Source organism: Streptosporangium pseudovulgare, from assembly GCF_014648055.1.
Taxonomy (GTDB): domain Bacteria; phylum Actinomycetota; class Actinomycetes; order Streptosporangiales; family Streptosporangiaceae; genus Streptosporangium; species Streptosporangium pseudovulgare.
Genome location: NZ_BMQJ01000033.1, coordinates 1 through 44,341, shown reverse-complemented (window position 1 = coordinate 44,341; position 44,341 = coordinate 1). Strand labels below are relative to the sequence as shown.

General features: G+C 69.6%; 45 protein-coding genes and 5 pseudogenes. 25 read left to right on the top strand and 25 right to left on the bottom strand.

The window, feature by feature from the left end; all coding sequences use genetic code 11:
- The 5 genes and pseudogenes from IEZ10_RS36685 to IEZ10_RS36675 all read right to left on the bottom strand — a co-directional run.
- Window positions 1-446 (bottom strand): SDR family NAD(P)-dependent oxidoreductase (locus IEZ10_RS36685; RefSeq protein ID WP_189251110.1); only part of this gene is annotated, 446 nt, incomplete at its 3' end.
- A 41-nt stretch (window positions 447-487) separates the two neighbouring features.
- Window positions 488-703, bottom strand: coding sequence for a hypothetical protein (locus IEZ10_RS39635; protein WP_229812029.1), 216 nt, complete (start codon window positions 701-703; stop codon window positions 488-490).
- Between the two features lie 6 nt (window positions 704-709).
- Window positions 710-958, bottom strand: a pseudogene (locus IEZ10_RS40525) (class I SAM-dependent methyltransferase); the annotation flags it as partial.
- Window positions 959-1,129: a hypothetical protein gene (locus IEZ10_RS39630; RefSeq protein WP_229812028.1), complete on the bottom strand. Its 171-nt coding sequence runs from the start codon at window positions 1,127-1,129 to the stop codon at window positions 959-961.
- A 38-nt stretch (window positions 1,130-1,167) separates the two neighbouring features.
- Window positions 1,168-2,619: an MFS transporter gene (locus IEZ10_RS36675; protein ID WP_189251109.1), complete on the bottom strand. Its 1,452-nt coding sequence runs from the start codon at window positions 2,617-2,619 to the stop codon at window positions 1,168-1,170.
- A gap of 108 nt (window positions 2,620-2,727) precedes the next feature.
- Between IEZ10_RS36675 and IEZ10_RS36670 the strand changes: the two genes are divergently transcribed.
- The 3 genes from IEZ10_RS36670 to IEZ10_RS36660 all read left to right on the top strand — a co-directional run bounded on the left by IEZ10_RS36670 (window position 2,728) and on the right by IEZ10_RS36660 (window position 4,107).
- Window positions 2,728-3,312: a helix-turn-helix domain-containing protein gene (locus tag IEZ10_RS36670; protein WP_189251108.1), complete on the top strand. Its 585-nt coding sequence runs from the start codon at window positions 2,728-2,730 to the stop codon at window positions 3,310-3,312.
- Between the two features lie 156 nt (window positions 3,313-3,468).
- Complete coding sequence (locus IEZ10_RS36665) at window positions 3,469-3,654, top strand: hypothetical protein (RefSeq protein WP_229812027.1); 186 nt, start codon at window positions 3,469-3,471, stop codon at window positions 3,652-3,654.
- 144 nt (window positions 3,655-3,798) lie between these two features.
- Window positions 3,799-4,107: an alpha/beta fold hydrolase gene (locus IEZ10_RS36660; RefSeq protein ID WP_229812026.1), complete on the top strand. Its 309-nt coding sequence runs from the start codon at window positions 3,799-3,801 to the stop codon at window positions 4,105-4,107.
- On the opposite strand, the gene IEZ10_RS40520 is transcribed toward IEZ10_RS36660, so the two are convergent.
- The gene (locus IEZ10_RS40520; protein WP_373287456.1) at window positions 4,070-4,429 is read right to left on the bottom strand and encodes a TetR/AcrR family transcriptional regulator; all 360 of its coding nucleotides are present in this window, start codon (window positions 4,427-4,429) and stop codon (window positions 4,070-4,072) included. The genes IEZ10_RS36660 and IEZ10_RS40520 overlap by 38 nt on opposite strands.
- On the opposite strand from IEZ10_RS40520, the gene IEZ10_RS36650 reads away from it, so the two are divergent.
- Window positions 4,325-5,035 carry an SDR family NAD(P)-dependent oxidoreductase gene (locus IEZ10_RS36650; RefSeq protein ID WP_229812025.1) on the top strand — a complete coding sequence of 237 codons (711 nt, stop codon included), beginning with the start codon at window positions 4,325-4,327 and terminating at the stop codon, window positions 5,033-5,035. The genes IEZ10_RS40520 and IEZ10_RS36650 overlap by 105 nt on opposite strands.
- Window positions 5,036-5,680: 645 nt before the next feature.
- Window positions 5,681-6,187: a tyrosine-type recombinase/integrase gene (locus IEZ10_RS39625; RefSeq protein ID WP_229812024.1), complete on the top strand. Its 507-nt coding sequence runs from the start codon at window positions 5,681-5,683 to the stop codon at window positions 6,185-6,187.
- 453 nt (window positions 6,188-6,640) lie between these two features.
- On the opposite strand, the gene IEZ10_RS36640 is transcribed toward IEZ10_RS39625, so the two are convergent.
- Together IEZ10_RS36640 and IEZ10_RS36635 are read right to left on the bottom strand one after the other, a co-directional pair.
- Window positions 6,641-7,180, bottom strand: coding sequence for a tyrosine-type recombinase/integrase (locus tag IEZ10_RS36640; protein WP_189251107.1), 540 nt, complete (start codon window positions 7,178-7,180; stop codon window positions 6,641-6,643).
- A gap of 202 nt (window positions 7,181-7,382) precedes the next feature.
- Complete coding sequence (locus IEZ10_RS36635; protein WP_189251106.1) at window positions 7,383-7,676, bottom strand: DUF1330 domain-containing protein; 294 nt, start codon at window positions 7,674-7,676, stop codon at window positions 7,383-7,385.
- A 188-nt stretch (window positions 7,677-7,864) separates the two neighbouring features.
- Here IEZ10_RS36635 and IEZ10_RS36630 point away from each other — a divergent pair, with 188 nt between their 5' ends.
- Window positions 7,865-8,767 (top strand): LysR family transcriptional regulator, encoded by a 903-nt coding sequence (locus tag IEZ10_RS36630; RefSeq protein ID WP_189251105.1) that lies wholly within the window; start codon window positions 7,865-7,867, stop codon window positions 8,765-8,767.
- 217 nt (window positions 8,768-8,984) lie between these two features.
- Here the strand turns inward: IEZ10_RS36630 and IEZ10_RS36625 are convergent, their stop codons facing one another.
- On the bottom strand, window positions 8,985-9,845 hold the full coding sequence (locus IEZ10_RS36625) for a hypothetical protein (RefSeq protein WP_189251104.1): 861 nt from the start codon (window positions 9,843-9,845) through the stop codon (window positions 8,985-8,987).
- 166 nt (window positions 9,846-10,011) lie between these two features.
- On the opposite strand from IEZ10_RS36625, the gene IEZ10_RS36620 reads away from it, so the two are divergent.
- Window positions 10,012-10,674 carry a pentapeptide repeat-containing protein gene (locus tag IEZ10_RS36620; RefSeq protein ID WP_189251103.1) on the top strand — a complete coding sequence of 221 codons (663 nt, stop codon included), beginning with the start codon at window positions 10,012-10,014 and terminating at the stop codon, window positions 10,672-10,674.
- 133 nt (window positions 10,675-10,807) lie between these two features.
- Here the strand turns inward: IEZ10_RS36620 and IEZ10_RS36615 are convergent, their stop codons facing one another.
- The 6 genes from IEZ10_RS36615 to IEZ10_RS36590 all read right to left on the bottom strand — a co-directional run bounded on the left by IEZ10_RS36615 (window position 10,808) and on the right by IEZ10_RS36590 (window position 17,870).
- Window positions 10,808-11,812, bottom strand: coding sequence for an ABC transporter substrate-binding protein (locus IEZ10_RS36615; protein ID WP_373287455.1), 1,005 nt, complete (start codon window positions 11,810-11,812; stop codon window positions 10,808-10,810).
- The gene (locus tag IEZ10_RS36610) at window positions 11,809-12,603 is read right to left on the bottom strand and encodes an ABC transporter ATP-binding protein (protein WP_189251102.1); all 795 of its coding nucleotides are present in this window, start codon (window positions 12,601-12,603) and stop codon (window positions 11,809-11,811) included. The genes IEZ10_RS36615 and IEZ10_RS36610 overlap by 4 nt, the downstream gene beginning before the upstream one ends.
- Window positions 12,604-12,605: 2 nt before the next feature.
- Window positions 12,606-13,697 carry a FecCD family ABC transporter permease gene (locus IEZ10_RS36605; protein ID WP_444545407.1) on the bottom strand — a complete coding sequence of 364 codons (1,092 nt, stop codon included), beginning with the start codon at window positions 13,695-13,697 and terminating at the stop codon, window positions 12,606-12,608.
- Between the two features lie 218 nt (window positions 13,698-13,915).
- A complete protein-coding gene (locus IEZ10_RS36600) occupies window positions 13,916-15,739 on the bottom strand; it encodes an FtsX-like permease family protein (protein WP_189251100.1) in 1,824 nt (607 codons plus the stop codon).
- Window positions 15,740-15,744: 5 nt separating this feature from the next.
- Window positions 15,745-16,491, bottom strand: a complete 747-nt coding sequence (locus tag IEZ10_RS36595; protein WP_229812023.1) for an ABC transporter ATP-binding protein — start codon at window positions 16,489-16,491, stop codon at window positions 15,745-15,747.
- A gap of 188 nt (window positions 16,492-16,679) precedes the next feature.
- Entirely contained in the window at window positions 16,680-17,870 is a 1,191-nt protein-coding gene (locus IEZ10_RS36590) for a S41 family peptidase (protein ID WP_189251099.1), read from the bottom strand.
- Here IEZ10_RS36590 and IEZ10_RS36585 point away from each other — a divergent pair.
- From IEZ10_RS36585 to IEZ10_RS36560, 6 genes and pseudogenes are all read left to right on the top strand, one after another.
- Entirely contained in the window at window positions 17,863-18,054 is a 192-nt protein-coding gene (locus tag IEZ10_RS36585) for a hypothetical protein (protein ID WP_189251098.1), read from the top strand. The two genes, IEZ10_RS36590 and IEZ10_RS36585, sit on opposite strands and share 8 nt — an antisense overlap.
- Window positions 18,055-18,122: 68 nt before the next feature.
- On the top strand, window positions 18,123-18,776 hold the full coding sequence (locus tag IEZ10_RS36580) for a response regulator transcription factor (protein ID WP_189251097.1): 654 nt from the start codon (window positions 18,123-18,125) through the stop codon (window positions 18,774-18,776).
- Window positions 18,773-19,858, top strand: a complete 1,086-nt coding sequence (locus IEZ10_RS36575; RefSeq protein ID WP_189251096.1) for a HAMP domain-containing sensor histidine kinase — start codon at window positions 18,773-18,775, stop codon at window positions 19,856-19,858. Before IEZ10_RS36580 ends, IEZ10_RS36575 begins: the two co-directional genes overlap by 4 nt.
- Before the next feature lie 133 nt (window positions 19,859-19,991).
- A complete protein-coding gene (locus IEZ10_RS36570; protein WP_189251095.1) occupies window positions 19,992-20,318 on the top strand; it encodes a hypothetical protein in 327 nt (108 codons plus the stop codon).
- A 166-nt stretch (window positions 20,319-20,484) separates the two neighbouring features.
- Complete coding sequence (locus tag IEZ10_RS36565) at window positions 20,485-21,237, top strand: hypothetical protein (RefSeq protein ID WP_189251094.1); 753 nt, start codon at window positions 20,485-20,487, stop codon at window positions 21,235-21,237.
- A 47-nt stretch (window positions 21,238-21,284) separates the two neighbouring features.
- Window positions 21,285-21,521, top strand: a pseudogene (locus IEZ10_RS36560) (ISL3 family transposase); the annotation flags it as partial.
- A 149-nt stretch (window positions 21,522-21,670) separates the two neighbouring features.
- Here IEZ10_RS36560 and IEZ10_RS39620 read toward each other — a convergent pair.
- Window positions 21,671-22,027: pseudogene (locus IEZ10_RS39620) on the bottom strand (recombinase family protein); the annotation flags it as partial.
- 277 nt (window positions 22,028-22,304) lie between these two features.
- Here IEZ10_RS39620 and IEZ10_RS36550 point away from each other — a divergent pair.
- Window positions 22,305-23,534 carry an alpha/beta hydrolase family protein gene (locus IEZ10_RS36550; protein ID WP_189251093.1) on the top strand — a complete coding sequence of 410 codons (1,230 nt, stop codon included), beginning with the start codon at window positions 22,305-22,307 and terminating at the stop codon, window positions 23,532-23,534.
- Here IEZ10_RS36550 and IEZ10_RS36545 read toward each other — a convergent pair.
- The gene (locus IEZ10_RS36545; protein WP_189251092.1) at window positions 23,486-23,869 is read right to left on the bottom strand and encodes a transposase; all 384 of its coding nucleotides are present in this window, start codon (window positions 23,867-23,869) and stop codon (window positions 23,486-23,488) included. The two genes, IEZ10_RS36550 and IEZ10_RS36545, sit on opposite strands and share 49 nt — an antisense overlap.
- Window positions 23,870-24,322: 453 nt before the next feature.
- On the bottom strand, window positions 24,323-24,778 hold the full coding sequence (locus tag IEZ10_RS36540; RefSeq protein WP_229812022.1) for an NUDIX hydrolase: 456 nt from the start codon (window positions 24,776-24,778) through the stop codon (window positions 24,323-24,325).
- 392 nt (window positions 24,779-25,170) lie between these two features.
- Here IEZ10_RS36540 and IEZ10_RS40170 point away from each other — a divergent pair, with 392 nt between their 5' ends.
- A complete protein-coding gene (locus tag IEZ10_RS40170) occupies window positions 25,171-25,305 on the top strand; it encodes a hypothetical protein (RefSeq protein ID WP_268246417.1) in 135 nt (44 codons plus the stop codon).
- 158 nt (window positions 25,306-25,463) lie between these two features.
- Window positions 25,464-26,048: a dihydrofolate reductase family protein gene (locus IEZ10_RS36535; protein WP_189251090.1), complete on the top strand. Its 585-nt coding sequence runs from the start codon at window positions 25,464-25,466 to the stop codon at window positions 26,046-26,048.
- 198 nt (window positions 26,049-26,246) lie between these two features.
- Here the strand turns inward: IEZ10_RS36535 and IEZ10_RS36530 are convergent, their stop codons facing one another.
- Window positions 26,247-27,254: an RNA polymerase subunit sigma-70 gene (locus tag IEZ10_RS36530; RefSeq protein ID WP_189251089.1), complete on the bottom strand. Its 1,008-nt coding sequence runs from the start codon at window positions 27,252-27,254 to the stop codon at window positions 26,247-26,249.
- 618 nt (window positions 27,255-27,872) lie between these two features.
- Between IEZ10_RS36530 and IEZ10_RS36525 the strand changes: the two genes are divergently transcribed.
- Entirely contained in the window at window positions 27,873-29,957 is a 2,085-nt protein-coding gene (locus IEZ10_RS36525) for a prolyl oligopeptidase family serine peptidase (RefSeq protein ID WP_189251088.1), read from the top strand.
- A gap of 455 nt (window positions 29,958-30,412) precedes the next feature.
- Here the strand turns inward: IEZ10_RS36525 and IEZ10_RS36520 are convergent, their stop codons facing one another.
- Window positions 30,413-31,273 (bottom strand): aminoglycoside phosphotransferase family protein, encoded by an 861-nt coding sequence (locus IEZ10_RS36520; protein ID WP_189251087.1) that lies wholly within the window; start codon window positions 31,271-31,273, stop codon window positions 30,413-30,415.
- A 38-nt stretch (window positions 31,274-31,311) separates the two neighbouring features.
- On the opposite strand from IEZ10_RS36520, the pseudogene IEZ10_RS39615 reads away from it, so the two are divergent.
- Window positions 31,312-31,431, top strand: a pseudogene (locus tag IEZ10_RS39615) (IS5/IS1182 family transposase); the annotation flags it as partial.
- Between the two features lie 41 nt (window positions 31,432-31,472).
- Window positions 31,473-32,432, top strand: a complete 960-nt coding sequence (locus IEZ10_RS36515) for a DUF1963 domain-containing protein (RefSeq protein ID WP_189251086.1) — start codon at window positions 31,473-31,475, stop codon at window positions 32,430-32,432.
- Window positions 32,433-33,239: 807 nt separating this feature from the next.
- Here IEZ10_RS36515 and IEZ10_RS36510 read toward each other — a convergent pair.
- Complete coding sequence (locus IEZ10_RS36510) at window positions 33,240-33,692, bottom strand: hypothetical protein (RefSeq protein ID WP_189251085.1); 453 nt, start codon at window positions 33,690-33,692, stop codon at window positions 33,240-33,242.
- Window positions 33,689-33,952, bottom strand: coding sequence for a hypothetical protein (locus tag IEZ10_RS36505; protein ID WP_189251084.1), 264 nt, complete (start codon window positions 33,950-33,952; stop codon window positions 33,689-33,691). Before IEZ10_RS36505 ends, IEZ10_RS36510 begins: the two co-directional genes overlap by 4 nt.
- Before the next feature lie 897 nt (window positions 33,953-34,849).
- Here IEZ10_RS36505 and ligA point away from each other — a divergent pair.
- Window positions 34,850-36,922 carry an NAD-dependent DNA ligase LigA gene (gene ligA / locus IEZ10_RS36500; RefSeq protein ID WP_189251083.1) on the top strand — a complete coding sequence of 691 codons (2,073 nt, stop codon included), beginning with the start codon at window positions 34,850-34,852 and terminating at the stop codon, window positions 36,920-36,922.
- 452 nt (window positions 36,923-37,374) lie between these two features.
- On the opposite strand, the gene IEZ10_RS40165 is transcribed toward ligA, so the two are convergent.
- Both IEZ10_RS40165 and IEZ10_RS36490 read right to left on the bottom strand, forming a co-directional pair.
- The gene (locus IEZ10_RS40165; RefSeq protein ID WP_268246416.1) at window positions 37,375-37,509 is read right to left on the bottom strand and encodes a hypothetical protein; all 135 of its coding nucleotides are present in this window, start codon (window positions 37,507-37,509) and stop codon (window positions 37,375-37,377) included.
- A gap of 1,734 nt (window positions 37,510-39,243) precedes the next feature.
- Window positions 39,244-39,432 carry a hypothetical protein gene (locus IEZ10_RS36490; RefSeq protein WP_189251081.1) on the bottom strand — a complete coding sequence of 63 codons (189 nt, stop codon included), beginning with the start codon at window positions 39,430-39,432 and terminating at the stop codon, window positions 39,244-39,246.
- Window positions 39,433-40,163: 731 nt separating this feature from the next.
- Here IEZ10_RS36490 and IEZ10_RS36485 point away from each other — a divergent pair.
- The 5 genes from IEZ10_RS36485 to IEZ10_RS36465 all read left to right on the top strand — a co-directional run bounded on the left by IEZ10_RS36485 (window position 40,164) and on the right by IEZ10_RS36465 (window position 43,852).
- Window positions 40,164-41,018, top strand: a complete 855-nt coding sequence (locus tag IEZ10_RS36485; RefSeq protein ID WP_229812021.1) for a phytanoyl-CoA dioxygenase family protein — start codon at window positions 40,164-40,166, stop codon at window positions 41,016-41,018.
- A gap of 147 nt (window positions 41,019-41,165) precedes the next feature.
- On the top strand, window positions 41,166-41,378 hold the full coding sequence (locus IEZ10_RS36480) for a hypothetical protein (RefSeq protein WP_189251080.1): 213 nt from the start codon (window positions 41,166-41,168) through the stop codon (window positions 41,376-41,378).
- A gap of 29 nt (window positions 41,379-41,407) precedes the next feature.
- On the top strand, window positions 41,408-42,073 hold the full coding sequence (locus IEZ10_RS36475) for a pyridoxamine 5'-phosphate oxidase family protein (protein ID WP_189251079.1): 666 nt from the start codon (window positions 41,408-41,410) through the stop codon (window positions 42,071-42,073).
- 118 nt (window positions 42,074-42,191) lie between these two features.
- Window positions 42,192-43,367 (top strand): MFS transporter, encoded by a 1,176-nt coding sequence (locus IEZ10_RS36470; RefSeq protein WP_189251078.1) that lies wholly within the window; start codon window positions 42,192-42,194, stop codon window positions 43,365-43,367.
- Window positions 43,368-43,399: 32 nt separating this feature from the next.
- Window positions 43,400-43,852, top strand: a complete 453-nt coding sequence (locus tag IEZ10_RS36465) for a hypothetical protein (protein WP_189251077.1) — start codon at window positions 43,400-43,402, stop codon at window positions 43,850-43,852.
- A gap of 378 nt (window positions 43,853-44,230) precedes the next feature.
- Here the strand turns inward: IEZ10_RS36465 and IEZ10_RS40595 are convergent.
- Window positions 44,231-44,341 (bottom strand): annotated as a pseudogene (locus IEZ10_RS40595) (Cgl0159 family (beta/alpha)8-fold protein); the annotation flags it as partial.

Below are 44,341 nucleotides of genomic sequence, written 5' to 3'. Positions count from 1 at the left end.
CTGCCGAGGCCGGGGGTGTCGGCAGCGCCGCTGCTGACGTTGATGATGGCGCCGTGTCCGCGTTCGGTCATGCCGGGGGCGAGGGCCTGGACGAGGAGGTAGGGGGCGCGCAGGTTGATCGCGATGTGGGCGTCGAAGGTGGCGGGGGTGGTGTCGGCGGTGCGGGCGAAGTGGAAGATGCCCGCGTTGTTGACCAGGATGTCGACTTCTCCGGCGCGGTCGGCCAGGGCGGTGACCTGAGCGGGGTCGGACAGGTCGGCGGGCTCGAAGCGGGCTTTGGCGCCGAGGGCTTCGATGCGCTGGAGGGTGTCGGCGGCGCGCTGTTCGTTGCGGCCGTGGACGATGATGTCGGCGCCGCGTGCGGCCAGGGCCAGGGCGGTTGCCCGTCCGATGCCGGCGGTGGCGCCGGTGACCAGAGCGGTCTGCTGGGCGAGGTCGTGGTGCATGGGCGTACTCGTTCCTGCGCGGTGTCGTGTGCTGGTGAGGGTTACTGGGTGCGCTGAGCGGTCAGGACGGTGTCGTGGATGGTGACCTGTCGACCGTCGGGTGTGGTGGCGGTGCGGGGGCGGGCGGTGCGGGTGACGGGCTTCCAGGCGTGTGCGGGGAGGTCGTCGATGAGGTCGTCGGCGGTGAAGAAGATGTCAGGCTCGGGCGGGCGGGGCATGGCGGTGTCCAGGTCGCTGGGGTGGTGGCCGATGATCACCAGATGTCCGTCGCGGGCGACTCGTGAGGCGAGGGCGGCGAAGACGGTGCGGCGCAGGGGTGGGGGGAAGTGGAGGAAGGAGGCGGTGACGAGGTCGTAGCAGGGGGCGCCGTCATCGTGGGGTGTCCAGGTGCGGATGTCGGCCTGCTGCCAGGTGAGGCGGCCGGCCAGTGCGGCCGGGGTGTGGTCGGCTGCGCGGGCGAGGGCCTGGGCGGAGAAGTCGGTGCCGGTGACCTGCCAGCCTGCCTGGGCCAGCTAGAGGGCGTCGGCGCCCTCGCCGCATCCCGCCTCCAGTGCCGTACCCGGCACGAGCGCGTTCGCTGCCTCTACGAGAGCCGGGTTGGGCTGTCCGCTCCACAAGGGGTTGGGCTGGTGGTAGCGCTGGTCCCAGAACGCGGCTTCGTAGCGCGGATCGGTGTCACTCATCAGGAGTTCTCCAGGGTGTGGTCGGGGGTCTGGGGCGATCATGCGGGGGTGGTGTCGGGGGCGGGGATGCGGCGCGCCCAGAGGCCGAACAGGAGCAGGCCGGCCAGGGGGAAGGCGGCGGTCGCGAGCAGGGTCGCTCCCAGACCGTCCTCCAGGCCGCCGGTGGCGGACAGCACGCTGGTCAGGACGGCCAGGCCCATGCCGCCGCCGAGTTGCTGCAGGCCTTGGGTGAGACCGGCGGCGGCGCCGATGTGCTCGGTGGGGGCCTGGTGCATGATCACGGCGGTGACGGGGGCGAAAGTGGCGCCGGCGCCCGCGCCGAGCAGGATCGAGGGCAGCAGCACGGTGACGATCGAGGTGTGCGCGTCGGCGTCGGCGGCCACCAGCGCCATCCAGACGATGCCCAGCACCAGCCCGGCAAGTCCCGTACTGCCGATGACGCGCTCGCCCAGGCGCGGCAGCAGCCGGGGGGTGAGCTGGTTGGTGGTGATCAGGCCGGCGGTGAAGGGCACCAGGGCAAGACCGGTCTGGATCGGGGTGAAGCCGAGCACCTGCTGGGTGAGCAGGGTGGTGAAGAACAGGAAGCCGACCTGCCCGGCCGGGACGACCAGCATCGCCAGCAGCGGGCCCGCGCTGCGCATGGAGGAGAAGAACGCCAGCGGCATCACCGGATACGGATGCCGGCGCTCACACACGACCAGGGCCGCGAGTGCGAGGGCGGCGACGGCGAACGACCCGACCACCACCGGGCTGCTCCAGCCGCGGTCGGCGGCGGAGGTGAAGGCGAACACCAACGCCACCATCGTCAGGATCGAGGCCGTGGTGCCGCCGATGTCCAGCGAGGCGCGCCGGCGCCCCATATCCGGCAGGTTGCGCACCGCACCCAGCAGCACCACAAGCCCGATGGGGGCGTTGACGAACATCACCCATTCCCAGCCCAGCGTCTGCGTCAGCACACCGCCCGCCGGCAGCCCGACCGCGGCTCCTGCGCCCACGGCCAGGACGAACATCGCCATCGCACGCGAGCGCTGTGGGCCCGGCGCGGTGATCCCCATCAGCAGCACCATCACGCTGGGCGCCGCCATCGCCGCACCCACCCCCTGCAGGGCGCGCGCCGCCACCAGGACCCCCGCTGACGGCGCGAGCCCTCCCGCGATGGAAGCGATCACGAAGACGGAGACGCCCAGGACCAGAGCACGGCGCGGCCCGATCATGGAGCCGACCTTCCCGCTCAGCAGAATCAGCCCGCCGAAGGTCAGCGCGTATGCGGTGACGACCCAGGACAGACCCGCGCTGGAAAAGCGCAGCTCACGACCGATGTCGGGCAGGGCCACATTCACGATCGAGGTATCCACGACGAACATCAGCTGCGTCAACACCAAGATCACCACGGCCGGCGCCACCGGCCCACGCTGCACCGCCACCGCCCCGCCGGGCGTAGCTGCGGCCCGCGGCGCGTCTGGCGCCTCGGTTCTGCTGTCGTTGCTCATCACGTCTCTCCCATCACGTGCGGCGGACCCGATCGGCGCGCCTGAACCCACAGTCACGCCGACCTTGCCGGAGCGCAAAGATCTTTGCTGTGGTGGCAAGGTAGAAGGATGGATGAAGAGACACAGTCGACGATGGCCGCGGTCGGCCCCCGCCTCAAAGGGCTGCGCACCCAGCGCAATCTCTCCCTGACAGCCCTCGCCGAAGCCACCGGCATCTCCCTCAGCACGCTCTCGCGCCTGGAATCAGGCCGGCGCCGCCCCACCCTCGAACTGCTCCTGCCCCTGGCCCGGGAACTGCGCGTGGACATCGGCCGGCTCATCGGCGCCCCGCAGACGGGCGACCCCCGCCTGCACCTTCGGCCCGTCACCCGCCACGGCATGACCATGCTCCCGCTCACCCGACGGGCAGGCAGCCTGCAAGCCTACAAATTGATCATCTCGCCGAAGATGCGCTCGCCTGAACCCGAGCAGGCCAGCCACGAGGGCTACGAATGGATCTACGTCCTCGACGGCCGACTGCGCCTGGTCCTGGGCGACAACGACCTGATCATGGGCCCGGGCGAAGCCGCCGAATTCGACACCCGCACCCCCCACTGGTTCGGCAACGCCGACGAGCACCCCGTCGAAATTCTCAGCCTCCTCGGCCGCCAAGGAGAACGCGCACACCTCCGCGCCCGCACCACACCACGATGAACCCAAGGATCGTTTGACGACAGGCAGCTGACGCGTCCAATGAACTCGTGCAATCCGGGGGTGCGCGGCAGCCCGAATCCAATCGGATCCGATGATGATTGCTGACAGGGTTTGACGGCAGATGGGGCCCGATCCTCCGCACGGAAGGGGCCCTCGGTGGCGAACCTGGTCTACAAGCGGGTCTTGACCGACCAGCAGTCGACCGCCCGGCAGAACCTTGTCCTGGACGAGGCCGGCATCGAGAATCCGGTCGTCTTCGAGGAGGACGGCGGTACCTCCAGCCGCCTCCACCCCCTCCAGGGGGCAGACCAAGTACGAGTGAAAGGGGCAGTGAGTCGCTGAGCCGCTGGTCAAAAGGTGCGATCGTCCGCTGACGTGACCCTCCGCGTGGGTTTGGTTGCGGTTTGGTGAACAAGACCGTTCGGCACGGTTGATCGCCGCTACGGCTTCGGCTGCTGGACGCCGGGATCGAGGCGAGGGACGGCCTTGGATGACGTGGATCGAGCGGAGTTCGAGCGGACGGGCCTGACCGGAGCGCTCAACCGGTACCGCAGCATGGACCGTGACTGGGAGGACCTGGCTCCCTACGCCGGGGCCCCGATCGAGCAGCCGGCCCTGTTCGTCGGTGGCAAGCGGGACGCCTCCACCATGTGGCTGTCCGACGCGATCGACGCCTACCCCCGTACCCTCCCGAATCTGAGGGGGAGCCATCTCCTGGACTGCGGCCATTGGATTCAGCAGGAACGCCCCGACGACGTCAACCACCTTCTCCGAGACTTCCTCGACAGCCTCTGACTGAGGATTTCTGACGCCACAGCCTGCGGCCCACAGGACGCGAGCGCCAGGTCGGGCCGCAGTGGCCGCAGCGGGCTTGCGCCGGCGTGTGCCCCGGCCACCGAGAACCGACATCCGTGGCCGCGGAATACCGGGGTGTCGGCCACGGGCCCTGCAGCTCGCAGACCTTCTCGATGTAGTAGGCGAATCCGTCCCAGGCGTCGCCAAAGGACAGGGCGTGCTCGGCGACCTCGTCGAGGCGGCCTGCGGCCAGGTCGGTCACCACCTCGTCGATGAGTGCCTCGCGGGTGCCGTAGAGGTTGTACAGGGTGCCGTGGCTCACCCCGGCCCGGCGGGCGATCTCTTTCAGCGGCACCTTGAGGCGGTCGCCTTCTCCGCCGATCTTGCCAAGCCCTCCGAGGTGCCTGCCCTGGTGCAGATGATCCGGGACCGCCTGGGCCGGATCGACGTGGTCGAGTACGGGCCGATCAGCGGTGACACGGGCTTCACCGCCGCCACCGAGCTGGACGCGGCAACCCTGATGGAGCTGTCGCCGCTGCTCCTGTTCACCCCGGTCGAGGTGGTCCGGGCAGTGCTGCCGGAGTGGACCGAGCGCGGTGACGGTGCCTTTCTGCTGACCCAGGGCTACTCGGCGGCGCGGCCGATGCCGTACCTCAGCGGCCTGGGCCCGGTGATGTCCGCCACCCGCAACTACCTGTACTCCCTCAACGCCGAGTTGGCCGGCACGGGCGTCTACGCCGGCACCCTGAGCGTCGCCTCCCTGATCGCCCGGAGCGAGGTGGCCGCCGCGGCGCAGGCCGCCTTCACCGCGGCCGACGGCCCGAAGGTCGGCATCGTCGATCCGGACGACCTGGCCGATCAGTACTGGCGCATGTACACCGAGCGCGACCACGTCGAGCGGTTCTACCCCGACTCGCTCACTGCCTGATCACTGACGTCTCCCGTCCACGCGTGAAGCGGTCCTGGCATCTGCAGGCATACGGCCCTTGGCTCATGACCTGTTTGACCAGGTCCGTGAACGGGACGATGCCGGTCGTGGCCGAGCAGCGGCCGAAGACGTGGGCGTGGTGGGCGGCCAGGCTGTAAGTTCCGGCGATGAATGGCCGGGTATCTCCGGCGCTACGTGGCCGGGCATGATCCTTTGATGGCAAAAGTACGGCCCCGCCGCGTGGCGGGGCCTGCGCTGACTCATGTACGCGATAATCACCTATTGTCACGTACATGAGCGATCGCGGCGGCGCGGCGACCGCGCCTACGCCTCGGCCATCGATCGCACCATCGCGCGGCTCGGCCGCGACCGGCCGCTCGCCGACGTGGCCGACGCCAGATCGGCGCCGCGCTCACCGACCTGTGGGGCCAGAGCGCGCCGGCCACCTGGAACCACAACCGCGCCGCCGTCACCTCCTGGCTGATCTGGTGCCAGACCAAGAAGCACTGGGCCGCCCCCTCGGTCCCGGCGGACGCCGAACGCCGCAAGGAGAACGTCGACGAGACCCGCGCGGTCGCCAAGACCACCATCCACCGGCTGCTGTCACGCCGCGGCATCCCGCTGCGCGAGAAGACCCTGTGGCGGATGCTGTACGAGACCGCGGCCAGAGCCGCGGAGATCCTGGCGCTGAACGTCGAGGACCTCGACCTGGAGCACCGCCGCGCCCCCGTCCGCTCCAAGGGCGGCGCCGTCGAGTGGGTGTACTGGGAGAGCGGGACCGCCCATCTCCTGCCCCGCCTGCTCCGTCTGCCCGACGGCACCTCACGCACCCACGGGCCGCTGTTCCTGTCCGAACGCCGCCCGGTCCCCGCCCGTCGGCCGACCGCCCCCGACATCTGCCCGCACACCGGCCGCGCCCGCCTCGGCTACGACCGCGCCCGCGTCCTGCTCGATACCTACGCCGGGCTCGACCTGCATCAGCTGCGCCACAGCGCCGCCACCCACCTCGGCGACGCCGAGATCCCGCTGCAGCTCATCATGGGCAAGACCCGGCACAAGAACCCCCGCACCGCCATGCGCTACGTCAAGCCCGGAGCTGAGGCCATCGCCAAGGTCACCGAGGTTCTGGCACCGCGTCGCCGTACCCACTGATCAGCAACTTCTCCGAGAGGGAGGGACACTGCCCCTTTCTCTCGTACCTGGTCTGCCCCCTCCAGCGCCCGAAGTTCCGCGCGCTCCTCGACTACGCGCGGCCGGGCGACACCGTCCACATCTCCGAGATGTTCCGCCTCGTACGCGGCACCGGCGTTCCCGTGGTGCCGGCCCAGCGCAAGGCTCGCCGCGAGTACGAGAACCGCGTCAGCGTGCTCACCCCAGCCGGACCATGATCACCGGCTTAGCGTTAACCGCTGTACCGATGTTCCCCGAGGCCGGACAAGGGATCTCGGCGAGCAGCGCGCAGGTGAGCCATGGCGATCTGCACGTTGCCGGTCGGGGTTGCCGTAGTACTCGAGAAAAATCGGGCGGATATGGCCCTGACCTGGTGCTTCGCTAATCCTGGTGGAGCAGGTCGGCAGGGGCCGGAGGGCTGCGGCGTTGTAGGTGTTACCGGCGTCGCGTCGCCGGGTCTCGGGTCTCCTGCCAGCGAGCCAGCGCCTCGGGGGAGACGCGGGCGTAGCGAGCCAGAGACGCGACTGAGGTGTGGCCGGAGTACGCCAGAAGCGTGCTGGTGTTGGCGCCGTCCTCCGCGGCGTGGGTGAGTGCGGAGTGGCGGAGCTGGTGGAGTGTCCAGGGCCCGCCGGGGCAGTCGCCGGTCGTCTGCTCGAACAGCTCGGCGGCCCTTCGGTAGGACAGCCGGGCCCGCCCGGAGTCGGAGTCGAGGTCGCCCGGCGGCAGCACGACCCGGGCGCGGCGATCGGTGAGGAAGACCGGCCCGGCCCGGCGTCCGGCCAGCAGGCGGGGCAATAGGCGGGCGGTGGCGGTGCGCCAGACGATGATGTCGACCGCGCCGCCCTTGCGCCGCACCCGGGCGCGCCGGTTGCCCAGATCGAGTTCTTCGACGTTCAGGGCCAGGACCTCCTCGGTGCGGGCCGCGCTGTCGTACAGCAGCCGCCACAGGACCGCCGGTCGCGTAGTTGGCGACATCGGCGGCCACCCACTGGCCTTGCGGCGACTTCGCTGACGCCGCGGCCATGGCGGCGGCGTCAGCGAAGTCGCCTTCGAAGACCGCGAAATACGGCGCTTCTCCCTTGGTCGCCGCCACGTCGAAGCTGTAGCGCCACACCGGCAGCCGCACCAGCGAAAACCAAGATGGTGGATCTTCAGTGAAGATCCGACTGGACCTCGGTCAGTCGATGCCTTCGACGATGCGGAAGTCGCGCTCGACGCCGTCGGGGAGGGCGACCAGCGCCTTCTGGTATGCCTCGCTCTCGTATGCCGCGACGGCCTGTTCAAAGCTGTCGAACTCGATCAGAACGACGCGTTGCGTGATCCCGGCCTCGTGGGCGACGACTCGACCGCCACGGGACAGGACGCGCCCGCCCCCAGCCTGGACAGCCGGACGGGCCAGCTTGCCGTAGGCAGTCAGCCTCTCAGGGTCGGAAATGGCGGGGTAGACACTGACCCAGTAGCCCTTGGCCATGGAAACCTCCTATGTTCGGCCGGACACGTCCGACTTCGGATTGACACTCAAATCGATCGATCCCGGCGACGGGTACTGCGGTCAGTGGAATCGTCATATGCGCAGGTTAGGGCTTGATGTGCGGTCGGGGGAAAGACCGGTACGGGATAGACTCAGAACGGATCGTTATCAATCGGCAGGGAGGGCACATGGCGCCGGATACGGTGAGCCTGCGGTACTTCCTGGTGCTGGCGCAGGAGTTGAACTTCACCCGCGCGGCCGCACGGATCGGTATCGCACAGCCCGCACTCAGCGCCCGGATGCGCCGATTGGAGGCGGAACTCGGTACGGCCCTGCTGGTCCGCAACACGCGTAGCGTCGTGTTGACCACGGCCGGTGCGGCTTTGGCGGAGTCCGCGCCGCCCGCGCTGGCGGCGCTGGACCGGGCATGGGACACCGCCCGGAGCGCGGCGGCCGGTGAACTGGGCACGCTGCGCATCGGATACAGCCTCAGCGCCGGGGCCGAGACGGCACCGGCGCTGGTGGACAGGCTGATTCGCGGCAACAGCGGACTCAAGGTCGGCGCGGTCCCGATGGCGACACCGGAGATCTCCCCCGCGGTCGCCGACGGCCGCATCGATGCCGGGATCACCCGCGGTGAACAGCCGGGCCGTGGCGTGCGCCGGTTCCTGCTGCGGCGTCAGCGCATCGGGGTCCAGTTGGCGCAGCACCATCCGCTGGCCGAACACCCGGAGATCGAGATCGCCGACGCGGCCGCGTATCCGCTGCGACTCCCGGACCGTGCGGCCAACCCCGTGATCCACGATCAGCTGTCCGCACTGTTCCGAGACATCCGACCACACCCCCGGTTCCACACGCCCGCTGTCTCTTTCGACATGTCTCAGCGCGACCTGCGCGACGGGGTCACCCTCGCCCCGGCCGGAGAAGCCGCGGTCACGGTACAACCGGCCGGTCTCACCTGGCGACCGCTGCGGGGCGCGCCCAGCCTGACGATCCACCTGGTCCTCCCACGCGAGCAGTCGCCACTACACCGCCGCATCCGTGCCGTCGCCAAAACCCTGGCGCACGAGCTGCACTGGCTGCCGGACTGACGCGCAAGAGGTCAAGCGAGACGGACGCCTGCGGTGGCGAGGCCGAAGACCTTGTGCCCGGCGGACTTCGCGGTGATGATGACGACGGCGGTCTTGCTGAATGTCCGAACTCGCGGCCCCGCCCCAGCCGCCCGCCGACCCCGACTGTTGAGAATCGTTCGATTATCGACAAGATCACAAAACAATTCAGAGCGGCGCGAACGGCAGGACCGGAATTTCATCCACCGGCGGGCAGACGGCCGAGTGTGCGCATGATGGCGGCGTGGCCGGTGCGAAGGACGGCGGCCGGATCGCTTCCGGCCGGTCCCTGCCAACGGAGATAGACCATGGTGGTGCCATGGCACACGCCCACGGCGACATGAGCGATCGAGTCATCGAGGTGCTGCACGGCGAACGTCCTGGTCTCTCCCGTCCACGGGCCACTGGTGAAGGGTTCGAGCCGGGGATCGATGCTGTAGGACTGTTCGTTCTCGTCGGACAGGCATGAGCCATCCCAGCCCAGCGGCCCGGTGCGCGCCTGTTCGGCGCTCTGCTCGTCAGACAGGAACAGCACATCCTCGCGGACCGAAACCTCACCGATCAGACGTCGGGTAACGGCGGGCGCGCCGCCGTAGGCGTTCTGCTCGTGAAAGAGGTCCCCGCAGACCAGTTCGCGCGAGCCCGGCGCGCTTCCTGGGACCGGCCACGGCGCCATGCCCTCTCCGTACACGGAGGGCGGGGGCAGGGCCGCGGCCATCGTGGCCGAGGCCGACCGCATGGCGGTGACGGGCGTGGACCTGGCAGGGTGACCGCCAACGGCTGCCGGTACGGACGTGGCCGACGCGGTGCCCTGGAGCAGTACATACGGGTCAGGCTCGCCGTCCACCTCGAACGGCCAGGCCCACGTCACCTCCGCCGGCAGCCCGCCACGCGCCGCCACGATCGTCGCCCCCGCGCCCGGGTAGCCGTCCTCGGTCCAGGCATCCGTCGTGACCAGGGCGGCCGGGCTCCGCGGGCTCGGCGGAGGATGCGGAGGCCTGTCGCGGCGGATCAGGACGACGTCATCACCACAGAAGACCGGCGCGGCCACGCGGATCATGATTCTGCTGAACGGCGCCGCCGCGTCCGCTGGAAAGGTGTCCGTCATGGCGTTCAGTATCAGCGGGGGTGCGGGTGGCCGGCCGGGAAGGCGGCGGCGTCTTGTGCGCCGTCGTGGGTGTGGTGGCCCCGCGCCCACGGCGGGATCGATGGGGAAGGCAGGACATATGGATACACGCACCGTACGCCAGAGGAGCGTCACGCTGCCCGACCTGGACGACGCCGGCCTGAACGACGTCGATTCGCTGGAGGGTGAGCACGGCGAGCTGCGTGACTTCCGCTACGCCGACGCCGGCCTGCGGGAGCTGCCCCTGTCGGGTGTCCGGCTCATGGACGGGCGCGTCACCGGCCTCACCACCCAGCGTGCCCGCCTGGACGACCTGACCGTGTACTCGGTGGCGTTCTCCGGTTGCGACCTGTCCGGCCTGCGCTGGGCGGACAGCAGGCTCTCCCGCGTCGCCTTCACCGACTGCACGATGCTCGGCTCCGCATGGGAGCAGGTCATGCTCGATGACGTGGTCTTCGAGCGGTGCAGGCTGGACTACGCGGCCTTCATCCGGCTCCGCGCCGCAGGCTCGGTGATCTTCACCGGGTGCTCGCTGCATGAAGCGCGTTTCGGCGGGTGCGACCTGAGCGGCGCGGCGTTCGAGGAGTGCGACCTGCGCCTGACCGAGTTCGACGGCGGCACCTACCGCGGCTGCGACCTGCGCGGCAACGACCTGGCGAGCCTCCGAGGAGTAGGCGCGCTCAAGAAGGTCATCGTCGATCGGTCGCAGCTTCCGGGCCTGGCCCAGGCGTTCGCGGCCGACCTGGAGATCAGCATCGATTAGCACCACAGCCATCTGCAGGGGAGGTGAAGACAGGGATTTACGGCCGCGGTTCGACGATCTCCGGGGGCGTGCCGGCATTGGGGACACGGTCGCCGGTGCGGTCACGGGGCGTGGCCCGTCTCGCCGTGACTGCTCATCTGTCCAGCTCGCGGAGATATGCGGCGAACTTCTCCAAGCCGTCGAGGTTGCGCGGCCCGCTGATGCCCTCGTTGTAGTCGAGGATGAAGAAGCGGTCGTTGACGACGGCGGGCAGCTTGCTGGTGGCGGGGAAATCCTTCAGGAACTCGATCTTCTCCTGGGCGGGCTTGTCCCCGTAGTCGAGGATGATGATGACCTCCGGCTTGGCCTTCATGACGGCTTCCCAAGTCACCTCGGTCCATCGGGCGTCGAGGTCGGCGAAGACGTTGCGGCCGCCGGACAAGCGGATGATGTCGTTGGGCGGCACCTGGCTGCCGGCGGTGAAAGGCTTGTCGGTGCCCGAGTCGTACAGGAAGACGGGGACCTGCTCGTCCTTGGGCGCCTGTGCCTGCACCGCCTCGACGCGCTTGCGGTACCCGTCGACCAGGGAGCGGGCCCGGTCCTCGACGCCGAAGATCTTCCCGAGGCGCTCCAGGTCCGTGTAGAGGCCTTCGAACGGTGTCACCCGCTCGGGGTGTCCGGGGTAGTTGAAGCACGATTCGGTGTGCATGAAGCTCTGGATCTTCAGCCCGTCGAGGATGGCCGGGGTGATGCCGCGCTGGTCGCTGAAGCCCGAGCGCCAGCCGGCCACCACGAAGTCGGCCTTGGCCTCCACGACCAGCTCGCGGTTGAGCAGGTCGTCGCTGAGGAACTTCACCTTGGCGTACTCGGCTGCCCAGGGTGACTCGGTGACGGGCGGGTTGGCGGGTGGCATGACGTAGCCGTGGACGTGCTTGGTGAGGCCGAGGGCGAACATCTTGTCGGCGCTGCCGCCTTCGTAGACGACGGCGCGGTGCGGAGTGGTGTACTCGACCGGCTGGCCGCACCGGTTGACCGTCACCTTCCGGGCGGCTGCGGGGCCGTCCACCTGGGCTCCGCAGCCGGTCAGCAGCAGGACACCCACCAGGGCTGGGACGGTGAAGCGCAGTGGGCGGAACGCCAGCGGGGAGCGCGTGGTCACGCGGGGTTTCCTTTCGCGGTCGGAGTCGAGCCCAGGTTGTAGAGCACCTGGGGGACGCCGGTGAGGGGGTGGGGGACGATGCTCGCCGCGACGCCGAAAACGTCGCGCAGGAGCGCTTCGGTGAGGACCTCGGCGGGAGGCCCGCAGGACACGAGACTCCCTCGGGACAGCACCGCCAGCCGGTCGCACGCGGAGGCGGCGAGGTTGAGGTCGTGCAGGGTGACCAGCACGCTGAGACCGGATTCCTTGAGCATCGACAGCAGCCGGAGCTGGTGGTGCAGGTCGAGGTGGTTGGTCGGCTCGTCCAGGATCAGCACCCGGGGTTCCTGCACGAGCGCGCGGGCCACCAGGACCCGCTGGCGTTCACCGCCGGACAGCGACAGCACGCCGCGGCCGGCCAGGTGCGCGATCCCCGTCTGCGCCATGGCCCGGCGGCACAGCTCGCGTTCGGTTGCGCTGAGCGCCTGGTTGCCGCGCAGGTGCGGGGTGCGTCCGAGCGCGACGACCTCCCCGACGGTGAAGTCGAGGTCGGATCCTCCTTCCTGGGTGAGCGCCGCGATCATCCGGGCGCTCTCGCGCAGGGGGATCCGGTCCAGGTCCCTGCCGTCGATGCGCACCACGCCGCCGGTCGGCCGCAGCGCCCGGTACACGCACCGCAAGGCGGTGGTCTTGCCTGAGCCGTTCGGGCCGATCAGGCCGACGATCTGCCGGGGCCCGACGGTGAGCGCCAGGTCGCGCAGCAGGGCCGCCCCGTCGACGGAGACCGAGATCTCATCGAGCAGAAGGGTCATCGTCAGCGGCCTCCGAACAGGTAGCCGCGGCGGCGCAGCAGGAGGAGGAAGACCGGGACGCCCACCAGCGCGGTGATCACACCGATGGGGAGTTCTCGCGGGGCGACCATGGTCCGGGCCAGCAGGTCCGCCCAGACCATGAAGACCGCGCCGGCCAAGGGGGCGATCACGAGTACCCGCGCGTGTGCCGCGCCGGCCCGCAGGCGGACCATGTGCGGCAGCACCAGTCCGACGAACCCGATCGCGCCGCTGACGGCGACCATCGCTCCCGTCGCCAGCGAGGTCAGCACGAACAGTCCCCGGCGGAGCCGGCGGGCGTCGATCCCCAGGCTCGCGGAGGTCTCGTCGCCCAGGGCGAGCACGTCGAGGCCCCGGCCGAGCCGGCGCAGGATGACGAGCGCGACGGCCACGGCGGCGGTCACGACGGGCAGGGCCCCCCAGGTCGCCGCGCCGAAACCGCCCATCGACCAGAACAGCACCGTGCTGGTCGCCTCACCGTCCGGCACGAAGTACACGATCACGCTCATCACGGCCTGGAAGCCGAACGCCATCGCCACGCCGGTGAGCACCAGCCGTAGCGGCGCCAGGCCCGCGGCGCCCCGCGAGGCCAGGTAGACCAGAGCCGAGACGAGCAGCGCCCCGAGGAACGCGCCGGCCGACACCGCGTAGACCCCCAGCGCTGCGAGGGAACCGGAGACGGTGACCAGTACCGCTCCCGCCGAGGCCCCCGAGGACACGCCCAGGACGAACGGGTCGGCCAGCGCGTTGCGGACCATGGCCTGGATCGCCACGCCGACCGCGCTGAGCCCGGCTCCGACCACGGCCGCCAGGAGCACGCGCGGGGTCCGCACCTGCCAGATGATCTGGTACGACGTCACCTCCTCAGCGGTGATCCGCCCTCCGGTGAGAGCCGCCCACAGGTAGCGGAGCGTCTCGCCGGGTGGCACGGCCGCAGCGCCCAGGCCGATCGCCAGCAGCACCGAGACGCAGAGGGAGCAGACCAGCAGGGTGACGGCTGCAGACATCGGCAGCGCTCGCGCTGTTGGCCGGGGGGATTCCTCCGGCGGGGCCGGAGCGGGAGGGGTTGAGCGCACGTCAAGGTCCGGGCGCTGTGGGGCGGAGGACAAGCCCACGAAACACTCCGATAATGAGAACCGTTTTCACAAGACGGTATCAGTGATCGGAGGAGCCGGATCCACGGGGTTCACCCTCGATCCCTCAGCGGACGCCTGCCTGCCTGGTCACCGAAGAGGCAGGTGCGCTTTTCTGGGAGATCGACTCCTGAGATCGCGAATCATTCTGTTAGGGGTTCTTAGAGCGTCGCGGTCACGGGGCGGTGGCCGCCAAGGTGGGCGGGAACGGAGGTGAGCGCCGCCACCACGAGCACGGTTGCCAGCACCAGGGCGATCAGCTGCCAGGGTGCGGGAAGCGTGGCCTTGTCGCTGTCGCCGCCGGTGATCGTGTTGATGGAGGCGAACAGCAGGAAGCCTCCCGGGAAGACACCCAGGACGGCGCCGAGGAGCGCGGGCAGCACCTGCGCGGTCGCCAGGGCGACGGTCACTTCCCGCGGGGTGGCGCCGAGGGCGCGCGCCAGGGCGGACGCGCGCCGGTTGTCGAGCACCGTCGCCCAGGTGATGACGATGGCGTTGACCGCCGCCAGGGAGAGCAGGATGACCGTCCAGACGAGGAGCACGTGCCGCAGCACCGCCACCTGAGCTTCGGTGTACGCGCCGATGCCTGGCTGGCCGCCGAGGAAGGCGTTGAGCACCAGCAGGACGTAGATGCCGCTGACCGTGACCGCGATGCTGACCACACCCAGCACCACCCGTCGCGGCCGGCGGGCGGCGATCCGCAAGGCGAGCAGCAGCGGGACGGGCAGTCGCGTCGAGACAGTGATCAGCCAGCCGGTGCGGCGAGGTGGGCGGGCCGCGTCGGCCAGCGCGCTGACGGTGCTGGAGCGGGCCGCGCGCAAGGCCGGAACAGCGGTCGCCACGATCGCGACGCCGAGTGCCACGGCGGTCACCAGGGTGATCGTGGACCACGTCGGCGACGCCGTCCCCGCGCTGCCGACGAGGCCGGCACTGGACTCGGTGAGCAACGGAGCGGTCAGTGCTCCGATCGTCAGCCCGGCCGCGGCCGCGACGGCGGCCACCAGGAGGTACTCCGCGAGCAGCACGGCAGCGACCAGGACCGGTGTGCCGCCGGCTGCTTTCAGCAACCCGATACGCCTGGTCTGATCGGCCATCCGGCCGCCGACCAGCACCGAAAGACCGGCCACGGCGAGCAGGCCGAGCAGCCAGGCGCCGATCAGCAGCAGGATCTGGGAGTCTTCGGCCAGGTCGGTGGCGTCGGCGAGGATGCTCTCCCAGGTCTGCATCGGCATGGCGCCGCCATGATCGCCACCGGTCCGGTCGACGAATGCCTGCGCTTTGTCCGGTTCGGCCAGCTTCAGGTTCATCACATAGGACAGGGGGCTTCGGTCCGAGGCGAGGCTCCGCACGTCCGCCTGGGTGAGCCAGACCAGCCCGGGATTGTGCAGCAACCCCGCCGGCAGGTCCCGGTCGTCGGGGATGGCGCCGTTGATGCAGCCGGCGGAGACGATGCAGGACGCCCCGGGATAGGGCGGCATGGCGGCGGTGACCGCGACGCCGACGACCTCGAACGACCTGCCGCCCAGGGTGACCGAGTCACCGACGCCCACATCGAGCGAGTCGGCGAAGGCTGCCTCGAGCACCACGCCGCCGTCGCTGACCCACCTGCCCTGCGTCACCTGGGGCTGATCGACCGCCGCGACGGTGGCGTCGCGCCCCATGGCCTGGACATCCGACGTCCGGCCGGACGCCTCGAGCTTTCCCGCGATGACGGGGTACGGTCCGCCGTGCTCGGTGACGCCGGAGGCGGCGGCCAGTTTCCCGAGCTCAGCGAGGCCGGCGAGGTTGGCGTTGGCGACCACGTCGGGTCCGTTGGTCGCCGCCCGGGTGCTCTGGTACGGGTCGCCGGCCGCGTCGCGCAGGACGAGCCCGAGCGTCAGCGTCGTGGTGGCCGCCAGGATGGCGGTCAGCAGAAGCGCGGCCTCGGTACGGCGACGCCGGAGGTCTCGCAGGGCCAGACGGACCACGAGAAGGATGCGGCCCATTGCGGTCAATCCTCCAGCCCGACGAGCGCGCCGAGTTGTCCGGTGGTGCCGCCGGTCAGCCAGGTCTCGTCCGCGAACGCGCCGTCGCGCATCGAGAACTTCCGGTCCGCGGTGGCCGCGATCCGCGCGTCGTGGGTGACGATGACCAGCGTCTGCCCCGACTCGTGCAGGTCCTCGAAGAGCTGGAGGACGTCCAAGGTGGCGGCGCTGTCCAGGTTTCCGGTCGGTTCGTCAGCGAGGACGACCAGCGGCTCGTTGCTCAGCGCCCGGGCGACCGCGACCCGCTGCCGCTGGCCGCCCGACAGCGCGGAGGGCAGGAACCGCGCCCGGCCGGCGAGCCCGAGCTGATCCAGCAGCTCCTCCGCGCGCCGCCGTGCGACCCGCGGCGAGCGTCCGGCCAGCAGAGCCGCCAGCTCGACGTTCTCGACGGCGGTGAGCTCCTCCATCAGGTGGAAGGACTGGAAGACGTAGCTGACCTCGGTACGCCGCATCAGGGCCAGGGCCTTCTCGCTGATGTTGTCGATGCGCCGGCCGTTCAGCGACATCTCGCCGGCCGAGGGCCGATCCAGCCCGCCGAGCAGGTGCAGCAGCGTGGACTTACCGCAGCCGCTGGGCCCCATGATCGCCACCGTCTCTCCCGCGCTGACGTCGAGATCGACGCCGTCGACGGCGCGCACCGATCCTTCCCCTTTGCCGTGCTCCTTCCGCAGCCCGCGGGCGCTCAGTACGGGCGTGCCGACGGCATCGCTCACAATCCCACTCCTTCGATAGATCCGGTTCTGCTTACGGGTCTTGAGCCGGCGCAGGCCCGCCCCAAGCGGGAGCACGATGCCCTCCGCCAACAGCGCCGCGGTCGAGCGGGCCCGGCCCGGCCATGACGGCGCGCTGCGTGTCGGCGACGGTGAAGGAGGCGGACGGCCCAGCCGCTGCGGCAAGCGCGTCAAAGAAGCGCCAGCGCCTTGACCACCCCCGGGTCGCGCCCGGTGGCCAGGTCGAGCGCGGTCATGGGGGCGTAGTGGTCGACCGGCACGCCGATCGTGTCGATGATTTCGCGGGCGGGCCCGAGGTGCCGGACCTTGGGCAGGAGCACGGCGCTGCCGTCGTCGAGGAGGTATGCCTGGCTGGGGCCGGAGACGGCTCCGGCGGTGCGGGTTCCGATGAGGGTGCCCAGGCCGTTGTCCTTGACCGCCGCGCTGAAGTCCTCGCAGGCCGAGGCGCATCCGCGGTCGGTGAGGACGATCAGGCGCGCGCCGAGCAGCGGGACGCTGTCGTCGGTCCGGTTGGGCACGCACTCGCCCTTGAGCGGGCAGAAGTAGCTCGTGACCTTGCCGTGCGCGAATGCGCCGAGCAGCCGCGTCACCTCGCGAGGTGACCCGCCGCCGTTGCCGCGCAGGTCGAGGACCACGACCTTCGGTTTGTCCCGCAGCTTGGCGATGACCTGGTCGGCGGCGCCTTCGTAGAATCCGGGCAGTTGGACGTAGATGGCGCCGTCGGCGAGTTTCTTTGACGTCACCGCCGGGGGCTGCCGCGTGATGGGGCCCTCTTTGAGCTCGACGGTGCGGGTCCGTCCTGTTGCGGGGCGCTTGAGCGTGAGCCGTACGGTGCCGGGGGCGGTGATGGCCTGGACGAGGCTCTGGTTCACGGCGTCGCCGATGAACGCCGGCACGCCGTTGGCCTTGACCACGATGTCCCCTGGCCTGATGCCGGCCTTGGCGGCGGGGCTGCCGGGCAGGACCCGGGTGATGAACAGCGGCGGCCGGGCCGCGGGGTCGAGCTGCGGGCCGTACTCGGCCGACACGCCCGTGATGCCCGTCCCGATCGGCTCGCCCTGCGACGGGTCCGGCCGGACCCAGCGGGCGTGGTCGTCGTGGAGCCCGGCCACCATGCCGGTGATCGCGGCGCGCAGCGCGGCGGGGTCGCCGTCACCGAGGACCTTCGCGACGGCGGCCCAGTCGGTGTCGCGGTTCCCGCTCAGGGCGGGCAGCTGGAGGTGGCGCCGGTCGGCGCCGCGCCGCATCAGGTTTTGGGTGTAGGCGGCGAAGGCGCTCTGCAGCAATTCCTTCGGGTCCATGACGGGGCCGCTGTAGTAGTTGTCCAGCACGCAGAAGTACGCCTGCCGGAGCGTGTTCACCGATGTCGGCGGTGCCGATTCCGGCGGTGGCGCCGTGCTGGTGGTGCAGCCCCCGCCTCGGGTGGCCGACGGGGACGCCGGCTGGGACGTCGTGGCCGATGCCGACGCGGATGCGGACATGGAGCAAGCCGCCACCAGGACGGCCGCGCAGAGGGCTCTGATCATGACCGCCAGCGTGGCCTGAAGCGGGTTACACGGTCGTGAACGGATCCGTTAACGCCGTTGCAACCCCGGTTCGAGTATGAATGCCGGGTGCGCATTCTGGTGGCCGAAGACGAACGAGACCTGGCCGATCTCGTGGCGGTGGGATTGCGCCGCCATGCCATGGCCGTCGACGTGGTGTACGACGGGGCCGCCGCGGTGGAACGGTTGGCGGTGCACGACTACGACGTTCTCGTGCTGGATCGGGACCTGCCCGAGATGCACGGCGACCTCGTGTGTCGTGAGCTGGTGGCACGCGGGAGCCGTACGCGGATCTTGATGATGACGGCGGCGGCGTCGGTGCCGGAGCGAGTGGCGGGTCTGGGGATGGGAGCCGACGACTACCTGCCCAAACCGTTCGACTACGCCGAGCTGGTCGCGCGAGTGCAGGCGCTGGGACGGCGCAGCCGGTCGGCGGTACCGCCGGTACTGACCCGGCACGGGATCGTGCTCGACCCCCACCGGCTGCAAGCCTCGCGGGACGGGCGGCACCTGCACCTGTCACTCAAGGAGTTCGCCGTCCTGGAGGTGCTGATGAGGGCGGACGGCACCGTCGTGAGTTCCGAACGGCTGCTTGAAGAGGCCTGGGACGAGAACGCCGATCCGTTCACCACGGTGGTGCGGGTCCTGATCAGCCGCCTACGGGCCAAGCTGGGCGACCCGCCGTGCATCCAGACCGTTCCCGGTGCGGGATACCTGCTGTGACGACGATCCGGATCCGACTCACCCTGATCTACTCCGGACTGTTCCTGCTGACCTCGGTCGTGTTGCTGCTCACGGTCAACCTCCTGCTGCGCCAGGCGCTGAAGACGCGGATCGCCCGGCTACCCCGGGGAGCTGTGGCACCGGGTGATCGGCCGCTGCGGCCGCAGCTACCCGAGCTGGTGAACGGCGTGATCGGCTACCAGTGGGAGATGACCGCCTTCACGGTGGGGATCTTGACGCTGGTCTCGCTGGCCGTCGGATGGCTGGTCGCCGGGCGGATCCTGCGGCCCATCCACCGGATCACCGCCACCGCGCAGCGACTGTCCCTGTCGACCCTGCACGAGCGGATCGCGCTCACTGGGCCGAAGGACGAGCTGAAGGAACTGGCCGACACCTTCGACGCGATGCTCGACCGGCTCGAACGCTCCGTCGAGGGACAGCGGCGGTTCATCGCCAACGCCTCCCACGAGCTGCGGACCCCGCTGGCCGTCCAGCGGGCGGCGATCGAAATCGGGCTCCCCGAGGACGGCGCCGAGATCCGCGGCACGCTCCTGCGCCACAACCGCCGCGCGGAGAACCTCATCGACGCCCTGCTGGTCCTGGCCCAGGCGGAAAACGGCCTGGACAACCGGAGACCGGTGGCCCTGGACCAGGCGGTACGGCTCGTCCTGGCGGAAACAGGTTCGGACGGCGTCACCGTGACGGGGCGGGCAGAGCCGTTCGTCGTCGATGGAGACCCTGTCCTGCTGAACCGGCTCGTCACCAACCTCCTCGACAACGCGGTCCGCTACAACCATCCGGGCGGAACCGTTGAGGTAACGCTCTCCCGTGGAGTGTTGACGGTCCGTAACACCGGCCCGCACGTGCCCCAGGAACGTTTCGGCGACCTCTTCGAGCCCTTCCGGCGGCTGCAAACGACCCCTGGCCAGGGCGCCGGACTCGGATTGTCGATCGTCGCGGCGATCGCGAAGGCTCACGGGGCCGACGTGCGAGCGAGCCCCAATCCGGGTGGCGGGCTGGAGCTCGTCGTGGTTTTCGCGGGATCCGAGGACGCGTCCCCCGCAGGAGGAACAGCGGAATGACGCATGTGACACAGAATGTGCATTATCTTTCACGCCGCCAACCGACGGGTCACCTCCGCTCTGCTCGGCGACCGCCGCCGCGCGGGCGACTCGGCTGCATCATGTGTCACATCGCCTTTCGGGAGGCGGCTCCGTGCCCATCGTGGTGTTCCCCAGCCGGCCCGACCCTGCGACCGCAGGCGTGACGGGCACGGCCGCAGTCGAGCGTTTCCTCGACTCCCCTACTACGGCCACCACCCGCGCCGGCTACGCCGAGACCCTTACCCGGCTGACCGCGGCCACCGGCCCGCACTGTCCGGTCGCCGCCCTGCAGCCTGAGCACTACGCCGCGGTGATGGATCACTGGAATGTCGCGGCTGCGCCGACCTGGTGGCTATGTCGGTGGGAAGTAGCAGCGTTTGTTGACGGGTTCGGGCAGCAGCCGATGATCAACAGGTGCAGAAATGTTCGTGAGAAGTGACAGCACGTACTGCCCGTAAAGACGCCTGAGAGCAGGCCACGTGTGGACGCGGCTCCGGGGTGATGGACAGATCTTTCTGCACGTGGTCTACACATCCCGCCCAGAGGGTTCTGCACGCAGCTGTGCGAGCATGCCCGGTGTGCCCAGGTATGTGATGATCGCTGTGTTGGTGCTGCTGGTGGCGGGTTGCAGCTCGGGAGCGAAGGCCGCTCCCGAGATCGCCGGATATGTCGAGACGTATCTGCAGGCGCACCCGGACGTCAAGCGGGTGGCGAAGAAGGGGACCGAGAGCGCCACCGTGGTCATCAAGGGGCGGGACCAGGATGTCTTCGCCGATCTGGGTGCGGGCCTACGCGGACGGCTCATCCGGACGGGCGGTGCTGCGTATATGCAGATGCTGGGAGAAGAGGTTGCGCCGGGCAAGACCTGGGACAAGATCACCGAAGAGCACGAGCCGTACAACCTGTTCGGTATCGGCGTGGTGACAAGCCAGGCGATGACGCTGGTGAACAGCCACCGGGTGCACGCGCTGCTGGCAGCAAGAGGACGAGCGAGCGGCCCGGCGTCGGATGGTGGGCTCGACCGTTACACGGTCGCCATCGACGTGCAGGCGGCACTCGGCGAATTGGATCTCGGCGCGTTCCTCGAGGTATACGATCCGCTGCCGCTCACGCAGGACACCGAGAACGAGTACGCCCTGGTCCAGGCCGGGGACAAGGCGGCGCAGGTACGGCTGCGTGAGGAGTTGCTCAAGGAGTTCGGCGCGCAGGCCACGTACGAGCTCTGGCTCGATGGTCAGGGGCGGCCAGCGCGGCAACGGCTGACCGCGAAGACCCCGGCGGAGGTCACCTTTTCCCATTGGGGTGATACGACCGTGACCGCTCCTCCGGCCGATCAGGTCCGGGCGCTGACGAGGTGACCTCGCGCTATGCGGCGGTGCCCCGATGTCGGCCATGGCACGGAACGCTGGCGGTCGCGTGGAGCACCGCGAACGACGCCGTGTTGGCCGAGGGCAAGCAGGTACTGATCAACGACCCGGCCCGGTTCGACGGCGTGAAGGTCATTGGGATCGATGAGCACGTCTGGCGGCACACCCGCAAGGGCGGCAAGTACGTGACCGTTATCATCGACCTGACCGCGATCCGTGACGGCACAGGCCCTTCTCGGTTGTTGGACATGATCGACGGCCGGTCCAGACAAGTCCCGGCGCACGCTGCTTCGCGCTTGCCGGTGGGGATGATCAAGTCCTTGCGGATCTTTCCGACGGGTTCGCCGGCTGCGCGGCGCCGTAGGACGGTGCGGATCATGTCGTCGGTGATGACGGCGGGACGGCCGCCGTGGTTGCCCTTGCGGGCTGCGGCGTCCAATCCTTCCAGCATGGCCTCACGAATTGCTTCCCGCCCGGTTTCGGCCATGGCGGCGAAGAACGTGAACAGCATCCGGCCGGGCCCGGCCGGATCGTAGATCCCGGCGAGCATCTCCAGGGCCAGGCCGTGTGCGGTGAGGTGGTCGGCCAGGGCGGTGAGCTCGCCGGCGTCGCGGCCGAGCCGCTTCATCTCGTACACGGTGAGGATGACGCGGCAGTGCGGAGCATGGGCCTTGATCCGCCGGGCGGTGGCCAGAGCCTTCGCGAACCCGGACCGGACCTTGAGGCGGGTGGAGATCTTCTCGCTGAAGATCTTGTTCGTGGAAGCAGCCGAGCTCGACATCACCGCCATCTGGACGGACGTGCCCCGGACGCTCGGCGTCGCGCCGCTTGATGTCGGTGATGCCGGTCATCGCCCCGTCTGCCGCGGAGCAGCTGTGGCGGCCGGGCAAGGTCGTAGTCGGCCTGCTGCTGTATGAGGACGTTGCCGAGGTTCCGGCGCCGGACCGGGGCGGCGCGGGCGGGGAGACCGCCGCCGGCCACATGAACCACCACGCGGCTCCCAGCAGGCCCAAGCTTTTAGATACTGAGTGTATATACGTGGGATATAGTACGTCGGCATGAGTCAGTTGATCCACGATCAGACCCAGACCAAGCGTGAACTGCGCAGGCCTTGGCGGCGAGGCCGGCTGGCCGCTGTCGCCGGGCTCGTCGCCGTCATGGCCGCCACCGGCCTCGGCCAGACCGGGTCCGCCTCCGCCTCCGCTGGTCGTGCTGCCGCCGAGCTTCACCTGCCCGCGCCCACCGGCTCGCGACCGATCGGCACCACGTCCCTGTACCTCAAGGACACCTCGCGCCCCGACCCCTGGGTGCCCAGCGTCAAGGCCCGCGAGCTCATGGTCTCGCTGTGGTATCCGGCCAAGGCGCCGGGCCGCCAGCGGGCGCGGTACATGACCCCCAAGGAGTCCGAACTGCTGCTCAAGGACGGGGACATCACCGACATCCCGGCCGACACGCTGAGCAAGGTGCGCACCAACGCCTTCACCGATGCTCGTCCCGCAGGAGTCGCGCACAGCCTGCCCCTCGTCGTGCTGTCCCCTGGGCACAGCAAGCCCAGGTCCGAGCTCACGGCCCTGGGCGAGGAACTGGCGAGCCGGGGATACGTGGTGGCCGCCATCGACCACACCTACGAGAACGTCGCCCAGACCTTCCCCGACGGGAGGGTCACAACCTGCGTCACGTGCGAGATGAAGAAGGACCCGACCGTGTGGGAGAGGCTGGAGAAGGGCCGGGCCGCCGACGTCTCCTTCGTGCTCGACGAGCTGACCGGCGCGCACCCGAAGTGGAAGGACGCGCGACTGATCGACACCTCCAGGATCGCCATGTCCGGCCAGTCCGTCGGCGGCGCGAGCACGCTCGCCGCCATGGCCGCCGACCCCCGGTTGCGTGCCGGCATCGACGTGGACGGCATCGTGGAGAGCGCGCTTCCCGAGGCCGGGCTGTCCCGACCGTTCCTGCTGCTGGGCAAACCCGCCACGTACACGCCGGGCCAGCTCGGCGGCGCCAACTGGGAGGGTGTCTGGGCGGGGCTGCACGGCTGGAAGCGCTGGCTGCTCGTGACCGGGGCCGCGCACACGTCCTTCACCGACCTCGGTGTGCTGATGGACCAGATCGGCATCGAGGACGGCGCCAGCATTGCCGGCGCCCGTGCGATGGCCATCACCCGCAGGTATGTCGCGGCCTTCTTCGACCAGCACCTGCGGAAGAAGCCGCAGCCCTTGCTGAACAAGCCGTCGGCCGGCTACCCGGAGGTCAAGTTCTGCGCCCCCGAGAAGAAGACCTGCGTATAGCGCCGCCTCGGCTCGTTCAGCAAGTCCAGGCGTCCGTCCCACTGCACCGCGACCAGCCAGTCGATGCCGGCGCGGGCGTCGGCGTCGGCCTGCGGACGCTGCGGCATGCGGGTGAAGGCGTCATCCAGCGCCCAGCGGCGGAACCGGGTGTGGAGACTCTGCCGGGTGCCGTACCGCTCAGGGACGTCACGCCAGGCGGTGCCGGTGCGGATCTTCCACACGATGCCGTTGAGGACGCGCCGGTCGTCTTCGCGGGGGCGTCCCATACGGCCGGGTGGGAGAAGCTCGCGAAGCTTCTCCCATTCCTGGCCTGTCAGCTCGTGGCGGCGGATCATCCGAAGACGATCCCGCACAACCCGGATCACCTTGAAGACACGGCCCAGGGCGAACAGCCCTCGTCACCGAATCGTCGTCAAGATCGCCTGTGTAGCGCCGAAATCCGGTCCTCCCCGGGGCCAGGTGACGCGGACGCCGGTGCTCGACATCCCGGCCGCGTCGACGCCGCGGGTGGTCGGGCTGTTCGGGTCGCAGGGGTCGAAGGGAGCCTTCATGTCCCTGCGGTAGGGAGCAGGGAAAGGAAAAGGGAGCCGGTCGGCGGCGCACCGATCGGCCCCTTTCGTGTGTTGCGCTTCAGTTGCCGCGGCTTGCAGCCGTGGAACACCTCGACGGCGCCGAGGGCCTGTCGCGTGACAACCCTCAATAATGGCCGCACCCGCCGGCACCGATCCCATTCGGCCATCAGCGCGGCCGGCGCCGGTGCGAAGGCCCGGTCGCCGGGACCGGCCGGGTCACGCCGGAGGCCGCGCCGATCTCAGGTCAGGTAGCGCGAACAGCGTGTCGGCGTGTTCGGCCAGCAGGCGGGCGACGGAGGCCGGCACGAGGTCGATCCCGGCCAGACCCGCCGCGGTGAGCGGCACCTCCTCGACCACGTAGTCGCCGCGGGCCGGGTCGGCGAACTCCGGGCCGCTGCGGCGGGCCGGATTCCAGGTGTGGAGGCGGGCCAGGAAGACGTACTGGCGGTCGTCCCCCTCGATGACGTGGATCAAGGAGCAGATGGTGGCGGCGCCGGCGAGCTCCTCGTGGATCTCCCGGTGCAGCGCCGCCTCCAGGGTCGCATCACCATCCTCGACGCCGCCGCCGGGCAGCACCCAGTACGGCGCCGCTCCGGGACGGAGGCGTTTGATGGTCAGCAGGCGTCCGGCCGGGGTGATGAGGACACCGCGGACCCGTTCGGGGCGTTTCACGTCGATACACCTACCGGTGGGCTCCGGGGTGCCGTCAAGACTCGTGTCACCAGGTACACGCGATCGCGTCAGACCTGGTGGTGAGCATGGCGACATCGGACGACACTGTCGTTCCGTCGGGTCTTCCGCTCAGCGACGGAAGCTGCTGGCCAGGCTCAATGCGATCACGTGTACCTGATAGCAGCTTCGTTGACGGCAGGCCGGGTTTCGTTTACGGGGTCGAACAGGGCCTCGTGGGCGTTGGGGGGGCGATCGGACGACAGCACTGGAAATCCGGGACACAATCCCTTGCCGCGCGCTGATCACCGCCGAGTGGTACCAGGCGTCGTCGTCGACCACATAGACGTCACGCCGCCGCTGAACTCGCCCACACCCTTCATGATCATGTCCAGGTGTGGGACCGCGACTGGCGCACCCACCCCGCCCCGGCGTTCACCCTCTACCCCGCCGATGCCCTTGCGCCTGTCCCGGCGGTCGGCCGGGTCTTCCGCAAGCGGCACACCCGGCTGGTCATGACCTGGCGCTGACCGCACAAGGAGACGCACCGGCCTTCGTGACCCGCCGTACTGAGTCCGGAACGCGAGGACTACCTGCGGAGCAGATCGCGCACCGATTAGGTTACCGATTAGGTTTCCGCGCCGCGCCCGTCTGTACGTGTGAGATCGACTCACGAGAGGCTGGCACGATGCGGAAACTGATCTTCGGCATGAACGTGACCCTGGACGGCTACATCGCCGCGATCGGCGACGACATCGGCTGGGGTGGTGGGGAGGGGCCGGACTCATCGCCGAGCGCCGAGCTGTTCCAGTGGTGGTACGACCAGATGCGGGCGAGTGATCTGTCGCTGTACGGGCGCAAGCTGTGGGAAGCGATGAGCTCCCACTGGCCGACCGGCGACCAGCAGCCCGACGCCACCCCGGCGGAGATCGAGTTCGCGCGCCTCTGGCGGGACATGCCGAAGGTGGTGTTCTCATCGACGATCGACAAGGTCGACTGGAACACCCGCCTGGTCACCGGCGACGCGGTCGCCGAGATCGCCCGGCTCAGGGCCGAGGACGGCGGCCCGATGGACATCGGCGGCGCGACGCTCGCCGGGGCGGCCATGCGGGCCGGGCTGATCGACGAGTACGCGCTGGTGACCGTGCCGGTCCTGGTGGGCGGCGGCACGCCGTTCTTCACCGCGCTGGACAGCTGGGTGAACCTGAACCTGGTCGAGACGCGGACATTTCCCGGCGGCGTGGTGCTGACCCGATACGAGACGAGGCGATGAGCACGGGCCGAATGCTCGGCCCGTAAGGCCAGGCCGAAATCCTTCCTGGCGTGCTCACCGTGACCCTCGGCGATGAGGGAACCTTTTCCCGGCCCTTCCTTGCGTTCCGAGTGAGCTGTCGACCGACTCGCTGAAGATGAGGACGACGGTGACGCCGGCCCGTGGCGCTGGACTTGTCGACGATGGGGACTTGTCTGATCACAGCGTCGCGGGCAGGCCCAGCCATGGTTTGTCGGTGGCGTCGAATCCGGTGAGCTCGGCGATCTTCCCGTCGACGATGTGCAGGACCGCGATGGTGAATAGCCGGTACTCCGGGTCGTCGGGAGTGCGGAGGTACAGCACGGCGGCAGGCATGCGGTTGACCGTCGTGGCGATGCAGCGCCAGTCGTCGTAGCCGCGCTGGAAGAGCCCATTGGAGACCCAGCCGTCCACCGCGTCCTTGGCCGTCATGATCAAGGTGCCCGGTTCGGGCAGCATCGCGAAGCGCAGGTCGTCGCGCAGCAGGGACACCAGCCCGTCGAGGTCGTTGCGCTCATGGGCGTCCATATACGACTTCACGACGCCGCGCTCGTCATCCGACAGCTCGTGCGGGGCAGGGCTCCGCCAGTCGAGGCGGCGGTCGGGCAACTGCTCGCGCATCGTCACGCGCGCCCGCTGCAGTGCGCTGGTCACCGATGCGACGGTCAGCTCGAGGGCGTTGGCGGCCTTCGACGCCGGCCAGCCGAGGACGTCGCGCAAGATGAACACCGCCCGCTGCCGCGGCGGCAGGTGCTGGACGGCGACGATGAACGCCAGCTCGATCGTCTCCCGTGCCACCACCGATTCCTGCGGGTCCTCCGGGAGCATCCGGTCCGGGTAGGGCTGCAGGTAGCGCACCTCCGAGCCCGCGCCCGGCAGCTCGGCAGGCACGGGTGTGCGGTCGTTGCGCTTCTCCAGGAAGTCGAGGCAGGCGTTCGTCGCGATCCGGTACAGCCAGGTCCGCAGCGCGGCGTGGCCCTTGAACGACTCCCGCTTGTTCCACACCCGCAGGAACGTCTCCTGCGTCATGTCCTGGGCGTCCTCGTAGTTCGCGAGCATCCGGTAGCAGTGCACCTGCAGCTCACGCCGGTGGCGCTCCGTGATGAGCGCGAACTGTGCTGCGTCATTCGAGCGGGCCGCCGCGATGAACGCGGCCTCGTCGTCGCCTAGCAGTCTGGTGTCGGTCATGGTCGTCAATCCTTCCGCGGGTGGCGAGGGGCTACCAGAACTGACGACGTGGCGGAGGATTTCTGAGCGGTGAAGCCACTGACACCGGGCCGTTCGTCAGGCCGTACGGGTCGGGTCGATCCAGGGGACGTGTCCGGGTCGGGCACACCCTCGATGTCGAGGTGGGGTCCCCGTCGTACCGGGGAAAGACCGGGCGGATATGGCTGGTCTGGCTGATCACCCAGTGCAGCGGCCGATCCCGGCCGGCCAGTGGCAAGCCCTATGCGCCCAACGAGGGCCCTTACCGCCGGATCTCGCGGACTTGTTCCTCCCGGGCCTTCAACAACCGCCGACAGCCGTTTGTTAAGAGGATGGCGAGTGTGACGTCCCCTCCGCAGCCACCTGACGACGCAGCCACCTGACGACCTGCTGGCCGCCTTCCCGTCCCGATCCAGTGAGATCCGCGCCGACCGGCGGCACCGGAAGGGGGCAGATCAAGTACGCCGGAAAGGGTTGATAGGGCTGGTCAGAGGCCGTGACTGTTGCTTGCTCGGCATGGCCGTCAGGCGAGCCTGGCGGAGGGGCGCGTGATCCAATGTCCGACAAGCCGCTGGATCTCCGGCATATGATCATGTGCGTATGAGCGACATCACCGAACCCCCGATCGCCCGGGTGGACGTCGTGCGCGAGACCCTCCACGGCATCACACTCGAAGACCCCTACCGGTGGATGGAAACCGAAGGCGAGGAGTTCCACCACTGGCTGGACGGCCAGGCCAGGCACGCCCGCGAGCACCTGGACGCCCTGCCGCACCGCTCCGGCCTGCTGACCCGGATCCGCGAACTGGGCGGTGCGCTCACGCGGTACTTCGGCCTCGCGATGGCAGCCGACAGACTCTTCGCCCTGGTACGCGAGCCGGACGCCCGCGTGCCGGTGCTGACGGTGACCGAGGCCGGCGGAGCGAGCAGAGTCCTGTTCGACCCCGGCACGGTGCCCGGCGACGGGCACCACGCCATCGACTGGTACGTCCCCTCCCCCGACGGCCGCCACGTCGCCTGCGCCGTCTCCGCCTCCGGGTCGGAGGACAGCTCTCTCCACGTGATCGACGCCGACTCCGGAACCCTCCGGGAGACGATCCCACCCACGACGCGTTTCGCCTTCCTGAGCTGGCTGGAGGACAGCCGGTCGTTCGTCTATCACCGCTACGCAGAGCAGCACCGCTTGGACAGCCGCTCCTTCCTGCATCACCTGGGCGCCGACCCGGCGCAGGATGCGGTGGTGCTGGCGCGCGGACTCAACCCCCACATCGAGCTGACCCCGCGCGACCGGCCGTTCCTGGTGGTGCCGCCGCACGGCGAGTGGATGCTGGCGATCATCTCCCACGGCGCGCTCAGCCCTTGGCCCTGGACCAGCGAGCAGCTGAGCGACTGCACGCTGTACGTGGCGCCACGGACCGGGCTGGCCGACCCGGCCACCTGCCCGTGGCGGAAGGCCGCGGGCGCAGCCGACGGCGTGACCGCCTTCACCACCAGCCACGACACCCTCTACCTGGTCTCCCACCGGGACGCGCCGCGCTCCCGCGTGCTGGCCGTTCCGCTCGCCGCACCCGACCTGTCCCGAGCCCGGGTCATCGTGCCCGCGGGTGAACGGGCGGTGGAGACGGTGCGGGTGGTGGGCGACCGGCTGCTGGTGCGCGATCTCGACGGCGGCGTCAGCCGGATGCGGCACGTGCCCCTGTCCGGCGGCGAGCCCGCCGACCTCCCGATGCCGGTGGACGGCGCCATCCTGGAGTGGACCACCCACCCCGAGCGGCCCGAGGCCCTGCTGCTGGTGGCCGGCTGGACCGACGCGCCACGGCTCTACCGCTACGACGGCCGGTCCCTCCAAGACACCGGGCTGGCGCCCCGCTCACCGGTGGACTTCGGCGACGTGCACGCCCGCACCCTGTACGCGCCCGCGCAGGACGGGACGCCGATCCCGCTCACGGTCATCCACCACAAGGACCTGGAGCTGGACGGCGACAACCCGGCCGTGCTCACCGGCTACGGCTCCCACGGGTTCATCGACCTGCCGGAGTTCCGTCCCGAGATGCTCGCCTGGTACGAGCGTGGCGGCGTCTACGCCGTCGCGCACCTGCGCGGCGGCGGCACCTACGGCCGAGAATGGCACGAGGCCGGGCGCGGCGAGCGCAAGGAGACCACCATCACGGACTTCATCGACTGCGCCGAGCACCTCATCGCCCTCGGCTACACCCGCCCGGGCCGGCTGGCCGCCGAGGGCGCCAGCAGCGGCGGCATCCCCACCGGCGGCGCGCTCGTGCGCCGCCCCGATCTGTGGGCGGCCATGGCGATGCACATGCCGACGGTGAACGCCACCCGCAACGAGTTCACCGACAGCGGGCCGGTCAACGTGCCCGAGTTCGGCAGCGTCACCACCGAGGAGGGCCTGCGTGCCCTGCTGATCATCGACGCCTACCTGCGGGTTCGGGACGGCGTGCCGTACCCGGCGGTGCTGCTGACCACCGGCCTGCGCGACGCGCGGGTGCCGCCGTGGCAGCCGGCGAAGCTGGCCGCCCGCCTGCAGGCGGCCACGGCCTCCGGCCGGCCGGTGCTGCTGCGCGTCGAGGAGCACGGCGGCCACGGTGCCGGCACGACCAGCGACCAGGAGCAGGCACTGCTCGCCGATGTGCTGGCTTTCGTCCTGCACGCGACCGACGGGTCATGATGACGACAGACATGTCGGGTACGGCACGCGCACGCGCCCTCAACCACGTCGCGGCCCGGTCGATCCCGGCCTGTGTGTGACGCTCGACCTCCATCGTGGGGCGCCTTCAGCCACCCCTCGTCGAGTTCCCTGCCGGTGAGCCGGCCGTCGATCGCGTACTCCACGCGGTGCGCGCCATCACCGTGCCAGCCGATCGCGATGGCCCTGCCGCCGTCGCGCGAGAGCTCCGACAACCGAGGTTCTTCTGTGACGTCCATCCACTGGATCTGCACCGCCAGAGTCCAGGCGTCGCAGGGGCCGACGAGGAGGACCCCGTCCTCCGGGCCACGCCCCGGGCGCGTCGCTCTGGCGGGGCTGACCGGTCGGAGCGGCCGAGATCTGGCGTGCCCCTGCTCTAAGGCCGGCAGCTGAGCCACGCCGTCACCCCGTGCTCTACCGGGCGCTGCGTCACACCTCTAGGTGAGAAGCACCTGGTCGAGGACGTGATCGCCGATGGCCGCCATGCCGGGGTCATCGGCCGAGTGGGCGGCCAGAGCAGTGCCCATGGCGAGGGCCCAGCCCCGTGCGCGCTCCCAGGTCACCTCGTCGGCGTCCACGCGTGATCGGAAGACCTCGCGCGCGTTCTCGTCGAACACCAGCCACCCGGCGGCGAGATCGGTGGCGGGATCGCCGCTGGTGAGGTCACCGAAGTCCAGGACAGCCGCCAGCCCTTCCCCATCGAGCAGGAGGTTTCCCGGGTGCGGGTCGCCGTGGAGCCAGAGCGCGGGTCCCTGCCAGGGCGGGAGTGCGGCCAGCTTCTCCCAGAGGGGGAGAAGATCAGCTGATCGGGGAATGGACTGCAGGCGTTGCCGTACCGCTTCGTCGCGGGCGGCGAGCGGGACGCCGCGGGAGGGATTACGCGGGGCGTCAGGCGGTGCGGGCCGGTGGAGGCCCGTCATGAAGTCGGCCAGCGGGACGGCGACGCCGGAGCGGTCGGACGGCGGCACGTCGGCGGCCGTGCGGCCTTCGAACCAGGGCGCGATCGTCCACGGCCACGGGTAGCCCTCGCCGGGCACGCCGGCCCTGACGGGTACGGGCAGCGCGACCTCGACATGGTCGGCCAGGACCGGCAGCCAGCGTTGCTCGTTGACGATGAGTTCGACGGCAACCTGGCGACGCGGCAGCCGTACGGACAGGTCCGCCCCCAGGCGGTAGATGACGTTGTCCCAGCCGTTGGCAACGGGGGTGAGCGGGCCCACCAGATCCGGATGCTGCACGCGGATCAGGCGATCAACGAGATCGTCGTCGATGCCGACTTCCGCCGCGGGGGTGTTCATGCCGCAACGATAGTGCGGAATGGCCTCCTTTCGCGCTGCTGCACTGGTTCCGTCGCCTGCGCATCCGATGGGAGATCCACGGCGACATCCACGAAGCCCTACTCAAATTCGGCTGCGCCCTCATCTGCCGACGCCGCCTCCGAACCACAAAGACTTAGGAGTTCCTAGCCGCAGATCCACATCTGGCAATATGTCGGCCGTGAACTACTACGGTCAGTTCCGTCGCGCGGCGATCGAACAAGGCATCCCCGAGGACGAGGCAGAAAAGTTCGCAGGACTCCTCCGCTTCACCATCTGGGCGAACGAGCGCTACAACGGCGAAATCGTGGCGCATCCCCGGGGCCTCCCACCTGGGCAGCCCGCCGACCTGCTGGTCGGCCGGACCGGCGGGTTGCCCCGGCTCCCGATAGGCATGCCATGGCCGACCGACTCGCGGGACCCGCTGCCGTTCGTCGCGTCCTTCGACTGCGCCGCACTTCCGCGGGTCGACGGGCTTGCGTTACCGCCGGACGGCTCGCTGCTTGTTTTTCTTCATCACGAAGAGGCCTACGACACCTTCGATCGCGGCGAGGAGCAGCAGTACGCGCGTATCGTCCACGTTCCGGCCGGCACGGACACCGTGGCGGCGGCCCCTGCGGACCACCCCCGGTACCCCTTCGCCTCACAGCGCGAGTTCATTGGCCCGGAGCAAGACCTTTTCGCCGTCGTCCATGCGGACCTCCCTGAGTGGCTGAACGAGGAGGAGGCGAACCTGTCTTCTTTCCAGAAGCAGGTGGCGCGCGACCTGCCACACCGCCGAGAGCTCTGCGCTTTGGTTGACCGGCTGTGGCCGGCCGGGAACTCCGCCACCTTCCAGTTCGGCGGTTACTCGTGGAACACCGGCGGGATTTCCAGAGGCCACCTGTACGACGACCCCGAGCTGACGATCGCGGAGGAGAATTTCGAAGCCCGGCAGAAGCTCAGCGACGTGGTCATCGATAGGGAGCGGGAGAATTTCCTGGTGGAGGAGGAGTTGCAGCGGGTCATGCGGGAGTGGATTCCCCTCATCCAATTCGACCCCGGTGACGAGGTCTATTTCGGCCGCTTCCTGATGCGTGTCGATGACCTCACCGCCCGACGATTCGACCAAGCCGTCTCATGGACGGGGTTCACCGAATAACGTTGGCCGGCCCTTAACGCTACGGTGCGACAAGGTCGAATCGGCTGGCGCTCACCGCGGCCCGGCGCCCGAACTCGCCGGGCCGCGGTGTTCTGCCGGCGCCAGCTCCGAACCGCAGAAGCTAGGAGATCTTAAGGCGACGTCGTAGCCGAGCGCGTACACCGGCCACCGCGCAGCTGCACGACCGTGACGGTTGACGGGCCGCCGCCGGCGCGGGGTGGGCGCAGGGCGGCGGACACCGCAGTCACCTACTGGACGGGCATGGGCTTGACGGGCGAGCCGTCCTCGTACTCCCACCGCTTCTCGACGGAGTCGGCCTGCCGTCAACGAGGCGAATCGGCCGGTGACCGGGGAGTGTGAGGGACCGGCAGGCCCCTCACCTGGGGTTCGGGGCAAAGCCCCAAACAGACACGGTCCGAGCGTGATGCGCGCAGCGCGAGGACCCAGCGAGGTCCAAGACGCGGGTCGCGCCATTCACCGTTCAGTGATCCACAAAACAGGTCCTAGGTGACACTCCGCGGAGCACCTCCGCCACAGGTGAGCGCACCACCGGCCTCTCCCCCGACCGATCCACCACGACATCCGGGGGGAAGTCCGGCCCCAACATCGCCAAGTGCCGGCCCAACCGGGTGGCCTTCCCTACCAATTCGTCCGCCTCGGCAACCCCGAGAGGTCCGCCCTCCACGCCGGCCCGCTCCAATTCCTCCTCCACGCTCTGCCGGGCCTGCTCCACCTCGGCCAACTCCACCGCCACCCCCGCGGCCTCCACACGCTTCACCCGCCCCATCGTCGCAGCCAACGGCCGGCTCAGTCGTCGGGGGCGGACCTCGTTCCCGTGTCGAACCTCGCCGTCACAGGCACCGCGCTCCATTCGCTCACCTCATCGCCCCTATCGACGCGCAGCAGCCGCGCCTGCATGACGTCCGTCAACCGGTCGGCGCCGGGCAGGAACTCCGGGCCGTTGACGAAGTGCATGACGGCCCCGACGACGTCCTGACTGTCATCCTCGTCGAGGTCCTCGGCGTCGAACGGCCTCCACCCCATCGCGGTGGCCGCCGCGAGAAGGCGAGCCGGGTCGTGGACGTGCACCTCCAGCAAGCTGATCGTGCGTACGACCGGCCCGGGGAAGGCGTCGAGGCGGGCGTCGCCCGGCGTGCGGCTCTCAAGGTCACCACCGAGGCCGGCCGAGTCGCCACGGCCCCGCCGCAGGGCCTCCCACGTGGCGGCCAGTTCAGGAGCGTCGGCCCAGGTCCCGTTCACGACATCGGCCAGCGTACGGCGGAAGGAGGCGGCGGGCGCGTCGCTGCGATCCGCTCCGACTCGGCGCGGGCGGCGGTGCCCAGGCCGTTCTCCAGCACCGAGGAGAGAAGGTAGGCGGCGTGCTGAGCAACGGCGGGATCGGTGCAGGTCAGTACGGCATGCAGGGTCGCGGGCTGACCGGAGCGCTCAACGAGGGCGTACACCCTGCTCTTGGCGCGGGTGTGCTCGCAGTGGAAAGCACGAGGGACGGCAGAGGTCATGATCGGGTTCTCCATCAACGTGAGGTACGTGGAAAACCGCTGGTGGGCGCGGTACGGCCACGCCCCCTGACGGAGAAGTCCTGCCCGCTGGTGCTGCTGGTACGGCCAGCTGCCCGGTTCGGTGTTCGCATCGTACCGCCGTCGTCTGCGGACAGGACCACGCCATCGACCCGGGCCTGCAACGGAAGATGGCCTCGCGCTGCACCGACGTACGCGAGTGGCGCACGGGCCACTCCCCGTTCGCAGGACAGCCCGATCTCGTCGTTGAACTCCTGCGGGAACCGCTTGTCACCACCTCGCGTAGGTGAGACGGCGAAGTCACAACCACTCGTTGATGGCTGCGATGAGGACGGTCGCTTGGTAGCGGACGGCGAGCTTCTCATAGCGGGTGGCGACTGCGCGGGGGGCGCCTGTGGCGCTGCTGCCGTTCGGTCCGCCGCACCTGGGCCTATCACGCACGGTGAGGGCCGGCAGGGCGGTTACCCGGCGCCGCTCCTGCCGGCCCCTTCCCGCACGCCATTTCCGGGCGCAGCCGATGGGGTGTGGACCGCGGCACGGAAAGACCGGGAATCGCCATCACGGCGAGATGATCATGGTAACCTACCGGCCACACCGGGCCGACCGGCGCGGAAGCGGATCCGGGCGGGACCGCGCACTCCGCCTCCGCCGCATCGGCGATGTCTGCCGCGGAAGTGACGCCCGCGGGCGGCGCGCCGCCCGCGCGCCTCAGGCAAGGACGGTCGCCCGGCCACCGGCCGCTCTCTTGACGATGACGGCCGCCACCGTGTCTTGGCCGCCCATACCCTCGGCCCGCCCATCACAGGAACCGACAGCTCCCCCAGCTCACTTCCCGTTTGCAGATCGGAGAATGTCGGCCCCGCCCGACAGGATGCATCCATGAACGACGCCCCACCCCTCACCGCCCTCGCCGACCAGGCCACCTACGCCGCAGCCGTACAGCTGGCCGTCGACGCCTCGGCCGCCTACTACGGGCCCGGCGCCTCCCCGCTCGACGACGACGCCTACGACCGGTTGGTACGCGGCATTGAGGCCTACGAAGCCACGCATCCCGACCAGATACTGCCCGAGTCCCCCACGGGCAAGGTCGCCGGCGGCGCCGTGACCGGCGACGTCCCACACACCGTGCCGATGCTCAGCCTGGACAACGTCTTCTCATCCGAGGACCTCATGCGGTGGGTCGCCGGACTGGAGCGGCGCCTGGGCCGCCCCGTCGTGGCATGGGGAGTGGAGCCCAAACTTGACGGCCTGGCCATCTCCGCCCGTTACCGGAGCGGCCGCCTGACCCAGCTCGTCACCCGCGGCGACGGCACCGCCGGCGAGGACGTCAGCCATGCGATCGGGACGATCGTCGGACTGCCCGACCGGCTCACCGAGCCGGTCACGATCGAGATCCGCGGCGAGGTCATGATGACAGCCGAGCAGTTCGAGGCGGCGTCCGCCAAGCGCACCGCGCACGACGGCACCGCGTTCGCCAACCCGCGCAGCGCCGCCGCCGGCACCTTGCGAGCCCAGGACCGCCCGTATGTCTGTGAGCTGACGTTCTTCGGCTACGGCGCGCTGCCACTGCCACCCGACGATGTCTCCGAACTCGCGCAGCGACTGCGTGAGCTGCCACACAGCAAGATCATGGACCTGGTCGCCGACCTCGGCGTGGCCACCACCGCCACCACACCGGTCACCGGCATCGTCGCCGCCGACATCGAGGAAATCCAGGCCCGCGTGGAACAGATCTCCGGGCTCCGCGCCGAACTGCCGTTCGGCATCGACGGGATCGTCATCAGAGCCGACCTGGCCGCCGATCAAAAGCAGGCCGGGTTCAGCAGCCGGGCACCGCGCTGGGCGATCGCCTACAAGCTTCCGGCCGTCGAGAAGATCACCAAACTGGTCGGCGTGGAGTGGAACACCGGCCGCACCGGCGTCATCGCCCCGCGCGCGGTACTGGAGCCGGTCGAGCTGAACGGATCCGTCGTCACCTACGCCACGCTCCACAACGTCGCCGACATCACCCGTCGCGGCCTGCTGCTAGGAGACAGCGTGGTCGTCTACAAGGCCGGCGACGTGATTCCCCGCGTGGAGGCGCCCGTGGCGCACCTGCGCACCGGGGAGGAGCAGCCGATCGCCTTCCCGCAGGTGTGCCCGAACTGCGCAGGTGCCATCGACACCAGCCAGGAGCGGTGGCGGTGCGTACAGGGCCGCGCCTGCCGCGCGCTGGCCTCCATCGTCTACGCGGCCGGCCGCGACCAGCTCGACATCGAAGGCCTGGCCGAATCCCGCATCGTCCAGATGCTGAACGCCGGGCTCATCGCCGACTTCGCCGACCTGTTCACTCTCACCCGCGAGCAGATCCTCCCCCTGGAACGCATGGGCGCCACCAGCACCGACAACCTGCTGGCCGCGATCGAGGCAGCCAAAACCCGGCCGCTGAACCGCGTGTTCTGCGCGCTGGGCGTCCGCGGGACCGGCCGGTCCATGAGCCGCCGGATCGCCCGACACTTCGGCAGCATGGACGCCATCCGCGCCGCAACCACCGAGGAGCTTCAGGCTGTGGAGGGCATCGGCCCCGAGAAGGCGCCAGTGGTGATCGCCGAACTGGTCGAGCTCGCCCCGCTGATCGACAAGCTCATCAAGGCCGGCGTCACCATGATCGAGCCCGGCATCACCGCGATGACCGCCGCCGACGGTGAGGACCAGGCTGTCGCGCTGCCACTGACAGGCAGATCCGTGGTGGTCACCGGGGCAATGACCGGCCCGCTGGCGGCTCTGAGCCGCAACCAGGTCAACGAGCTGATCGAACGCGCCGGAGGCAAGGCCTCATCCGGCGTCTCGGCGAAGACATCACTGCTGGTCGCAGGAGAAAAGGCAGGCTCGAAGAAGACCAAGGCCGAAAATTTGGGCGTGGAGATCGTCACCCCGGACACGTTCGCCGAAATGGTTCACGCTTTCCTTTAGCCTGCCCCGGCGCTCCGCACCGGCCCGGACCAGAGCGTCGGAGGCCGCTGCTGCACCCACCAGCGCCACAGGCCGGTTGGGGCTTCGCCCATGCCAAGAACTGAACCCTTGGTGCGCTCACCAGCGGCGCCGACGCCCGGAAAGGAATGAATCAGGCACTCTGACGAGTGCGCCACCGGGCGAGGATCTCCTGGTCAGCGACGCGTTCCGTAGCCTCTGAGTGAAGTTGTTCCTCCTCTGTGCGCGCCAGCGGCAGCCAGAGGAGGTATTCGGGGTCGTCGCTGGTGATGTCCCGGGTGCCATCACACGTGACGCCATTGCTCAACGTGATCGCTACGGGGACGCGGAGCATACCACCCGGCAGTATGGTCACCTGCATGGCCGTGTCCTTTCCGGCGTCGATCCCGCTTCAGCATAGTCGCCCAGCCGCCGCAAAAACCAAGAAGGGCACCTCAGCCGATTCCGTAGCGGCCGGCCATCCAGTGGTAGATACCCTCAGCCTCAGGTTCGTCACCGATCAACGCGATCAGCCGGCTCACTCGCCGGGTCAGGACGCAGGCGAAGGACTCGGCGAACAACTCCCCCACGTCCTGACGGTAGGGCGGCGGCAGCTGAACACACCTACGGGCATGCAACCGGCTCCACCACTGCGCTTGAGACGGCCTGTTCTCCATGTGATCGACCGCATGGCCCAGCTCGTGACCGCAAACCGATATGGAGGGTGAGGGAGCACTACCGATGCCGATCCGCCTCTGCAACGGGTCATAGACCCCCGCAGTACGCTCCCATGATCCAGCCTGGACCGGCAGCGGAACACCGCGCAGCCCTTCAAAGCCCGGCAGGTCCGGCACCGATCCCGGGCCGATGACAATGCCCCCGCTCAAATGGACCGCCAACCGGGCCGCGAACGCCTGAGGCAGAGCCGACAACGTCAAGACCGCGAGAAGGGCTTCCCGCTGGAGGAAAGGTGTCGGGGTTCCAGTGGCGTACCAGGCGGGACTCCAGCGGACCAACGTGCAACCAGCCCGGACGCCCTCTGCTGCGATCAGCCACCGTGGCCGCGTCCTCCCGCATGTTCAAGCGCGATCGGCTCAGGGTCGCCGATCAACGGATGCTTGACGATCAGCCTGGATGATATCCCCCGCGCCGACGCGGAACGGCTGTTGTTCTTCGCCGGCTGCTACCTCATCGATTACGGCGACGTGTGTTCCCGCGGCGCGGGGTCTGAGGCTCCGAAGTCCCAGGGACGCCAGAGCCCAGCCGACCCATCGGTTCCTTCGCGCGTTCCCTGGCCGCTCGGCCTTCTGCCTGTGCAGCCGGGACGGTTTCATGCGCCTGACCATCTCCATCGACGACGCCGAGGCCATCCTGCGCCGCCCGAACGGCCCGGCGGCCGCCGTCCTCTGCCTGCCGCGCCGGAGGACCTGACCCGCACCGGCGACTGGCGGGCCCGCGGCACGACCATCGGCTTCGGAGGCTCGACTCGGCCTGCTCAACTCCATCGCCGCCGCGGGATGGACCTACGGCGAGGCCGTCGCGCAGATGCGCCAGGGCCCCTGGACCGGACTGCCGTGCTCCTGGAAAGCCGCCACCTGAGCTATCGAATGACACGCCTGGCGGCCGACCGGCAAAAAGCCGTCACCGGCGTGGCCTGGAGCAGGCATGCCCGCGACTGCAACACAAGCGTGGGTAGACCTTCCACACCCCCTTCTCCCCTCCAGGGGCTGGGTTTGGTGTGGAGCATCAGAGAAATTCTCTGAGCAGGGCCCTTTACTATGTAGATTCGAACAGTTCGGCTTTCCGTTCTTCGGCAACCGTCCCCTCACCGGATCTTCGTGATGCCGGTCTCCGGTCGATCCGTACCGCCACGTGGGAGGAAGCCGACAGCCGGGTGTTGGACCACTGGCAGCAGATCCGGCGGTGGCGGACCTGTGCGTGGCTCGCCGAGCGCGACACTGAGCGCGTCCGGGGCTGGGGCCGGGCCGCCGCGTCGATTCGCCTGCTGCTGCGGGCCATCGCTGCGGCGGCCCGGATGGACGGCTCGGTGACCCCGGTATCCGGCTGCCGCTCGCCATCGGAGATGACGGGCCTGGACCACACCGTCGTCTCCCGGCATCTGCGTCGGCTCCGTGAGGAAGACGATCCGTTGATCGATCTCGTGGAGGCGGCGTCGGGCCGCCGGGCTGACCGCTACGGGCTCCGCGTTCCGGAGTCATACCGTTCCGAAGCACGGTGGATCCGCTGGCCGGCCGGTCCCATTGATGCCCTCCATCCCACTCTGCACGCCCTGGGGGCGGTCGCCGCGCTGGTGTATGAGGAGCTCAGCACCGTCGAAACCGGGGGGCCGAGCTCTTCAGCCAGACCATCAGCGACGGCCGGTTCTCGTCGGTGTCGGTCATCTCACGCACCCAGTCCATCTCCCCCAGGCTCGGCGAGTACGCCTCGCGTAGCTCCCGCTCGGAGATGGTCCGCTTGAACCGCGGATAGGCGGTGTTGTCGATCGACGCCATCGGGGCACAGCCCTCCCAGCAGCCCCCGAACACCACAGAATGCGCCATACTGGAGCCGAACGATCACCGTTCGCGAGATAGAACACGCGAAGATCTTCTTTCCCGCTTCGGCTCGCTCACGGGGATAAACAGCTTCCGAGATTACGCAGCAGTGTCCTGGATGACCTCCCCTCACTCATGGCGCTCTCCAGCGGCAGGTCAACGACGGTCCCACGCACAGATTCAAGATCGGCTCATGGCCGGTTCTGGCCGTACCTCGGCTGGGCCCGCTCCCGGCCCTCCGTGCCCGGGTTCGTGCGATGAACCCTGAAATGGCTTGCCGTAATGGTGAATATTGTCGGTGCTCTCGAAAATAGTCGGTTCTGCGATATCAGCACCGCGGGCGTTTCGTGAGCCATCCGCGCAGGCGGCCTTCGCAGAATCTCTCCGACGCCCCGCACGTTCCGCGGGACGGCTCCGATACGGCCTGGACCTGTGTGGACGCCCCGCTTCGGGGTCCGTCGCCCGGGCCTGGCCGGAGGCCGCACAGGGCCCCGCGGCCGCAAGCCCGCGGGGTTCGGTTGCGCCCGTCACCTGCCGAGAACCCTCCTCGGACCGGCCGCGCCCGCGGCGAAGTTCGACCACCTCGCTGGACAAAGACTCATATGGACAATATTTTGTCCATATGTAAGGACATATTGTACGAAGACATGCACACGCCCTGGGTCCGCGCCTGGTCGAGGAGAACGTACATGCTGGTCGACGAGGTTCGCCGCATCACTCCTAAGGTCCTGACGGAAGAGCAGCGGGAGTTCTACTTCAGCAACGGCTATCCGCTCCTGGAGGAGGTGATCTCCAGCGAATGGCTCACCCGGCTCCGGGCGACGACCGACGAGATGGTCGAGCACAGCCGAACGATCGACCGCTCCGACACGGTGTTCGGCATCGAGCCGGGACACTCCGCCGAAACTCCTCGGCTACGGCACGTGACCAGCCCGGTCGACCAGCACCCGGACTACTGGCGCTTCGCGCGCGACTCGGCGCTCGCCGACATCGCGGCCGACCTGGTGGGCCCGAACGTGAAATTCCATCATTCCAAACTGAATTTCAAATGGGCCCGCGGCGGCGTCGAAGTGAAATGGCACCAGGATGTGCAGTTCTGGACACACACCAACCACAGTTCGCTGACCTTCGGCACCTATCTGTACGGCTGTTCCCCGGACCAGGCGCCGCTCGGCGTGATTCCAGGCAGCCATGAAGGCGAACTCTACGACCTCTACGACTCCGACGGCGTCTGGACGAGGGCGCTGAACGATTCCGACGCCGCCGCACTGCCCGCCGACCGCACGGTCTATCTCCCCGGGCCGGCCGGGTCAGTGACCGTTCACAACTGCCGGACCCCTGCACTGCTCGGCCAAGAACGAGTCGGACCTCGGTCGGCCGCTGCTGCTGCTCAACGTGTACAGCGCGGCCGATTCCACCATGCCCTATACCGCGAACCCGCTGCCCAGCAGCCACACCGGCGAGATCGTACGCGGCGAGCCGACCCGGTGGGCGGTGCACGACCCCCGCCCGTGTCTCCTGTCACCGGACTGGTCCGGCGGTGATCACACCAGCCTGTTCGTCACCCAGCAGCGGGAGACCACGCGGCGCTAGAGGCGCGGCGCATCCCGCAGGAAACCGTGGCCGCACTGCCGCTCAGTGCCGCCCGGAACTCCGCCGTCGGCCGTACCTCCGCGCACGAAGAGGGCGACATGAAGCTGGGAATCATCGGAGGCGGCGGCGCGGCCGTCGCGTTGCTGGCCGCGCTCACCCGCGACAGCCTGGCCCCGGGCCTGGTCCGCGGCTTCGACGGCGTGGTACTGCACGGCTCCGGCATGTACGTCGCCGAACCGGACCGGATGCCGGAACGGTCCCAGGTCACCGAGGTCCACTCGGCCGAAGACGTCGCCAAGGCCGTGCTGTGAGCACCCGGCGGAACAGAGAGAAGACCGATATGAGCGGTACCGGGCATGACCCCCTCTCCCCCACGGCACGCAGCACCGTACGCCGCTACCACGAGCGCGCCGCGACCGACCGCCAGGCCCTGTACGACGTGCTGGACGCCGGGCTCGTCTGCCACCTGGGGTTCATCGCCGACGGCGGACCCGTCGTGCTGCCCAGCGTGTACGGCCGCGAGGGCGACACGCTGTACCTGCACGCATCGGCCGGCTCCCGTAGCGCGCGCGTCCTCGCCGCCGGGACACCGATATGCGTGACGGTGACCCATCTCGACGCCATCGTCTACGCGCGCTCGGTCTACCACAACTCGGTGAACTACCGCTCGGCCGTCGTCCACGGAACCGGGCGGCTCCTGCGCGAGGAGGAGAAGAAGCGGCACGGCATGCGGGTCGTGGCCGAGCATCTCGCGCCGGGCACGTGGGACTACGGGCACGAACCGGACCGGAAGGTGCTGGCCCGGGTCGCCGTCATGGCCCTCGACCTGGCCGAGGCGCCGGTGAAGATCCGAGACGCGCCGCCCAGCGATCACGGCGACCGGGTCGATCCGGACAAGTGGGCCGGTCTGCTGCCGGTACGCACGTCCTTCGGCGTCCCCCGGCCCGAGGCGCGGGTGCCCGACGGGCTGCCGGTGCCGGAGCACATCCGCTCCCGCCGGATGTGACGGGGCGTGCCCACCACCCCGGCCGTCCCCGCAGCGTTTCAGAAAGCGCAGGTGAGTGACCATGTCGTTCCCCGAAACATCACCCGCCGCAATCGGGGCCGAGTGTCCGCCGGCGCCCGTGCACGCGCCCGGCGGTGGCGCGCGAGACTCGCGCCGCGCGTGGCTGGCGGCGGCGGGCGCGACGCTCGCCGCATCCGTCGTCTACGGGCTGGCGTACAGCTACGGGCAGTTCTTCGGGCCCATGGCCCAGGCCTTCCGCGCCGGTGACGGCGCGGCGTCCGTGGTCTTCTCGATCACGACCCTGCTGGGGTTCGGCCTGAGCGCCGTCACCGGCCCCGTCGCGGACAGGGTCGGTCCCCGCGCGATGCTGCTCACCGGCACCGTCTGCCTGGGACTCGGCCTGCATCTCACCGCGATCTCGGACGCGCTGTGGCAGGCGTACCTGGCCTACGGGCTCGGCATCGGGCTGGGAGTCGGATGCGTGTACGTTCCGGTGCTCACCGCCACCGGCCGCTGGTTCGACCGTCACCGGGCGGTCGCCACCGGCAGCGTGGTCACCGGCGTGGGGATCGGGACGGTCGTCAGCTCACCGCTGTCGGCCTGGATGGTGAGCCATTTCGGCTGGCGGCACGCCTATGAGTACTACGCCGTCGGGGGAGCCGCGCTGCTGCTGCTGGCCACCGCCCTCATCGGCCGGCCGCCGCAGGCGCCGGACTCCCCCATCGCCGCGCAACGGCCACCCGCCCGTGGATTCCGTACCCTCTACGTGGCGTCGCTGCTCGTCTGCATGGCCAACTACGTTCCGTTCGCGCACCTCGCCCCCTCGGCGCAGCGCCTGGGCATCGGCGCCCTGGCCGCCGCGGCCCTGATCTCCGCCATCGGCATCAGCAGCATCGCGGGCCGCCTGGTGATCACCGTCCTCGCCGGCCGGTTCGGATCGCTCACCCTCTTCAAAGCCTGTCACGCGGGGATCGGCCTGGGCCTGCTGGTATGGGCGACCGCGCGGGGTTACGGGGGACTGCTGGCCTTCGCGATCATCCACGGCGCCATGTACGGCGGCTACAGCGCCCTCCTCCCCGTCGTGCTGGGCGACCAGTTCGGCCTGGCACGCCTCGGCAGGCTGCTCGGCCTGCTGTTCACCGCACTCGGCGCCGGCTCCGCCCTCGGCCCCGCGCTGGTCGGATACCTCGTCCAGAGCACCGGCGGGTACGGGACGGCCCTGGCGGTTCTGACCGTGCCCGGACTCCTGGGCGCCGGCGTCGTCATGAGCTACCGGGAGCGGAGCACCCCGTGATCTCCGCCGCGACACAGTCGGAAGGTGATGTGATGGCCGGGCGCGGCGTCGTGATCCTGGGCAGCGGCTCGCTGGCCCGCTCGATCTGTTACTCCCCGGCGGCCGTCTGCGCCGCGGAATGCGTCGTGACCGTCGTGTCGACGACGCCGTCGAGCTCAGCGGAGGTGTGTTACGTCGCGGACGTCCGGGCGGCGTCGAGCGGCACCCCGGTACCGTTCCGCGCCCTGTCGGTGGACCGGTACTCAGCCGGATCCATCTCCCCGATCCTGCGGCGGGCCCGTCCGCGGATCGTCCTGAACTGCGCCTCCTACCAGTCCCCCTGGGAGAGGACCCGCTCGCCCTCGGCGTGGACCGCGCTGATGAACAGAGCGGGTTTCGGGCTCACCCTCCCCCTCCAGGCGGCCGTCGCCGTCGAAGCGGCCTCGGCGATCGCCGCCCTGGGCCCCCTCCCCTCTTCCTCAACGCCTGCTTTCCCGACGCGGTGAACCCACTGCTCAGAAAGCTCGGACTGCCGGTCTTCTGCGGCGTGGGGAACGTGGCGCTGCTCGCCGCCTCGCTGCGGGAATCACTCCGTTCGGCCCGCGGGGGACGTCTTCAGGTCCTGGGTCACCACTGGCACCCGCATACTCCCGGCGACGCCTCCGACGAGGCGCTGGTCTGGCTGGACGGGGCACCGGTCCGCGAGGTCGGCCCGCTGCTCCGGCGTCAGCGCGCTGCGGCCCGATCCGAGTCGAACGCCGTGACGGGCCACGTCACCGCGCTGCTGCCGGCGGACCTCGTCACCGGGCGCGAAGTGCGGACCAGCCTGCCGGGCCCGCTCGGGCTGCCCGGTGGTTATCCCGTCCGCATCCACGGATGGAGGCGATGGCCTCTGCGTCGTAGGCGGTGAAGCGGTCATCGATCTCGAACGCCGAACCGGCCAGGCCGGTCCGGTTCATCGATCCGAACACCGACTTGCCGTCCAGCACGCCGAG

Coding starts and splice junctions, on each gene's coding strand:
- IEZ10_RS39630 (WP_229812028.1), bottom strand. CDS start 1,129: ATGAGTGACACCGATCCGCGCTACGAAGCCGCGTTCTGGGACCAGCGC.
- IEZ10_RS36675 (WP_189251109.1), bottom strand. CDS start 2,619: ATGAGCAACGACAGCAGAACCGAGGCGCCAGACGCGCCGCGGGCCGCA.
- IEZ10_RS36670 (WP_189251108.1), top strand. CDS start 2,728: ATGGATGAAGAGACACAGTCGACGATGGCCGCGGTCGGCCCCCGCCTC.
- IEZ10_RS39625 (WP_229812024.1), top strand. CDS start 5,681: ATGCTGTACGAGACCGCGGCCAGAGCCGCGGAGATCCTGGCGCTGAAC.
- IEZ10_RS36640 (WP_189251107.1), bottom strand. CDS start 7,180: ATGTCGCCAACTACGCGACCGGCGGTCCTGTGGCGGCTGCTGTACGAC.
- IEZ10_RS36635 (WP_189251106.1), bottom strand. CDS start 7,676: ATGGCCAAGGGCTACTGGGTCAGTGTCTACCCCGCCATTTCCGACCCT.
- IEZ10_RS36630 (WP_189251105.1), top strand. CDS start 7,865: ATGGCGCCGGATACGGTGAGCCTGCGGTACTTCCTGGTGCTGGCGCAG.
- IEZ10_RS36625 (WP_189251104.1), bottom strand. CDS start 9,845: ATGATCCGCGTGGCCGCGCCGGTCTTCTGTGGTGATGACGTCGTCCTG.
- IEZ10_RS36620 (WP_189251103.1), top strand. CDS start 10,012: ATGGATACACGCACCGTACGCCAGAGGAGCGTCACGCTGCCCGACCTG.
- IEZ10_RS36610 (WP_189251102.1), bottom strand. CDS start 12,603: ATGACCCTTCTGCTCGATGAGATCTCGGTCTCCGTCGACGGGGCGGCC.
- IEZ10_RS36600 (WP_189251100.1), bottom strand. CDS start 15,739: ATGGGCCGCATCCTTCTCGTGGTCCGTCTGGCCCTGCGAGACCTCCGG.
- IEZ10_RS36550 (WP_189251093.1), top strand. CDS start 22,305: ATGAGTCAGTTGATCCACGATCAGACCCAGACCAAGCGTGAACTGCGC.
- IEZ10_RS36545 (WP_189251092.1), bottom strand. CDS start 23,869: ATGATCCGCCGCCACGAGCTGACAGGCCAGGAATGGGAGAAGCTTCGC.
- IEZ10_RS36535 (WP_189251090.1), top strand. CDS start 25,464: ATGCGGAAACTGATCTTCGGCATGAACGTGACCCTGGACGGCTACATC.
- IEZ10_RS36530 (WP_189251089.1), bottom strand. CDS start 27,254: ATGACCGACACCAGACTGCTAGGCGACGACGAGGCCGCGTTCATCGCG.
- IEZ10_RS36525 (WP_189251088.1), top strand. CDS start 27,873: ATGAGCGACATCACCGAACCCCCGATCGCCCGGGTGGACGTCGTGCGC.
- IEZ10_RS36520 (WP_189251087.1), bottom strand. CDS start 31,273: ATGAACACCCCCGCGGCGGAAGTCGGCATCGACGACGATCTCGTTGAT.
- IEZ10_RS36505 (WP_189251084.1), bottom strand. CDS start 33,952: ATGACCTCTGCCGTCCCTCGTGCTTTCCACTGCGAGCACACCCGCGCC.
- ligA (WP_189251083.1), top strand. CDS start 34,850: ATGAACGACGCCCCACCCCTCACCGCCCTCGCCGACCAGGCCACCTAC.
- IEZ10_RS36490 (WP_189251081.1), bottom strand. CDS start 39,432: ATGGCGTCGATCGACAACACCGCCTATCCGCGGTTCAAGCGGACCATC.
- IEZ10_RS36485 (WP_229812021.1), top strand. CDS start 40,164: ATGCTGGTCGACGAGGTTCGCCGCATCACTCCTAAGGTCCTGACGGAA.
- IEZ10_RS36480 (WP_189251080.1), top strand. CDS start 41,166: ATGAAGCTGGGAATCATCGGAGGCGGCGGCGCGGCCGTCGCGTTGCTG.
- IEZ10_RS36475 (WP_189251079.1), top strand. CDS start 41,408: ATGAGCGGTACCGGGCATGACCCCCTCTCCCCCACGGCACGCAGCACC.
- IEZ10_RS36465 (WP_189251077.1), top strand. CDS start 43,400: ATGGCCGGGCGCGGCGTCGTGATCCTGGGCAGCGGCTCGCTGGCCCGC.